Genomic DNA, 57,671 nt, shown 5'->3' on the forward strand with positions numbered 1-57,671 from the left:
CAGAGCCTTTGCGGTAAGATTTGTAGCGCTGCGGATTTGAACGGTAGAAGCCCTGATGATAATCTTCCGCCAAATAAAAAGGCTGCGCCGGTTCAATCGGCGTTACGACAGGCTTATCGAATCGGCCGCTTGCATCAAGCGCCTTCTTCGAGGCTTCCGCCTTCTCCCGTTGTTCCTCGCTATAATAAAAGATGCCGGGACGGTACGAGTTGCCGCGATCCGCGAACTGGCCAGCCAGATCGGTTGGATCGATCTGCTGCCAAAAAACATCAAGCAGCTTCTCATAGGGGAAAATCGCCGGATCAAATGTAATTTGCACCGCTTCAGTATGGCCTGTCGTCTCCGAGCAGACTTGTTCATAGGTTGGATTCGGCACATGACCGCCTGTATAGCCCGATACTACCTCGATAATGCCGGGCATCTCCTCGAATGGAGAAACCATGCACCAGAAACAGCCTCCGGCGAATATCGCCTTTTCATAGGATGGTGACTCATTCTGGGTTTCATTAAACTCAACTGACATGTCTATACAGCCTCCTTTACAGGCTTGCTGCAGCCGCTGCTGCTATACAATCGCCTGACCCTTATTATACCTCAACTGCCAGCCTCCGCAAAAGGACAACAAGACCTGCGCCCTATTCTTTGTTACAATGTAGTGACACGCGCAACAAAATGGCTTTTTTTCCGTCCAATACTATAGCCGTATAAGTCAGGTTACGATTGCAGTTCGTTCAGCCTCGTTGCAGCACACAATATGACTTTCAAAATGAGGTGAACGTTAAAATATGAGCAACTTGCAAGAAGCTGAGCTCTCCAGCCACCATGAGCCGCTGCGGCGGCGCAAACGGAGCAATCGCGCTTTTTTCGTATTCGTTATCGTCTGGATCATTCTCATTTCCGGCGGCATTATGGGCGCCAAATGGTACAGCGACAAAATCCAGCGCGACGTCGCAGCTGATCTGGAGCGCCAGACGTCCGCGCAAATCGCTGCGATGCAGCAGGACTACACGCAGCGGATGGACAAGCTGGAAGCTTCCTATAAGGAAGAGCTGGCCCAGCTCGATGCCAAGGTGGATGCCTTGAATGAGCTGTTGACCTTTACGAAGGATAATGCCGATTCCAAGACCGACAACAGCAACAAGCTGTACACCCAGCTTAATGAAGTGAAGAAGAAGCTGAACGAACTGCAAAAAAATCTGGATGTGTTGAAATGAATGTATCCGTAAAAGCACTCAATAGGACGATGCTGCTCGCGTGTACCCCTTTTCTCGGCATGCTGCTTTGGCTGCTGCTGTCGGAGGTGGCCGTTGAGCTGTCCACCACTGCTTTTCCCGTTCACGAGGCTGAAGCGCAGCGGCAAGAGCCCGCAGCCTTCACCTCAAAGACAGCGGCGGGACTGGAGCAGGCTCGTACAACAGCCGAGCAGACGGGAAAGCTGATTAAGAAGGAAATTACGCTGTATAACCGGACCAATGCGGAAATGAAGCAAATCGCCAGCACCGCAGCTGCCCAAGCCCGCATACCGCTTGAAATTTACGACCAGCTCATTACGAGCAAGCTTGGAGCACCGTCGGCTACCGTTAATACGGACAAGCTTCGCGCCCAGCTCTTCCAAATCAAGACGCAAAACTTTCAAAGCTACGCGGTGAAAATCGAGCTGAAATCAGACGATGCGATGAAAATGTCGCTCGGTGGAGACAAGTATGGCGGCGCGGAGACGACGCTCGCAGCGGTGAAGCGCCTTGGCGCGTATATCGGCATCAATGCCGGAGGCTTCGCAGACGCTCAGGGCGTTCGCTACCCGCTAAGCACGACGATGATTGACGGCGAATATGTGAATGGCTTTGAACCATCGTTTGCCGATTTATTTTTTGTCGGCTTGAACGAGGATAACGAGCTCGTCGGCGGTAAGTTCACGAGCAAGGCGCAGCTCGATAGCCAGCACATGAAGTTTGGCGCTTCGTTCGTGCCTGTTCTGCTGCAAAATGGTGCCGCCATGCCGATTCCCGATAAGTGGAAAAATAGCCCCAAGCGCGCACCTCGCACGGTCATCGCGAACTACAAGGACAATCAGCTGCTACTTCTCGTCGCCGATGGCTATAACGAGAATGGCAGCTCCGGCGCGACGCTGGAAGAACTGCAAATTTTACTTAAGCGCTACGGCGCCGTTAATGGCTTTAATCTCGATGGCGGCGGCTCCTCGTCGCTGATCTGGAACGGCAGCGTCATTAATAGCCCTTCCGATCGCCAGCTCCGCAAGCTGCCAACGAGCTTCCTGTTTTTCAAGTAATGGCTTGTACGAATTTCTTTATCCTTATTAAACGTAAAAAAAGCGTTCAACCCTGCTGCATGAGCGGGTTGAACGCTTTTTGTTGTTTATTCGCCGCCCATGAATACGTAGCGCCCGATGACGAGCACGGCGAGTATCCACATGAGCCAGTGAATATGGTATTTTTCCTTTGCTTTGCCTGACAGGTTGGCAACCGAGGCCAATACAACGTACGATACGATACCGAACGAAATGCCGTTCGCAATATTGTACGTAAATGGCATCAAGGCGAGCGTCAAAAATGACGGAATTGCATAAACCATATCCGAAAAATCAATTTCCTTGATCGACTGCATCATCAGCACGCCGACAATAATGAGAGCCGCATTCGTAGCTGCTGGAGGCACAAGTGCAACGAGCGGCGAGAGGAACACAGCCAGCAGGAAGCAGATACCTGTCGTAACCGAGGTGAGGCCTGTACGTCCGCCCTGCGCGATACCGGAGGAGCTTTCCACAAACGCTGTCACTGTGCTCGTTCCGAGCATTGCGCCGCCGCTAACGCCGATAGCATCGACGAACATCGCTTTGCCGATGCGCTTCTTGCCTTCCACCGGATCTTTCATGTAGCCAGCGCGGTTCGCCGTGCCGACAAGCGTTCCGAAGGTATCGAACAGCTCGACGAACGTAAACGTCAGAATGACGGTCACGAGGCCAACTTCCAATACACCAGGGAAATCAAAGTGGAATAAATTCATTTTTGAAAAATCAGGCACCCATGTTTGTCCGCTCAGTTTCTCGCTGACGTTCACCTGACCGATAACAATCGCAATGGCCGTCGTGAGCAGAATCCCCCACAAAATCGCCCCAGGAATGCGAAGCACCATCATAATCCCGATAATGAACAGCGCCACAACCGTGAGTGCTACCGTACCATTGTGCAGGCTGCCAAGGTGAATAACCGTCTCCGAGCCCGATACGTCGGTATAAGCGCCCTGCTTAATATCCGTGAAGCTGGATACGGCAATCGTCATAATGCCGCTGCCCTTCAGGCCGATAATCGCAATAAACAAGCCGATACCGACAGTAATCGCATGCTTAAGGCTGTCTGGTACGGCAATAATCAGCATTTGCCTGATTTGAGTCACGGTCAATATAATAAAAATAATACCCGAAATAAAAACCGCTGTAAGTCCCATCGCGATGGAAATCGGTTTTCCAGTCGCCTGTGAAGAAATAACCGTAGCTGCAAAATACGCATTAAGCCCCATTCCGGGCGCGAGAGCTACGGGGAAATTAACGAACAGCCCCATGGCAATCGTGAAAATACCTGCTGACAGTGCCGTGGCCAAAAATACGGCTCCCCAGTCAAATCCGGCTGGTGTGAGCACAATCGGATTAACAGCCAGTATGTACGCCATGGTCATGAAGGTCGTCAGTCCTGCCATAATCTCTGTACGAATGTTCGTACCATGCTCTTTCAAGCGAAAAAATCGTTCCATCGCTATTCACTAGCCTCCCCAAGTCAAATTATACTGCGCACTGATGCATCTATTTTTAGAAACTCATTTTAATCAATTGCTTCCTTGTTTGTCAATGATTTAAAACGAACATTTACAATAAGCGCTCTTTAATCATTCGGGTTTCATTGCGAATTTTCTGATAACGGCCTTAAATCCGTCCCTTTAATCGCAACCTTCCGAAAATGAAAGCGTTTGAAGAAAATGCGGCTAACGGCAAAAAATGCCCCTTCGGATAAGATGTCCGAAAGGGCATTTTTTTATCTATTTCCGTTATTATCGGCCTCCGCCTTGAGGTCTTCCGCCTCCACCTCCACCACCGCCGAAGCCGCCTCCGCTGCTGGCAGTCGTTACGCCGGATTCATTCAACCAAGTTACGCTGCTTGATGCTTCGAAATCGGTCACTTTCGTTCCACCTGTATAGGTACCATCAATATACATGCCATCTGTATTACTGCCGGTCGAGCTTCCACCTGTGTAGAGGGTGTAGGAACCGCCTTGCGCAAGCTCCGGTGAGCTAATGACTACAGCTTGATAGTTTTTCGATGGAGCAAAGGTCATAATCGTGTTGCCGTCGCTATCTTGAAGATGGACTAGCGTACCTGCCTGCTGAGCTTGGGAGAACGTCATCGCGATTGTGGCTTGACTGGAATCATCAGCTGTGGCCTGAAGCATGCCTGAGCTTCCTGCTGCCACAAGCGTTCCTCCGCTAATGTCAAAGCTGCCGTCGTAATCCAATGAACCATTGCCGTTGCCCGTTGGTCCATTCACAATAACCGTGCCGCCCGTCATCGTAATCGAGCCGTTCGAGTCCAGTCCATCGCCTGCTGCATCCACAGTCACATATCCACCGCTAATGGTAAGCAGGTTGCTGGAGGATGCGCTGAACTGATCTGCCCGGCCTCCTGCCGCCTCGCTCGTTTCATCACTGCCGCCCGCTACATTGATGCCGTCATCGGAAGCAACGACATGCGTCTCGCCGCCGGAGATCGTAATGTTTGCTCCTTCAATGCCTTCGTAACTTTTCGTGATGTTAATGCTGCCTCCGGCAATCGTTGTCAGTGCGTCGGCATGGATGCCGTCATCACCAGTCGCGATTTCCATTTCGCCGCCTGTTACCGTCACATTGCTGTTGCTGTGCAAGGCATCATCTGCGGAATCAACCGTAAAGGTACCGCCGTTGACCGTCATATCTCCACCCGCCTTTAGCCCTTTAGCACTAGTTGAATCGGTTTCCGTCGTTTCCGTAGTGGCTGACGCCGCTGCGTCGGTAGATGTGCCGGCTGCCGAAGTGGCGTTCATTCCGCCTCTTTGCATGCCCATTCCGCCTGGTCCTTCCTCCTGCTTCACTTCACCGTTCACGCTGCCTCCACCTGTTACGAGTTTGAAGGTGCCGCCATCCACAATCAGCGCCGTTTCAGCTTGAATGCCGTCATTGCCCGCTTCAATGGTGAACGTTCCACCTGCAATGGCGATAAATCCACGGCCCTCATCGGTGTCATTGGTCGATTTAATGCCGTCTCCTAAGGCTTTAATCGTTACCGTGCCCTCCTCAATAGCAACCATATCCTTACCGACAATACCGTCATCCGCAGCCGTGATATCGATGGTTCCAGATACGATTTTCAAATCGTCTTTGCTTGTAATTCCATCATTGTAGCTTGCGACTACCGTCAGCTTGCCTGTGCCATTAATCGTCAGATCCGCTTTGCTGAAAATAGCTGCGCTCGGCTCATCCGTAGCAGCATCCGCGAATACGTAGGTTTCACCATCGGAGATCGTATTTTCCGTACCTTCTTGCAGCGTAATGACTACATTGCCCGCTTCCTTGATGTAGATTCCAGCGCTGTCGTTATCATGAATATCAGCTCCATTAAGCACGAGATGAACATCTCCGTCATCCGGTACATCCACGACAACTTGCCCGTCGCTCAGCGTTCCGCTTAGCACATAGGTGCCGGCTGCCGAAATCGTTACGGAGCCGCCCGAAGCTTTCGCACCTGAACCAGTAACAGCTGCACTTGTTCCATTCAGCTTAATGGCCGTCGACGTCTCGGCACTCCAATCCACCGCCTTGTCCGCCTCATCAAACGTTACTACATCCGATACGGCAACACTGGCTGGCGCAGCAGCAGTGGTCTCGCCGCTTTGTGAACTCGCCGCCGCTGCTGCGGTAGTGGCTGATGTAGTAACCGCTGATGTTGTTGTTGCTGCTTGCGATGAAGTACTGCAAGCCGATAATACGACCGAGCAAATGAGCAAAACACCTAGCATCTCGCGAAATTTATTCTTTTTCATATGAATCATCCTCTCGGGTTTGGTTTGCTTAAAAATCATACGTGGTAGGGCTCATCGTTAATGAAATGTCCAGATTGCCGTTTCTGCAGCGAATCGCATCGAGGAATTCCTTTTGATTCGTCTGCTCATCAATGGTCACGGTGTAAACCAGCTCGTATAAGCTGCCTAGCTCAGTCGTCCGAATCTTGTTAAGCGCGTAACCCACTTTGAATTGGGCAAAAACTTCAGCAAATGCTTCTTCATACCCCAGATTTTCCGGGATTGTTACTTTCAGTACTTTTTGCAGCGTCTTTCTTACGCCAAATTTAACGCGGTTAAGGATAACCATGAGTACACAAAGGATAATCGTGAACAAGATCGCGTAACCGAACGAGCCAACTCCGCAGGCAAGCCCTGCTGCCATGGTGAACAATACAAAGGTGATATCTTTAGGATCGCCCGGCGCGCTTCTGAACCGGATAATCGAGAACGCTCCTGCAAGGCTGAACGCTCTAGCGATATTGCTGCCGATAAGCAAAATGATAATGGCCACGATGACGGGCAGCAGCACCATTGTCAGTGTAAAGCTTTGCGAGTAGCCATTCGGGTTCGTTTTCATATAGGTGTAGCTGATCATTCCGCCAAGAACAAGGGATAACAAAATCGTGATAACGGCTGAGCTAAAGGTCAAATCCGTTGTCGTGAGCGTTGTGGAAAAAAGAGAATCAAGCATAAAGGACACTCTCCATTTCTAGCTTGCTGTTTTTCAGCATTTTTTTGTATTCATTGCCGTATTTCGAAAAGCTTGTGCGATACATCTGATGCTCGGACAGCATTCTCGACAGCCACATTGGGATCGTCTTCTCTGCCTTCACTTCCATGAGCCATTGTCCAGGGGCCAGCAGCGGTTCGCCATAATTGCCGCTCTCAAGCCTCAGATCATATCGCCGGCAATTTATATTCGTATCGAAGGTAATGCGGAGGTCGCGATTCTCTTTGCTGAACAGCGCCTTGCGGTCATAGCCCAGATACACTTTAGGCTGCAATTCATATTGCTGAAGAAAATATGTAATTTCCTGCAGCACCTGCTTGTTCATGTACCCCTGCAGCTCTGGCTGAAGTCCCGTACGGACAAATTCATAGGCTTCGTTCAGCTTCAGTCCCGTTCTTCTTTTGTTAACGAGCCCGAACACCTTTTTCTTAATTTCCAGATAAACCTTCGCATCCTCCTTAGGAGTGCCGTAAGCTCGGAGGCGAAGCTTTTCCTTATACTTCGGCTTGGACAGGCTGTTGCGAATCAAGGCATCATGCTCGGTGTCATAATACAAGTTGGTGATGGAGTAAAATTCATGCTGCTTGTTGTAATCATCCAGCTCCATGTATTCCAACAGTTGAAGGTAAAAATTGCGGTAGGCAACACTATCAAGCAAATATTTGTTCTCGTATCGGTTGAAAACCTCAATGGCCATATCGTTCAAATCCTCTCTATTTGGTCTCGCATGTTATTCGCTTGGCGATCTGGTTCGTTGTTTGCATTGTGTTCTCGCTTGCTATATTCGTATCTTAGTCCCCAAACCTTTAACGAAACTTAAATGAATTTACAAAATTTTAATTTTAAAAAAAGTGGTGCGAATGGGGCTTCACTTCATGAAAAGATCGGCTTCCGATCGCCATTCCCCTTTCCGCTGCAAACATTAAGGTTGACTAAAGGTAATCCTGATATAATGGCCTTATTAAAAATATAGGAAAGGATATCATTTCGTTATCCTATCTCTATATTTCTCGGAATGAAACGCGCCGAGCCGCCAAGGACGGCGACAGCCGTTTCACCTTCATACACAACCTATATATAAAGGATGACTGGCCATGAGAATTTTAATTGTAGAAGATGAGCTTCATTTAGCTGAAGCTTTAAGCCAAATATTAAAGAAGCATAATTACTCCGTTGATGCGGTCCATGATGGCGTTTCTGGGCTCGATTATGCGCGGAGCGGCATTTATGATTTGCTGCTGCTTGATATTATGATGCCTGAAATGGACGGAATCAGCGTATTGACGCAGCTCCGTAAAGAGGGCGTATCCACCCCCGTCATTCTGCTGACCGCAAAAGGAGAAATTACCGATATGGTGGCTGGACTTGATCATGGGGCGGATGACTATATCGCCAAGCCTTTTTCATCCGAGGAGCTGCTTGCCCGAATACGGGCTGCACTAAGACGCAAAGGCGAGGTGCTGCCGGAGGATGCCTTAAAGTTCGGGGATATCGAATTAAACACGTCGAATTTGAAGCTTTCCGTTAAAGATAAAGAAATAAAGCTTAATTTGAAGGAAAGTGCTCTACTCGAGCTGCTGATCGTCAGGAAGCAGGCGATTACCTCCAAGGAGTTGATTATTGAGAAGCTTTGGGGCTTTGATTCAGAAGCGGAGCACAACAATGTGGAGGTTTATATCTCTTTTTTACGGAAAAAGTTTACATTCCTGCATTCGTCCGTACGCATTAACACGATTCGAAACGTAGGGTATGTATTAGAGGTGACTGCCTAATGTTCACGAAGCTCAGAAATCGGTTCCTGATCGTGAATTTGGTCATCATTTCGGTAGTCATGTTGATCGCCTTCGCTTCCATTTACGTCATTACGTACCGGAATGTGCAGGCAGATATTAATGATGAGATTCACCGGGTAGCCGATTTTTATCAGAAGCCCTCAGGCGGTTCTGATGCTTCCCCCTCCGGCAGACACAAGGGCGAATCTCCTTCTGCACCTCTAGATAACGGGGCAATAGATAAAGGTTCTATGGATAGCGGGCCTATGGATAATGGGGATTCACGTCCAGAGCGTTCAGTTGCTTTTTCGCTGAAAACAGATGCCGAGTGGAACATTACAAGCACGACCTCTCCATTCGAAATGGACAGTGAATTTTATGCAGCTGCGGTGCAGGAGGCTTCGACGGTCACTAAAAATACCGGACAGTTCAGCTTGGATGGGAGCCACTGGGCTTTTCTCAAGCAGCAGACGAATGAAGGCTATAATCTGGTTTTCCTTGACGTCACTGCCCAGCAAGATATTTTGACCAATTTAATTTATACGTTTTCTGTCGTTGGGCTCGCGATGCTGATCATCTTGTTTTTCACCAGCCGTTTCTTCGCCAATCAGTCGATCAGACCCGTGAGAGAAGCGTTCGATAAACAGAAGCAATTTATTGCCGATGCTTCGCATGAAATGAAAACACCGCTTACGATCATTAACACCAATACGGATGTGCTGCTCTCCAACAGTGAAGATACCATTCACAACCAGGCGAAGTGGCTGCATTACATCAAATCAGAAACAGAAAGAATGACGAAGCTGACCAATGACCTGCTGTATTTAACGGAAATGGATGATGCCCGAACAAGCATGATCTACAGCAAGTTCAATATGAGTGATGCGGTTGAAAATATTATTTTAACGATGGAGGCTGTTATCTTTGAGAAAAATGTGTCTCTGGACTACGACATTGAACCCGATTTAATGGTGCAGGGCAGCAGTGAGCAGATTAAGCAAGTCGTTATGATTTTGCTGGACAATGCTGTCAAATATACGAGTGCCAAAGGAACGGTCACCATGTCGCTCCAGAAGCAGCAGAACGATATTGTGCTGGCGGTCACCAACACCGGTGAAGGAATTGCCGCCGAGCATCTGACCCGCATTTTTGACCGGTTTTATCGTACCGATTCCTCCCGGGCGCGCAAGCAAGGCGGTTACGGCCTTGGTCTGGCGATTGCGAAGTCCATTATCGACCAGCATAAAGGGAAAATTTACGCGAAAAGCACAGTAGGCGAGTCTACAAGCTTTTATGTTCATCTTTCTTGAGCGGTTAGGCGGGGTTAGCAGCAAGTTGCTCCTCCGCCCTGCTCCATCTGGAAAAGCGTACAAAAAAGACTGATGAGCATTCATCAGTCTTTTTTGGCTATTTGCAATCGTTAAGGTATGCTCGACTATTTGGAAGCAGGGTTGTCCGCTCCATCTGGTTGTGCGCTCGCGATTGAACTTTGGTTGCCTTGTAGTCGATTCAAGTTGTCCGCTGCTGCTGCGTTTGACGCCAATGTGCTGCTGAACATAATACTGATCATCAGCATGCTTGCTGCTAATGTCTTTTTCATAGTGGTAGCCTCTCATTTCTGTCCCATATGGATGTGAACAATATTAATTATAGACATGCAACCTTAAATGGATATGAATTTTCGGACAATTTTTATGAATCCTTTCAAATAGGCTGGCTCGTAAAAGAATGGGTCGCGCTTAGTCCTTAAATCATATTGTCATTTTATGGTTGAGGTGATACGCTTACTTACAGCAGGCTATTGAACTGGAGGAGAATGATGATGAAGATGAATAAAGGGTTATTTTCCAGCCTTCTTGTTTTGGCGGTTACTTCAACCCATTTTGCATTTACAAATGTAAGCGCAAACAATTCAAGCTCCGAATCTAAGCAGCCCTCGTACTCCTTAGTTGTGAAAGGCTTTGACTGGGGTCCCAGCGTGCATAAAATCGTCTTGAACACAGGAAGCACCATTCAAGGAAATTCGCTGGCTAAAGACAGCTTCAAAATTTTAGTAGAGCGAAATTATCCCATGTTTAACTTCGATACCCAAAGCTCCTATGAAGGCTTCGATAGCGGCAGCAGAAGCATAAATAGCACCTACCTTTCAGACGAGGAAGGCAACAAGCTAGACCAGCAAACAGGCCAATACATTACGATTGAGATGAGCGTCCACCCTGATCTGGCTACAGCAAGCACGTTTAACTTTGATCTGCAGACCTTTACGAATCAATATGTAGACCTTCAATATACGATTATTCAGCAGAAGGTGCTCAAGGACGCCGCTGGTAATGTAATCAACGATTTGACAACAACGCAGGAGACCCCGTATACGGTTATCGAGCAATCCGTTGACAAATTTGATCTAACAGGAAAATTCGATTATAAAGACGCTAAATATGGCGACATTGCGCTTACCTATGCATCTTATTTGCCTGACACCGATGGGAAGAAGCTCCCGCTGATCATCTGGCTGCACGGGGCTGGAGAAGGGGGAACCGATCCCCGAATTGCTCTTTTGGGCAACCGGGTAACGGCGTTAGCTGAAGACGCTGTACAGAAATTTTTTGGCGATGCGGCTGTTCTCGTACCACAAACCCCTACCTTCTGGATGAATAACGGCACGGGGCAATATACGCAAGATGGCAGCAGCATGTATACGAACGCCTTGACGGCTTTAATCAAACAATATGTCAAAGACAATAAAGCGAATATTGATCCGAAGCGAATATATATTGGCGGCTGTTCAAACGGCGGCTTTATGTCCCTTAAAATGCTTCTTGAGAATCCTAATTATTTTGCAGCTGCTTATCCGGCGGCAGAGGCCTATTTTGATACTTGGCTAACCAATAAAGATATCGCCAAGCTTAAAAATATCCCTATCTGGTTTACGGCCGCCGGAGCGGATCAAACCGTGGAAACTGCAAAAAACACAACGCCAACTTATAAGAGGCTTATTGCTGCAGGTGCGCCTAATGTCCATTATTCTTATTTTGACACTGTGCTCGATTTGAGCGGCCAGTATGTCAAAGGCAAAGGAGATAACAGTCCTTATGAATATAATGGGCACTGGTCCTGGATTTATGTACTGAACAATGAAGTGTCGAGCGACTATAATGGCAAGCCTGTAAAGGTTGAAGGCAAAGCCGTCACCCTTATGGAATGGCTGGCAAAGCAATCAAAATGATGGTGGTTAAATCATAGTTAGACAGTTTCTTAAGGTGCGAATGCGTTAAGGATTTTATGACGTTACGTATTCGCACCTAGGAAAATCTGCATACCCCTTTACTCCTCTACAATTAACTTGCTGTTCCATAATGCGAGTACAACATCCATTTGTGAATTGTGCTGTTTCTGAACACCATTCAAAACTTCCCGCCATAATGCAGACTTATCCTCAATCAGTTCAGGCTTGCTCCTTAATATTTGAACAGCACGAACAGCATATTGCTTATTTAACTGCGGCCCATCAGTAAACGTATATTTACCTTTATGAATACCATTCACTAGCCCCTCCTCACACAAGCCAAGAAAGGAATTTTTAGGACATCCTTTTTTCTGTTGAGAAGTACCTTCGCCAAATACATTGGTAGCAGCTGAATTCCAGGCTGTTACGGGCTTCACATTATTGTCATCTAAAATAAGCCGCGCAGCATGAACAGCCACAACTCCATACTTGTTCATCTTTACCACCCTTTCTCTCTCATCAAATAAATTCCAAAAATGTATTCCTCTTAAGTTGCTTACTAGCTATAATAGCTATAATGCTTGTAGACATGCTAACATAATCCAATACAATATAGACATCGTAATGGCTCGAGGCTGCTAGGGAAATCGAGACTGATTCGAAATATGACTATGCTCTAAAAGGATGGTTGGGTGTGAAAAAATATACGGTTATTATCGTTCTATTCCTACTTGTAGCAGCTGCTTTAACAGTACCTAGCAAGCAGCAATACGCTGAGTGGCTGAAAGGGCACATTAAAGAGAAAAACAATAGTTTAATTATCAATTTGGGTGTGGACCTGCTTGGCATAACGATTATTGAGAAAGTAACGACTTGCCAAAGCTATGTCGTTTTAAGTGTGTGCACTACCAAAATTAGCGGACCCGAAAAAATCAAAGCAGCGGGGATATTCAACCATTTTATCCCTTTGCAATTTCCTAAGTAAGCTCATCATAGAGCAAAAAATAATAATAAACTCCCTTCAGTTTGCTGTATAGCGCACAGAAGGGAGTTTTTTGTTACAGATGGTTTATTACTTAGGATATATATGCAAATGTGAACGAGCCAGATGCTAATTGAATTTCACGTCAAACGCGCTTCCGCTCCTGCCTTAAAATGTCCTCGCTTATGAATTCCTCGAATATGAATTTGAACGCACATAACGAAAGGCGGCTTCGTGCAATGACTTGGCGGACACAGCAGCAGCTATTTCAACCAGAACAGAGGAGACGGCATAGGTTGCGGACTCAGAAGACGCTAATGCGCTGCTATTAGTTAGTTTGACGGGATAATGTGAGCTATAACAGCTTTCCTGTCCGCTTGCGGCCTAAAATCCCCTCAAATGCCACAATAGCGGAACCTCAGTCCGTCAAAAAATGAGGTAGCAGCACGATACCGATTTGCATTCAAATCCTAGTTGAACTTGTAAGAAACACCCGTTAAGCTTTCTGAAATATTCCATAGCCGGTTTGAAATATCAGCAGCGTATAATTTATTAATGATCTCGTCACTCTTAGGGTAGCCTCTCCTGCCGCCTCTCCCATCTGGACCAATATACTCCCCGCCCTTGATTGACGGTTCTGTAGCAGCATACAAGGTAGGCAGAGCCCCCATATGGGCTGGCTGACTTAATAATCCTGTAAGCATACGCATGAATGTATTGGCCTGTTTTCCTGAATCGAAGGAAAATAAGTTGGTATTCGATATTCCAGGATGGCAGGCTACGCTTACGGCATCTACGTGATTGGAAAGAAACTTGTTTTGAAGCTCTTTGGCGAACATGAGATTGGCCAGCTTGCTTTGTCCATAAAATTTTATAGCGCTATATCCCTTGGAACCGTCTAAATTGTCAAAATGGATAGCAGCGTTATGAGCAGCTATACTGCTTACGGTAACTACTCTCGAATTTGGGGTAGAAATAAGCTTTGGCAAAAGCAGGCCCGTCAGGGCAAAATGGCCCAAATGGTTTCCGCCAAACTGTGATTCAAAGCCATCCTTGGTCAAACGATGCGGGGGAATCATAATTCCAGCATTATTGATAAGAATAGATAAGGAGTCGTATTGATTCATAAAATCGGATGCGAATGCCCTGATGCTATTCAAATCACCAAGGTCAAGCTGCATCGGTGTCACATGTGCACCCGGATAGACCGACTTTATTTTGCCGGCAGCCGCGCTTCCCTTCTCCATGTTCCGAACAGCTAGTATAACCTTTGCCTTTCTTTCAGCTAGTGCTGCTGCTGTTTCAAAACCCAGCCCGCTATTCGCGCCTGTAATAATGACTACTTGATCTGACACATCTGTAATGTTGTCTTTGGTCCAAACAACGCTCATTTTAAATGCACTCCCTTTGTATCAAATAGCAGAAAATGACTCGATTGGGTCAAGGTGAAACGGCTTTCGCCGTCCTCTGGCGGCGCGGCACGTTTCATTCCGAGAAATATAGAGAAAGGATGGGAAAATCGTATCCTTTCCTATATTTTGAAAATTGATGTCATCCTAAAGAAATTATAAGCACAGTTGGTGTTGTGAACATGTCCTATGTCTATTACAATATAATATGTTCTCTAATATGTTCTCAACTTAGTTACAGAAAGGAATTTGGCAATGAACAACCCTTCCAACTATCAGGTCTTATTGTATTATAAATTTGTTGCGATTCCCGATGCGGAGCTATTCGCAGCCGAACATTTGGCTTACTGCAAGGAGTTAAACGTGCGCGGCCGCATTCTTATTGCGGACGAGGGCATCAATGGCACAGTTTCCGGAACGATTGAGCAAACGGAGCAATATATGCGTGACCTGCGCTCCAATCCGTTATTTGCCGATATCGTATTTAAGATCGATGAAGCCGATCAGCATGCTTTTCCAAAAATGTTCGTCCGTTACAAAAAGGAGCTCGTTACTCTCCGTTACGACAAACCGCTTGATCCTAATACGCTAACCGGCACGCATCTGTCTCCCAAAGAGTTCCACGACTATTTGCAAAGGGAAGACGTTATTGTGCTTGACGGCCGAAGCGATTACGAATACGATCTCGGACATTTCCGCAATGCAATCAGGCCTGATCTTAAAACCTTCAAGGAATTTCCAGAATGGCTTCGCGAAAATATGGCGGATATGAAAGACAAGCCGATCATTACTTACTGTACTGGCGGTATCCGCTGCGAGAAGCTGACTGGCGTCATGCTAAGCGAAGGCTTCAAGGATGTCTATCAGCTCGATGGCGGCATTGTCACCTATGGCAAAGACGAGGAAGTTCAAGGAAAGCTTTTCGACGGCAAATGTTATGTATTCGATGAGCGGATTTCGGTGACCATTAACCGCACGGATGAAGCTGTCGTCGTCGGAAAATGCTATCACTGTGAAGCCCCAGCGGAAACCTACATCAACTGCGCGGATGATACCTGCCACCGTCAGCATATTGTATGCCCGGACTGCGAGGAAACCCATCACGGCTTCTGTTCTATGGAATGCGAGGAGCATGTGACAAGCGTTTAATTGGTTTTAGTTATGATTAAAAAAAACTCTCTTTCAATTGCTATTAAAAGCAAATGAATGAGAGTTTTTTATTTATGCAGCACAGAGATACGCGCCCTGGAAGGCGTTGATGCAAGCGAAGCAACAGATTTTCAAGGAACGGTTCAAAGCGCTGTTCTCCATCTGGCCATATTCTGGTCGGATGGAAAGCGTTGACGACATGGCATAGATAGGTTGATAGCGTATTTGCAGTGCGTTCAAATAAAACCCGATATGGATGTTTCTCCCATAACATGCTATCCTATAGTAGCTTATTGATAAGCAAGTTCCTTACACGAAGGGAGATGATTTTAATGGCGACGACTTATATGGTGGTTTCGTCCTAAAACAGAATAGAAGGCATACATGAAAAAAGCGGGAAGAATGCCCGTATTATTTGGTATGCCATCTAAAGTAACCTTTCGTGAATATTGCTGTTTGCGGGATACGATGAAGGTCGTATCTTTTCTATGTCCTGATGCCGCGCGACAGCAGCTTCTTTAGAGGCTGCTTGTCCGCGGCATTTTGCGTCCAAAAAAACAACATTATGAGGAGCTAACAAAAAAACATGATTGATTTAGAAACCTATGGATATACAAAAATAGAAGAAATTCCAGGCGGGAGAGTTATGTTGCCCAGCAGCATGAGAACAAGTTTGTCCAAGACAAAACGAGCTATCGACAAGAGGGCTCAAAACAAATCGATCGCCATGTGGAGCAAGCAAACGAAAAAAACGGGAGCGTGAAGAAATGAATATCAAACTCGAAACGCTGAACTATGCTTTAAGCCAATTGTTCAAAACGAATATCATCTCCGCCGAATGCCAAACCGTGCCGTTACATGGCGGGACTGTGGGAGCTGTGTACCAGGTAACAGGGATAGCCGTAACTGCTGATGGAAAGAAATTGCCGTACCGTATTGTTCTAAAAATTCAGAAGAAATGGGAGCGTTACGGCGATCCTAGTTCATGGCGTCGGGAATTTGATCTCTATGCTTCTGATTTGGGAGCGACGTTCTCGGATTCCTTTCGCTGGCCGATATGTTATCACGCCGAAATCAATGACGATGAAAATGAATTCCAACTGTGGTTGGAATATGTAGACGGCGTGTCCGGCCTAGACTTGACCGGTGATATGTATGAACAGGCCGCGCTGGAATTAGGACGCTATCAAGGCAAGCTTTATGCGGAGCAGCCAGCCGTGCTTCAGAGTCTGACCAACCTGAGCCATGCTGATTTGATGAAAAATACGTATCTGCATTACAGGTCATGGCCTGTCGTCTACAATTATATACGCTCGGAGGACTGCGAATTTCCGATGCACGTGCGGGAAATGCTCATTGAAATTGATGAGAACGCAGATGAAATATTCACCCGTATTGAAAAATTGCCCCTCGTGCTATGCCACCGGGACTTCTGGGTAACCAACCTGATCTGTGCAGAAGGAAAAATAATTCTCCTAGACTGGGATACTAGCGGATGGGGCTACCTGGGCGAGGATCTTGCAAGCCTGATTGCGGATGAGGCGGATATTGATCATATGGTCGAATACTACCAGCGATGTGTCCCCGCGTATTACAAAGGATTTTCGGAATATGGAGATGTATCTCCTATCGCCGTTAATTGCGTCTACGAGTTGATCCTTCTCGTATTCGGGTACAGGCTTGTGGAGTGGTATCTCCACGCAGAGGACGATGACAAGAAGACGCAGCTTCTCCATACGCTCCAAAAAATCTATGAAATAAAAACCATTTCTGCACAGGGGTGACTTTATCCTCGTCCTTATATGAGTAAGCTATTCGAACACTATATCTAGCGATTATAAAAAAAGAACTCCGAAAACCCTCAAATGTAGAGGGATTTCGGAGTTTCTTTTCATTATTCCCATTCGATCGTAGCTGGCGGTTTCGACGTAACGTCATAGACGATACGGTTAACGTTGTCCACTTCGTTTACGATACGAACCGAAATTTTCTCAAGCACATCCCAAGGGATACGTGCCCAGTCTGCTGTCATTCCGTCAATTGACGTAACGGCGCGGATACCTACGGTGTAGGAATACGTGCGAGCATCGCCCATAACGCCTACGCTCTTCATGTTCGGAAGCGCAGTGAAGTATTGCCAAATTTCACGGTCAAGGCCAGCCTTGGCAATTTCATCGCGGAGAATCGCATCCGACTCGCGTACGATCGTCAGCTTCTCTTCGGTTACTTCGCCAAGCACGCGAATCGCAAGACCTGGACCTGGGAATGGCTGACGCCATACGATGGCATCTGGCAAGCCGCACTCGGAACCGACTTTACGAACCTCATCCTTGAATAGCGCTTTAAGCGGCTCTACAAGCTTGAACTTAATGTCGTCCGGCAGGCCGCCGACATTGTGGTGGGACTTGATTGTTTGGGCTGTAGCTGTACCGCTCTCAACGATATCCGTATACAGCGTGCCTTGCGCCAAAAATTCAAAGTCATCGAATTTATCCGACTCTTCTTGGAAAACGTAAATGAATTCGTTGCCGATAATTTTACGTTTTTGCTCCGGATCGTCAACGCCCGCAAGCTTGCTCATGAAACGCTCTTGTGCATCGATTTTGACCACTTTCATATCGAATTTGCCCACGAACGTTTCCATAACGCCTTCTGCTTCGCCCTTGCGGAGCAAGCCGTGGTCAATAAACATACAAGTAAGCTGATCGCCGATCGCCTTGTGCAGCAAAATCGCAACAACGGAGGAATCTACACCGCCGGAAAGGGCGCATAGCACCTTCTTGTCGCCAACCTGGTCGCGAATATCGCGGATTGTATCCTCGATAAATGTCTCCATCGACCAATTGCCGTCACAATCGCAAATGTTATAGAGGAAGTTGCGAATCATTTCATTGCCGAATACAGAGTGACGAACTTCCGGATGGAATTGCACTGCATAGAAGTGCTTGTCCGGGTTGCTCATTGCCGCAATTGGAGCATGCTCCGTGCTTGCGTCAACGTTGAAGCCTGCTGGCGGCTCTACTACGAGGTCGCTGTGGCTCATCCATACGGTCTGGCGAGCGTCGAGGCCTTGCGTCAAACGGCTGTCCGGCGTAAAATCAACCTCTGCTTTACCGTATTCCCGTTTGCCTGCGCGCTCTACTTTGCCTTGCAATTGATGCGACATCAGCTGCATGCCGTAACAAATGCCAAAGATCGGAACTCCCAGATCGTAGATTGCCGGGTCAACAAGCGGCGAGTTCGTTTCGTATACGCTAGCTGGACCTCCTGAGAATACAATCCCTTTCGGCTGAATTTCACGAATGCGCTCAACCGATGTATTAAATGGCAGCAACTCGCTGTATACGCCCAAATCACGAATGCGGCGTGCGATTAGCTGGTTGTATTGTCCTCCGAAGTCCAGAACAATGATGATTTCATTTGGCTTGTTCATTACCGAGCCTCCCTCAATTAATGTAGTAATTATATATAAGGCGCTTTGAGCGAGTCAAGGCTGAGTGACGATAATCCACTTTTTTTAAAGGAGATACGCCTCATATGGATAAAATAGGAATTTAAATGCCATTAAAAAGGACCTTCCATGCCGGAAGGCCACCCTTTAAACATTTTGCGTTGCTTTAAGATTTAACGAGCGCCTTGAGCACATCGTCCAGCTTCATGCTATCAGCTGTTGGACCATTCAGCATCCAATGTCTCGCTGATACTTTGTGCACATTCCCTTTTTTAACCGCAGGAATTTCCTGCCACACTTTCATTTTCTCGATTTCATCCAATTCAGCCAAAGCCATCTGGGCTTCCTCCTCCGAATCAAACGATCCGCCAACCGTCACAAATAAATGGTCAGCCGTTAATTCGGGCAGCTTCTCCAGCGACTCGCCTACTCCCCAAATGCCCTCTTCTTCCTTCTGCTCCAATTCCGCGACAGATGCATCCATAGCCAAACCAACATCCTTGTAGACAAGGCTTGTATAGACGAACGCCGGGAAAAAGACTTGCACATCGCTTTGGGACGGGCGAATAAACGCGACGGAATGGTTGGCGCCTACAGCCTTCGCAACGGCTTCTTTCGTTTGCTCCAGCTTCTCATTGTACGCATCAATGACCGCCTGGGCTTGCTCCTCCCGATCAATGGCTTTGCCGATAGCTGCTATGGAGGTTTTCCAGTCACCGCGATCGTAAACGATCGTTGGAGCGATTTTGCTCAATTTTTCATAGCTTTCTTTATCGGTCGGCAGCAAATGCGCCATAATCAAATCTGGCTTCGCATCCAAAATAGCTTCGTAGTTCAAGCTGTCTGGCGTGTAGATGGCCGGAATATTTCTCTCTTGCAGCGTTTCATATAAATATTGGCCCTTCATCGCCTGTGCCTGCACAATAGGTGCGTCCAAAGCCAACAAAATATCCTCTAGGCCGCTTACCGCAATTCGCTGCGGGTTAACCGGAATTTCCGTCTCGCCCAACATATGCTGCACAACCTTGGTTTGCGATGCCTGCTGCACCGCGCTGTTTTCCCCCGTTGCCGCCGCTTCTGCCGTTATGGAGCGATCATTTACCGCTGCGGAGCCTGCACAGCCGCTGAACAATAGAGCCATGCAGAGCAGCATAACAGCAGCCACCGACAACTTTAATTCCTTATACATCGTTAAATCTCCCTCTCCAACTAGTTGATAACTATTATCACTGTAATTGTAGCTTTGCGTTGGATGGGGGACAATGGCTTGCCCTGAACGATGGAATGGATTATTCTGAACTGATTTGCCGCTTGCGGCTCGGGAGCGGAAGCGAAGCGGCGGCAGCCCGGTATGCTTTTTGAACACTCGGCTAAAATAATACACATCCGGATACCCGATGCTCGCCGCAATTTCCTGCAGCGTAGCTTGCGTCTCCGAAAGCAGGTGGCTGGCATGATCCATGCGGACTTTAATCAAATAGTCGTTCGGCGTCGTTGCCAACTGTTTTTTGAATAAACGCGACAAATAGCTGGCGCTGCATCCTAGCAGTCCGGCCAAACCTTCAACCGATATCGGCTCCGGGTAGTTGTTTTCAATATAGCGCATGGCTTGCCGCACCAGATCCGGCACAATTGGAGCAATTTCCTGATCTGAAAGCTGGCCCATCAGCTCATGCACAAACTGATAAAGCTGACCCTTAGCACCCAGCCTGTCCAGCATGCTTAGCTTGCCCCAGCTTTCTTCCATTTTCCGCACAATCGCATGTATCGCAAGCGGGTTTTGAGGAGCAAAGCCATATTGGATTTGAAACGGGTTGCTATGCTCCATGAGCTGCTGAAGCTTTCGATTGCCTTGCCCCGCCAGATTCCCTTTATAAAAGATCATATCGTATTCAAGTACATCCGCCGAAGGAATAATGTTTAAGCACATCCCCTTGCCGCCATGCAGGAGATGAAAGCGCTGGGCAGCATAATTCTTCCCATCCAGCGTCACCTGCGCTTGTCCGCGTGTTACCCATATGAAACCGCTGGATGGCAGTAGATAGCCGCGCAGCTCTTCATTTTTCCCCAGAGCTATATGCCGGATATCAAGCACTTTAACCGTCGCTTCATGCCACAGCAGCAGTTGGTCATTCCAATTTATACGACTCATTCGATTCACATCCCGTTACAGATAAACGTTATCTGTCCTATCAAACACCATTTTATTATATTTGAAAATGGTTCTCATCACTAGCTTTTTTGTCTGTGCGTCGTTTGAGCTTAAGGAGCGCGCGGGATGCATGGGATTGGTGGGGACTGGCAGGATTGGATAGGAAAAAAAGAAGCAAGCAGCCGCATGGTTAGTGGACTGCTTGCTTCTTTGGGATGCGGAGCAAGCTGGTGAAGCTTAGCTTGCCCCTGGATGGTTATGTGCGCCGCGCGGAGTGCCTGCGGACACATAATAGGGCGGCCGCTGCCGACAGCTCCTCCGGCAGCGGCGCTTGCCAGGCACGCCGCTGCTCATAGCGGGCGGCGTCATCCCATGTGACGAAGCGCTGCAAGGCTTCGGCCTGGGAGGCAGGCAGCAGAGCGGCTTGCGCTGCTGCGTATTGCCTTGCTGTTTGCTGCGGCTGCCTTTTGGCTACGCAGCGGTCCAGCTGTGGCCAGATTGCCGCCGATACTGCGGCAAACTGCTTTTGGACGCCGCCGCTGCCCCGGGCCGGCGTCCCGCCGCGGGAGGCGGCGCTGTAGCGGCGCAGCGCCAGCCACAGGCGCAGCCGCCTGCGCTGCGCCGCAGCGCAGAGCACGGCTGCCAGCGCCAGCGCAGCCGCGCCTGCGGCGCCTTTAGCGGCGGGCGTCGCCCCCGCCGCTGCCTCGGCGGCGCCAAGCGCCGCACGCGCAAGGGCATCCGCCCCTTGCGCGAGAGCTGTGGCGGCCTGCTCAGCCGCCGCCACAGCCAGCGCTTGCGCGCGCTGCCCCATCGGGCGCGCAGCGGCGCTGGCAAACGCACCGGCGGCCCCTTCGCCGCCTGCCGCCGCACTGCCGGCTGTGCCGGCCAAGCCCGCGAGCGCTGCTCCCGCAGCTGTCCCTTCGCCGCCATACCCCGGCGTCGGATCAAAAGGCACCCACCCAGCGCCTGGGAAGTACACCTCCACCCAGGCATGGGCGTCCTTGCCCTTTACTTCATAAGCGGTCAGCTTCACGCCTGCATGTGCCGCATCATTTCGTGCATCCGGCTGCTCCGCGGACACGGCTCCGGGCGCAAAGCCTTTCACCCATCTAGCCGGAATGCCTTGTGTACGAAGCATAATGACCATTGCACTGGAGAAATGCACGCAATACCCTTCATGCTGCTTAAACAAAAAATCGTCCACGAAATCTGCTCCTGCCTCAGGAACCGCACTATTTTCAGCAGAATAAGTGTAGCTGCTTCGCAAATAAGCTTCAACCGCCTTCACCTGATCATAGCGGCTTGTTACTCCGCCTCCCGATACCTCTGCTGCCAGTGCAGCAACACGGCTCGGCAGCGATTCCGGCAGCTGCAAATATTCGGCCAGCGCTTCCTTCTCTCCCGCTTGAATACCGCCACTGCGCAAGGCAGCTTCATCCATCACGGGAAGCAGCGTCTGGACAGTGTACTGGTCTATAAGTACCTTATCCGAAGGAGCGTACAGCGTGCCCGTCGCTTCATTTTTCAAATAAGTGTTCAGCTTGCTTCTTGGCTGCGAAGAGGTTAAATCCAGCAAAGTACCGGAGGTTCCGCCCATAAAAAGAGGGAAGCCGCGCTCCGCCTGTTCAAGCAGCACCGTCTGAACGACGATTCGATCCGGGCTGACGGTTGTCTCCGCACCTGTCCCTTGGCTTTTTATATCCCTCTCTTTGCCAGTCTCTGTATCTTTCTCTGTATCTATCACTGTCTCTAAAACTGCCTCCGATTCTACCTCTGCAAGGGCTTCTACCGCCTCTACCTCCACACTTCCCTCTCCACTAGCGGACGCAATCCGTTCCCCGCCATTTTGAATGGGCAGCAGCACCGTACGCTGCTCCGTTTCCTGCCAGCCTTTACCGGTATAAAAAGCTTTCGTCTCCCCGCGCCAATACGTGCGAACAGGAGACAGACCCGTAAAAACAAGCCGTTCATCCTGCTTTAGGGGAGCGCCTAATGTGCTGTCATCAAATCCATAGCCTGTGGAAGCGTAGCTTCCGCTCGCGCCAGCCGAGGCCAGCGCAGCCTTCGGATTGCCGTGCTCCAAACCAAGCACATACTGCTCCAGACTTGCAGTTAGCGGCTTTGTCCAAGCTGCGGGGCTATTTGCGGCGGATTTTCCTCCAGAGAATAGAAGTCCGGCGCCCAGGCACAGCCCCACAACGATGAAAGCAGAAGCCGACCAGCGATAAGAAGCCGTCTGCGCCTCCTCCTTGCTTTCTTCTCCCTGCAGCGTTCTCATGCGTGCAAACATGACAATCGCGCCAAGCAGCAGGCCTTCCGCCGTCACACGCAGCAGCGCATTCAGCACATCCATGCCAAGCCATGCATGCAGTAAAATCAAATACCCTGCTGTTATGCCGGCCAAAGCCAGCCCCAGCTGGCGCAGCCAAATTAAAGCCTGCAGCGCAGGCACAAGCAGCGCAAAGCCGGTAAACAGAAGCAGCGCCTGCAGCTCTGTTGACATCCCCCACGCTACTGCTCCTATGCTGAACAGCCCGCCAGCTTCCTCGGCAAAGCGGCTGGCAAAACCAGCTGCCCATTCCAGCGGTCCCACATCTGGGCCTCTGTAAAGACGCATCAAGCCTGTAATGCCGATGGCGGAATAAACGACAAGCATGATATACCAAGGTGCTCGCAGTAAGCCCGCTATAGCAATACAGCCTACAAATACAATTAGAGGCTGAGCCACATCAATATAATAACGGCTGCCAGCCTCCGACCATGGAAGCATCCACTCGGCAAGCAAGCCAAGCAGCAGCAAGCTCGTCCATAGGCGGTAGCCGAATGCCGGCTCCCCTTGCGCATTAAATATCGCCATAACGAATCCTTCCCTTCGTTAATTGCGGCTGTTCATTCATCCGCTCCGGATACGTCAGCCAATATGTGCGGACACCGAAGCTCTCCAGCCATTTCTGCTGCTCGCGCATCGCAAAAGAAGGCGTGCTTTGCTTGATCAGCATATACAGCAGCACTTGGCAGCCCTGCTCCGCCGCCCGCGAGGCCAGCTGCCCCCAGCTTGCGCTATTGCGCCAATCGGCGGTAAAACAGCGCAATATGCCTCCTCTAGGCATCTGGTCAAGCTCGCCAATTACCCTTGCAACAAATCGGCCATGCTGTACCAGCTTCAGCCGTGCGAGCTGTTCCAGCAGCTCTTGCATACTTGCGGCTGCGCTGTTGTCCTCGTATGCACCCGGTTCCATCCATACATTTCCCTCCGTGTTAGCCGAGCTTCCCGCTTCGCTAGACTGCTGCTCATTCGCTTCCGCTCCCAAAAGCTTTCCTGAGCCGCCAGCTTGCTGTGCTGACAACGAAGGCTGTATGGATTCCGTCTTCACACACGCATCGGTGGCACCATCGTCTAGAACCGCCTGGCCAGCAATGAGCTGCACCCGATTTCCCGCTAAATAATCCTGCTCCAGCACGCCGGCAGCCCACCCGGCGCAGGCATCAAAAAACCTTTCGTCACCATCATAAGCGCTCACCGTGTTATCAATGGCCAAAAGCACCAATGGGCGATGAAGCGCTGTGCCATGCTCCTTCGTGTGCAGCCCCCGCCCGCGCGCGGCGGCCTTCCAATTGACATGGCGCAGCGAATCCCCATCCCGGTACGGCCGCATCTCAGGACCAATTCCTCCCTGTCTGCCGGAATGCTGGCCTTCAGACGGCTCACGCCCTGATCCCGCCTCCTGAGCATCCATCTTGCCCGGATGCAGCCTAATGATAGTCGCTAAGCCGCTTCCCCGAAGCGCCGCCGCACCCGGAGCTGCTACAGCCTCCGGCAATGCGGGAACCGCAAGCAGCCCGCTGCGGCAAGCAAAGGTTCGGCTAACAGCCGTTAATCCTAAATAATCGCTTACCGTAACGGTAACCGCCTCAAAGCTATGTTCCCCGCGCCGAATAAGCTGCGCCCGATAGCTAAGCGCGAGTCTCGTTGCGAAATGAAGCTGTGCCGCATAGCGATAAGAAACTCGCTCCTGCTTTGCCGTACTCCCATTGACCATCGTATCTTCAAGCGCCAGCCAAATGAACGGAATAGGGAAAGCGCGGCCCAGCATCAGCTGCACCTCAACCTCTCCCCCATCGCGAATTGTGCCTTCGTCAAGCTGGCGGCGCACCTCCATGCCTCGCATAGCAAGCCAAGGCAATCCGGCACTTAGCAGCATGATGCAGCCAAGCACTGCGAACATAAACCACTCCACCGCCATTCCCCGCTGAATGACAGCAGCAAGAGCAGCGCACCATCCCGATAGCAGGAGCAGCCAGCCTCCCCACCTTATCCGGCCCAGCCTCTGCTGTCCCAACTCCTGCTCCGCTTCTGCCTCACGCTCAGTACCCGCCGCTTTCGCTTGCCATTCTCCAGCATCCACTTGCCCTAGTTTCACTGCCTCGTTATCCGCACTGGAAACCGCCATTAGCGCCGCCCTCCCGCCGCTTGCGGCAGCACGGCTGCAGGAAGCGGTGTAGTGCGCAGCAGCTGCTCTACGAGCTGTGCTGCTGTCATCCGAAGAGGTGCCCCCGGATATACCTCCAGCCGATGTGCAAGCACGGCTTCGCCTGTCGCCAGCAAATCATCCGGCAGCACATAACCTCTGCCTTCCAAATATGCAGAGGCCTGTGCCGCTCGCAGCCAATCCCTGCCGGCACGCGGGCTCATCGCCAGCGACAGCTCTGGCATTTTCCGCGAAGCGTCTGCCACTTGAACCATATATTCAATCAGGCCAGGATGCACATGAGCCAGCCGCACTTCCCGCTGCATCCGCAGCCATTCCTCCGGCATGACCACTGGCCTGATTTTATGAGGCTCCTGCCGCTGCCCATCGGCATACTGCTCCAGCAACTGCTTCTCAAACTGCGGCTCGGGATATCCAATGGACAGCCGCATCATAAAACGGTCCAGCTGCGCTTCCGGCAGCCTGCTCGTCCCTTCAAAACACAGCGGATTTTGCGTAGCAATCAGCATAAACGGCGACGGGAGCGGCCTCGTCTCCCCATCCACCGTAATACGCCGCTCCTCCATCGCTTCAAGCAATGCGGACTGGGTGCGGGCGGAGGCGCGGTTGATTTCATCCGCCAGCACGACATTGCCCATAATCGGGCCTGTTACATACTTTAGCTCGCCTCGAGCCGCATCCCACACCGCTCCGCCCAGCACATCCGACGGCAGCATGTCCGACGTAAACTGAATGCGCTTGAACTCCCCGCCAATGACGCGGGCGCACGCTTCTGCAAGCACGGTTTTGCCGACTCCCGGCTTATCCTCCAGCAGCACATGCCCACCCGCCAGCAGCGCGGTGAACATTTGCTTTACCAGTTCCCGCTTGCCTAGCAGAACGCCTTCCACACGCTGGAGCATGCGATGAATAAGCATCTGCGGCAGCTCCTGCCATACATCCGTCTCCTCTTGCCGAGCGGTAGATTGGTATTTTGAATGAATCATCATTAGACAACCTGCCTTCCTCTCAAGCGTAAACGGCTGATGCCCTCCTCTGGCGGCTAAGCTACCGTTTCGCGGGTGAAATATAAGCCATTTATAAGTGTGTAACTTATAAATGCTTTTATTTTTAAAAATAAAATCTTCTCTAGCATTTATTCTCGCCATGCTTCTCTCGATTTAGACCTGTTTCAAGGCGGATAGATTGACTTTTTCGCTTCCCATCCCTTGCGCGGCAGCGATTCTAGCATTTTCAGCTGTCATTTGGACGACACAAAACCTATTAAATTTTCCCATAAATGCAAAAGGAAATACCCCGTTTATAGAGAAATAGTAAAGCAGGCTCTAAACGGCTGAACAAGATAACAAGACGGCAGTGGATAGGCGGCGGTTTAGGAAGTGTAAGCGTTTCACGTACGGATATTGATTGAAATATAGGAAAGTATGTGATTTGTTCATACTTTCTCTATATTTCTACGCGAAACGGAAGCTTTGCCGCCAAAGGGTGGCGACAGCCGTTTACGCTCGAATGGAAAATAGTCCAGCACAGGAGGGATTAGAATGAACGTTTTGAAGGAGGTAGTCCTTACAGAGCGGGAAGCTTTTCACGTCGTAGGACTACAATGGGAAGGCACCTTTGCCGAAGCAGCAGCAGGCGGAATTAAGGAAATTCAGAAGCAATTCCAGCAGCGTGTGACGGAAATCAACCATGTGCGGGAGCGCAATAAGCTGCTCGGGCTTTCTTTTCACACGACAAGCACAGGCTTTACTCATTATGCGGCGGTTCAGGCAGAAGCAGTAGGCTGTGTGCCCGAAGGCATGTACAGTCTCTCTATTCCCAGTCTGACCTATGCCACATACGATCATCAGGCGAACGAAAACATAGAGGCTTCCTACGAATACGTATATAACTGGATCAGACAAAACGGACATAGGCCACTTTCGGATGGCTTGACGCATTTGGAATTTTATCCAATGAGCCGTGACCCTTATGCACCGAACCCGGAATTCACCATCCTCATCCCGCTTGCAGAATAAGCTATCATTCATCCATATTCCTAGAAAAAAAGAGAAGGAACCGACCTGCGCAGCGCCACAGTGTCCGGTTCCTTCTCTTTGCATGCTGGAAGTGGCTCCAGCTCGCATGCTGATATCCTCCCTAAAGCAAGGAGGCTTGTTACTTCTGTCCAGCAAGCTGAACATATTGATAAAGCCGGGAGCTATGAAGGAGCAGTTGCTGCTCCTCGCCGCCTCCCAGCACCATTTTGCGCCCTTCGCTGGCCACTTGCTTCAGCAGCGTAGACAGAAAGTCCATCTGCAATCGGGCAGCATCCTCCGCTTCGCGCTCCAGCCATTCGATATCCTTCAAGGCAAGCTGCGCGGTCCCACGAAGCAGCAGCTCCTCAAACCAGCTGCGCAGCCGCTGCAATCCATCGTAAACCTGCTCCAAAGCCATTCCATTGCTCCTTTTTCCACCTGCTTATTGGCCCTACATATCCAGCTTTAAGCTAATCAACTTCGTATTATGCAAAAAGCTGATCGGATAAGCCTGGCCGCCCTCTATTCGCACAAATGCATAAAACTGTTCAAGCGACGCAGCGCCGTATCCGGCTTCCAGACGTTTGACGGTCTTTTCCCAGTCCGCTTGATAAGGAAGGATCAGCTCCAACTGTTCGCCTGTTTCATCCTCTACTTCGAGTAAGAGGCTCTGCGAGCTTTTATCGAACCGATTCCCTATGATCCGCGCCAGCTTAATTAAAACAAGCCGTTCCTTTGCGTCTGAAAATAATGCTGGTTCCCCCGCTCCAACACGCCGTAAAGCGGGCAAATCCGAGGCGAGCCGCCCCACATTAAGCTCGTTAATGGATCGACGGGCAACGAGAGTAAGGTTAGCCCCTTCGCCTGAGGATAATCTGCGCTCCTCGTTCACTTTAATGTGCTCGAACACCAGCTCTTCTCCTGCAAACTGGCGCATCGTCAAGCTCGCAAGCCAAGGCGAATAGCTGGCATAATGCTTGGCAAATGAAAAATCATTGCCTTCATAATACACAGCGCGCGCGTCACTATAGGTGTACATCTGCCCATCATCGAGCCCGTACATATAATAAGTGATGCCCCTAAAGCCTGAACGTGTCTCCCACGGCTCGGCGCCAAGACCGTATAGGCGCAGCTTCGGCAGCTCATAATATTTGCTGCGAAAAGTCCCGATAAGCTGCTCCTTCTGAGCAGCAGGAAGCGTCTCCCGTTCGAGCAGCTCCAGAGCAAGATACAGCTTGGTGACGCGATCCAGCAGCTCTATCATCGAAAATCGGACATGCCGGTTGAAAAACAGCTCGAGCTCGCCCTGAATGCCGCGCAAGCCGCGCTCCACGTCCGGCAGCTGGCCACTGCGTGCTGTGACAGCGAGCGTTTCCAGTTGTGCCATATACGACTGGGGTAGACGGGCAAGTCCCGTCCGCAGCATCGCAGTAAGCAGCTCTTTGCATTCCCTTACGGTATCGGGCGAAAAAGCGACCTTATACACTTTGCCGCGCAGCGCTTCCAGATCATCCAGTCCCTTTGAAGCTCGGTAACGCAAGAGGGCTTCCAGCTTTAACAGCTCTCCGGCCCTCTCCTTTATTTTGCAAAGCGCCTTAGCCGGGTTTGCTTCCTCAGTGAACGAAACCTCAGCACCTTGGAGCTTGAGACAGACCGTAAGAAGCGCATTTTGTGTCACTTCCAGCTCTTCCGGGTAGCGCAGCCGAAACAGCACTTCTTCCACAAGGGATACATTAAACGGCTTGATCAGCGGTGAAAGCTCGGCAGCCAGCAGCCAATTAAAGCGTTCCGCAGTGCCGTCTGGCTGTTGCTTGCTGCCTTCTAACTCTCCTTCCTCGTGTGCAGAAGAAGACGAAGAAGATGATGATGGCAGCTGCTGTGCGTAAAACAAAATGGCAATTAGCACATGCTTGCATAAGCTTTCTGATGGACACGTACATTTCCAATTTGTCAGCGTATTTTCCAATATGCAGATCGTTCCATCATTCAACTCACAGCTGACGGATGATGCTCCCCAAGCATATTTGACATCAGTGCCTTTGCCGATATCCTTTAACGCCCGATTATATAAGCCCTTATTCGAATGCCGAACCAAATAATCCTCGGTGCATAGCTTGGCAAACTGCCCAAAGCTCGTCTCAAATGCGGCAGCTGACATGCTAGCGCCCTGATGCCCGCAAAATATCATAGATCGTCTCACTGAATACACGACCTGGAATTTTGCCCAAAGCTAGAGCTGGAATATCACTGTAATAGCTGTATTGGCCTTTTTCATTCGCATGGAATTGCAGCAGCTCCAGCGTAATGTCCTCCAAGCCTTCGTAATAGGTGATGCTAGTCCCGCTAAAGCGCAGCTCGGCAAGCCAATCACCATAGTCCTTATACAGCTCGCTATACCAGCCGCCATCCTGGGCTGACCCTTTGTACCAGCCATATTTCTCAAGCGCCTTAGGGAACGCTGTAGGCGAAAGCTCTGATCTCGGCAAATCCTCATATACTGTGCTTTGCTGATTTTCTTCTTCCACGAGATGGATTTGACGATTCAACTGCTCAAATGGCTGCTTGATTTCATAATCGTCCAGCTGTGATTTCCAGCCCTCAAGCGCTTCCTGATCCAGCTCAAGCGGATGAACCAAGCCGACCTTGGCTCCATCAGCAAGCTCGTATTCATCTTCATCTACCGTATTAAAGGTGCCATCCTCCATATAACGGAACGTGTCTGTAAGACTGCCTTGTTCATACATGCCCCAGATGAGGCCCACAGCAAACTTCTGCATGACGATATTGCCCACGAACAGCGCCGTCCATTCTTCGGCGGACCATAGCCGCTGTTTAGACAACGATTCTTCCAGTCGCTGCGCTTGGATACCGACCATCGTTTTCAAATCTTTTTTGAGCAAATTGAAATCAGCCTTCGCTTTCGCAGCCAGCTCCGCATCATCCTTTTGCCCCGGCGCAGGCAAGCTTTTGAGCGGTTTGCCTGTTTCTTCATTGATGACGATAACCTCCAGACTCCGGTTCACCTTCACCTGGAAGGTGCGCTCGCCATAGCTGAATTGCTGAGCACCCTTATCATCAAAGCCAAGCGACGTGACCAGGCGGTCTTCGAGCTGCTCTGGCGTAAGTCCTTGATTTTCCGCTGCCAGCTGCAGCGCCTCCTCAGCCGCGCCCTTTACCTGGCGGTTTTTGACGGTTCGCTTGATTTTGTCAATGGCCATTAATGCGGCAGGCTCGCTTAAATAAGATAAAGCCTTGACCGCTTCCGCCGCCATTGCGCCGCGGCTATTTTCCGTCCATTCCTTAATTTGCGGAGCTAAAATTTGTATCAGCCTGCGATCACCGAACAATGCGCCTACATACAGCACCCATTTTTCCTTCGCAGGCGCTTCGCTTTGAATCCACAGCTGAATGAGCTCCGCTGCGAAATTTGAAAGCGAATCGCTGTTTACATAAGAACGCAGCTCGTTCAAGCGCTCATTCGGAGCCGTCGTATGATCCATCGATTGAAGCATCAAATACGACTTGATTCGGTCATCTATTTGCTGCCCCTCCAAATCCAGCAAGGCTGGCAAATCATTTACGGACAGCCAGCTGAGGCGGGCCGTTTTTTTGGCATCCGCTTGATCTGCAAGCGCTGCGTGCGCATGAACTGGGCTTAAATCAGCCGTATCCAGCAAAATTTGAATAAGCGTGCGCCAGTCCTCCGATTTTTCCGTTTCCAGCAATTGCTGGTATGCCGCCTTGCTGCCTGTTACGCTGCGCAGGGAGTTTAGTACCAGCTCTTTAATCGCTGCTTTTTTCTCGGTGCGATAAAGGGTTAAATATAATGTTTCGTCAGGCACTCGGCTGAATTCAGCCAGCGCAGCTCCGCTTGCCTTTTTCGATGAATCCAGCAGCCCCGCACGGATTGCTTCCGTCAGCTGTTCAAGGGTCAAAGCATCGCGATCCTCAAAGGCAATTTCAAGCACCGTCAGCCGAGAATCCGTAGGTAAATTCTTATATTGCTTCAATGAATCCGTTAAATTATTTCTAATAATGGATCGATATTCGCTTTGCGGCATCGAACGGTAGTAATAATCTCTCATGCCATTAAGCATCAGCAAGCCCGAAAGCAGACGCTCACGGCTCACCTCAGGATCTTCACCATAAAGCTCCAGCAGCTTTTGTCCGCTAAACGAATAGGAATGGTACATTTCCGACACGAGAGTCAGTGCATCGCATTCCGGTCGTGTAATCAAAATGGCCAGCCGCCTTATATAAGGCGAATCGGGAGGCAAGAAGCTTACAGCTACAAGCAGGCTTTTGCGTTTGCTGTCCCGGTTCCTTGGGTCAAACAACGAGCGATTCGTTTCATCCTTCCAGTAATCCTCGAAGGAAGTTTCCCCTTCCAAATAACGGGCGAGAAACAGACCATGACGTCCTCCCTCCGATTGTCCCCTTAATACAGCGAATACCGCTTGCGTAAGCGTGCCGGCTTCATCTGACAATGCAATCCCGCCATCTGTGAGCACCTTATGCAAATAAGCTTTGTAATACGCCGAACGTAAAATTTCATAAGCACGCAAAGCTTGATCCGGCACACTAAGCACATAGCTTTGCAGCGCGCTCCACGGCACCATATAGCTATTCAGCTCTCCGCTTAGCCGTTCAATTAACTCATAAGGCTCCTGGAAAGGAACGATGCCCTCCAGCAGCTCGTCCGGCTTTTTGGCGCGTCTGTCGAGGGCAAGCAAATGCTGGCGGACCTCAAGCGGATATACTTCATGCAGCGTTCTGACTGCATCAAGCAGCGCTAAGCCTACATCCCCCGGCTCGTCCAGAAACAGCTGCTTGCCGCCTTTAACGTTAATGACATATAACAAAGCGCTATGAATCTGGGTCAATGTCCGATTAAATTCGATGCGGGAAACTTCTCCGGTCTCCTGTGCTTGGAGATCAGGATAATGTGCCGCAATCGTTTTTTCGCGTTGGCTCGTTATAAAATCCGCGTTCAGCTCCCTAACAGAATAATTTTCCTTTGCTTTGAACGGGTACGCGATGATCGGCTTCACCGCAGCATTCAGCAGCTCGCGAAGCTGCTCCGTATTTTCGGCCAATACCGCTTGCAATATTTCCGGAAACTCGCTCGCGAGTCTTTGGCTGTTAAATTGATGGGTCGAGGTATGATCAAGCAGGGAATACAACTTTAGAAGCAGCAGCGTATTAATAATAACGCCTGTATCTCCAGCATCCTTTTTGCCAAAATTGCATTTGCTAACCCTGCTTTTCAGCTCATCCATAATCGCCTTATCTCCGGCAAATTTATGTATTTTCTCCATTCGTGGCAGCAGTGATTGCAAGCGCTGGCTTCCCGCTTTGCTTTTTCCTGCCAGCCCTAAAGCATAATGCCCGTCGCCCAAGCAGATCGCGAGGCTGTATCCCTGCCAATAATAGCTTCGGCTAGCATTGAGTCCCATTCGCAGCATGAGTGCACCCGCACGAAAAAACACATCGCTGTCATCCTTCTTCGCAAGCTTCTCAAATAGATCCATCGAACGGTAGGCATATTGCATGGAATCAGGCAGCAAATCCGGGAATTGCTCTGTTCTGCCCATTACATAATCGATAATGATTGCGCTGCGGTCCGTATTCTTCGAATACTCCTGAGAGAGTGCTTCTCCAAACTTTTCAACCAAGGCTTCAACTTCACGGTTTTCCGTTATCATTTTCCGAGTCCTCCCAAAAATTAAGTTATAATATCGCCGATCCAGTCGGCTAGCTCATTTGGTGTAATCGCCGCAACATGAGCCCCCATATTGGTGAGCGTCTGCGCCGCATGTTTGTTATAAACAGAGTCCCCGTTAAAATCGAGTGCGGTCAGCACCAGCAGCTTGCAGCCTGCGTCCAAAATATCTTTGCAAGCCTTATACATATGCTGAATCGGGTAGCCTTCCTCCAGATCGCTGACCAAAATGTAAATCGTTTTGCCAGGGTTTTCAATCAGCGTCTCGCCATAGCGCAGCGCTTTGGCAATATGCGTACCGCCGCCTAGCTGAACGTTCATGAGCAGATCCACGGGGTCCTCCAGCCTGCTCGTCAAATCAACAACCTGGGTATCAAAAATAAACAAGTGCGTGCGCAGCGCATTCAGCTTGTAAAAAATGCTCGCCATCACCGCGCTGTAAATGACCGAGTCCAGCATGCTCCCGCTCTCATCCACGCCAATAATAATGTTCCATTTGTTATGCGGCTGCACATTGCCGTCAAAGTAAAGACGGTCGATCACAAATCTGCCTTTTGTGCGATCATAGTTTTTTAAATTTCGAGAAATGGTTTTCTTAAAATTTAAATTGCGCAGCGACTTCACAGAGCTGCTGGTGTAGCGGCTGCGTTTGCCGAGTATGCTCGCTTTCGCCTGCGATTCGAGCTTCTGCCGCAAATCCTCCACTACTGCACGAACAATTTCCTTCGCGCTTCTTAACACATCGCCCTTCATCCGACCTTTGAATTGCAGGATGTTCTTGAGCAGATTCATGTTAGGCTCAAGCGATTGAAGCAGCTTCTTATCCGTCAGAAGCTCGGTCAGCCCATAACGGTCCAGCGCCTGCTTCTCCAATATTTCCACCGTCTGCTTCGGAAACAGCTCCCGCACTTTATGCAGCCACTTGGGAACGGTAAGCTCTGAGGCTCCCCGCCCTGCTGATCTTCTGTAGCCCTGCTCCTCGCCATATTCGCGATCATATAAATAGGCAAGCAGTTCATCCATTTCTGTATATGAAAAATGTTCAGGCGAATAGCCTTCGGCTTCGCTTAAGCCTTCCTCGGCAGCCTCCCCAAGGATGAGCCGCCAGCGATTCAAGGCCTCGGCCGATGTACGGCTGCCTGTAGCAGGGGGAGCAATCGGGGCTTGTCCCATCTCACCATGCTCATGCTCACTTCGCTCATTCTGCCTGTTCAAATCAGCTTCCATGCGGCAAACTCCTTCCGAATGGCTTCATCCAGCGCCTTGGCTTGTATAAGCGTCTGCTCGTCGATGGGCGGACGCTCCAGCTCTTCCGGCTCTGCTTGATGCCGTTTAGCGACCCGCTCTGCAATTAGCGACGTCTCCATTGGCGTAAAATAGGTGAACGCAAGCCGCAGCTCCGGCACCATCGCAATAAAATCATCAGGAGGAAGCTCCTCGATTAAATAATTCAATTCTCCCAGCAGCAGATCATCGTACAAAAAAGCATCGCGCGCGATTTCAAACATCCCTTGCAAATATTTCGCCGTCTGCTTGGCCTGCTCCGGCGTTCCGCGAACGTAGCTTCTGGCGCGCTCCACCATCTCTTCACGTGTTCGGTCTCCAAGCCCCGCTAATATAGCCATCGCCACTCCCTCCAATTGCGGGGAGAGCTTAGGGTCCGACAGCAGCTCGCTCAAATGCCCCCTGAACGTATCATTCTGAAAATGCGATTCAGACGACTCCGCCAGCATCGCCAGCAGCTTAAGCCCTTGTATAATCGCTGGATGCTCATCCGAATGGATGGCTGCAAGCCCCAGCAGCTTATCTACCGCATTGTTATAAGCTTCCGCTACGAGCAGCGGCAATTGTTCGTCTGCCGCAAGTCCCAGCAGTCTGCCATGCTGGCGCAAACGATTTAATACCGTAAGCGTTTGACACAGCGACAGAAAATTTCCATCCTTGCGCAAAGCGGCCTGCACCTGCTCATATAACCGCCTCGCTGTATCCTGCAAGCCCATAAGAAGAGCCTGCAGCAGCGCATTCGCGATTTCGCCGCTATGATGATCGGGAAGCTCCTGTATCCGTTCCCCGATTTTGCGTGCTGCCGCCTCCTTGAGCGTTCCTCCATACAGCGAGTTTTCGATTAATCTCGCCTCAATGCGGGACGAATACGCGTAGACCCAAGTTTCACGAACGAGATTCATATGCCGATAGGCGACCCAATCTGGTCCAGACTCCCGTATTGCAAAATCCGGAACGAGGAAGCTCGCGCATTGCAGCAGTTGGCTAAGCAGACGATGCTCCGCCTTGGCGTACAGATCAAGCACCTTCTTGTGCTTGCCGGTCGTCTTAATCTGAAGCCCTGACGCAGAGCAGCGATTCTTAAAATCTTCCACAATCGGCACCGTAAACGGATTGGGAGCGACAATGCCGATTTTATCCCCTGTCAGAAGCAAGCGCAGCTCCTCAAGCGGCTTGTCCGTTGCTAGCGTCCGCTCCCCCTTCACGAAGGAGGAGAGCGCGGCGTCCAGAAGCTCGTACACCCCGCCTTCCCTTTTGCCCCGAAGCACCGCAAGCCCTTGAAACATGCTGTATGCCTCAATCGCATCGCTCGTCGAAACCTCCTCCTGGCCTTTGCGCAGCTTGCGCATCAGCTCGGATAACAAGGCGAGCGCTGTCTGGTTATAGGGCTCTGTTTTATGCTGCAGCAGCTTATTCCAAATCAGCTCATAATAGTTCACATAAGGCATCCCGCTCGCATATCCATTCAAGCGATCCGCTTCTTCGAACGTGTAGACCATCGGATACAGCTGCTGCTGGATGGCTCCACCTTTTTTTCCCTGCTGCTCCTTCTGCTGTTCTTCCCTCGCAGGACTGTATGCTTGGGCAGCTTCCAGCAGGCCGTACGTATGAAAGCCGCCAGTAATCACTAGAACATGCTTATGCTTGGACACAGCTTGCTTGATGCACTCTCTCATATACTTCTCTCTCGCCATATCTCCGGAGGCACGAAGCTGTTCCTCCGAATAGCACATACGAGATAACGCGCAGTAAGTAAATACATTCCGTACAAAAGCTTCCGTCGTTGCTGCTTGCCCTTCGATTTCGAACAGCTTTTCCCACAGCTCATCAAAGCTGCGGCAGTTCATTTTACGGCATAAACGATTAATAAAATCGGAGCTGGCAAGCAAGGTTTCATCCTGGATGGACGTCTCCTGTTTTTCAGCTTTGGTTCTCGATTCGTGACTATAATCCAGATCAATAAACGCCGCCGGTATGCCAAGATGCGCCGCTTCCTTCATGGCCACATACTCCGGAGAATAACTTAACAGAGGATAATAGCAAGCCGATCTTCCGCCTTGTTCATCCTCGTAAGTGCAATACAAACTGACAGGCGTCTCCGTCGCCTCATCCGCAAGCACCGGAATGAGCGGAGTGCCGCTCGCTGGCCCTTCGATCAAAACAATGTCCGGCTTATATTGCTTCATCACCTTCAGCAGATGAAAGGAGCACGCAGGGCTATGATGGCGGATGGGAAAATAAACGGTGCCGCTGCTCAGGTTAAACACCTGCTGATCAAATAAGGACGGCAGCTCCTTGTCAGCCTCGCCCGTTAACCAATCCATTTTCTTTCCTCGTAATAGTCCTTCCATATTACATCTTCCTTGGAGCGTTCTTTGACGACCTTGGAGAAGTAGGTTTTCAGGATGGACAAATCCTTCTCATTTTCCTTGGCAATCGTTCCGAGCATATTTTGCACGAGCCGATCAAGCGAAATCGATTTATTTTCATAATAATAGGAGGTCATCGCGCTTTGAACATAGACAGAAACAGCTTCTGCCGTGCTCATGGAGGCTGCGGGGATGTCGATTTTGTAGCCTTCGCGCGTAATGCCGGAGCGGAGCTCCATAAATGTCGTCGCCAGCAGCTCGACCACATTCAGGTCAATTTCCGCGTCAACGCCACTATGCATAAGCAGGCTTCGGGCTTGATTTTTAATAATTTCCGCTTCCATCTTCATGCTGCTGACAGGCTTAATCGTCTCGAAATTGAATCGGCGCTTCAAGGCACCGCTCATTTCGTTGACGCCTTTGTCGCGAATATTCGCCGTTGCTATAACGTTAAAACCCGGCTTCGCAAATAATACGCCGCCGTCCAGCTCAGGAATATTCATCACCTTGTCGCTCAAAATGCTAATTAAACTGTCCTGCGCTTCCGCTGGGCAGCGCGTAATCTCTTCAAAGCGGGTCATAATGCCCTGTTTCATTCCATTATATAAAGGCGCTGGCACAAGCGCGGCCTCAGATGGGCCTTTGTCCAGCAGCATCGCATAATTCCACGAGTATTTGATCATATCCTCCGTCGTCCCGGCTGTGCCCTGAATCGTATTCAGGCTCGTCCCCGATATGGCCGCCGACAACAGCTCACTGAGCATCGTCTTCGCTGTGCCTGGATCTCCAACGAGCATTAAGCCCCGGTTGCCTGCCAAAGTGACAACGGCCCGTTCGATCAGCACATCATTTCCGTAAAATTTGCGGGTAATGGCGACTTCTTTGCCGTCCACGACAGCCGGCTTGTCTCTGCCAATTATAAAGTCACGCACATAGGCCGGAGACAGCAGCCACTCGGGCGGACGCTTTCCGGTATCCTCTTCACGCAGCGCCCGCAGCTCTGCTTCAAATAACATCTCAGCCGGCGGCTTGATCATATCCATCATTGTGATCTCCCTTTCGCAAAAACAGATCATATGTTCTTATTTTTTTATAATACCATAGCACACGCCGTTCTTTCAAAATATTGGACAAAAATGGTTGTTTCGAACCATTCATTTAGCACCATCGGTCTACATTTTCCGCTATAAAATAGGTCTCATCTTTGATAATATTTTGGGATTATATGTATTTGTAGTTGGGAGGGGCTGTAGCTTACGAACATTTCATTTATTTGTCTATGGGGAATTAACGTGGTTGAAAGCTTGTTTGATTCGGCAAAATGGAATGACCGCCCTCGCCCTGCCGGAAACGCTCAAGCGAGCGGCGGCCATCCCAAACTTCAAAATTACTGTTCTGCCGCCAGCTTATGCACCTGCTGCAGCAGCTTTGTCATATCCATGCCGGCGTGGTTGCCGAGCAAAATAACCGTCATTCCGCTATCCAAATTACGCAGCATTCCTGTTGCATAGCCACTACCGCTGCCATTATGGAAAACGCCCTTCTCGCCGTTCAAGTTAATTGCAATCCAGCCGTAACCGTAATTTTTATCCGAATGCGGCGTGTACATCGCTTCAAGCGACTGCTCGCTTACGACCTTGCCTGCCCGAAGCGCCTGATCCCATTTGAGCAAATCATCGACGGTCGAATACAGCGTTCCCGTTCCCGACTGCGATACATAATACGGCGCTGCGGCCCACTCGTTATTTTTTTGCAAAATATAGCCCTGAATGGTCGGGCTTTCAGGCGTAGCCGTCCCTGAATTTTTCATGCCCAGCGGAGTTAGAAAATGCTCGTTCACATAGTCGGCATAGCTTTCGCCAGCCAGTTGCTCCAGTACATAAGCTAGCAGCACATAACCGTTATTGCTATACAAATAAGTAGTGCCCGGTTCGTATTTCAGCTGCTTCGTCCGAAGCTCCGCAATCGTCTGCTCGATGGTAACGTCGCCGCTTCGTGTAAATTCAGATGGAAGCCCTGACGTATGCGACAGCAGCATATGAATAGTTATATCATCGCCGCGGGGAATACCCGTTACGAATTTGGACACCGGATCGGTTAGGCTCAGCTTCCCTTGCTCAACCAATTGCATAATGGATGCCGCTGTGAATGATTTTGTAATGGAAGCGATACGGGACTTGGCATCCGGACGATTCAATTTATTCGTTCCGGAAAAGCCATAGCCTTTACGAAGCAGCACCTCCCCGTCCTTCGCTACAAGCGCCATGCCAGAGAAGCCTTCGCCCTTCAAATAGGCGTCAATCGCGGCATCCTCTTTGCCATACTTCGTTACTGCATCCGTCTGAATCCGGATCGTCAGAAACTCCTTCGTCTGTGACAGCTGCAGCGATGCTTTGAGCGCATCCGTTACTGAACGCAGCGGAAGCATGAGTGTGCCTTTTATGTTTAGAGAAGGCGCGGACATGTTCATGGCCAGCCCGTCCACCGTTATTACGGACGTTCCCGCCGGATGGACGATGACGTCTCCGTTTACTTTAATCGTTGCGGTTTGCGTCTTCCCATCCCATTCGATATTGCCAGCAGCTGCTTTGCCTGCTTCACGAAGCGGCACGAATGTAGTGCCGTCCTTAATAAGCGGCTGTACATTCCATACCACCGCCTTGCCATTCACCTCGACTGCGATCGCCTTGCTGCTAGCCGGTTGCACTGCCTCTACCTGGCTGCTTGGTTGTGCGGCCGCCGCTGCACTGCCAGCACCAGCAAACGCTGTTACGGCAGCCATTCCGATCAGTGCACTACGCGCCACTGTGTGCCCGTTAAACCATCCTGCTATCTTCTTTCCTCTTATGCCTGTCATTTCATGCCAACTCCTTCTTCTCATTCACTTACGCTTACAGCTAAACCTATTCGTTAGCCAAGCCTGCAATCCGTTCAACAATCCTTCCTCTATTATAGACGCAGCAAATGGGAAAATGTAGCGGCGCCATAAATGAACAAAGGCGCGCAGGCAGGTTTAAGCTCCTGCTGCGCGCCACTTACTCTAGCGCTATATGATATATATAATAATAGGCCGATTTTATTAAAGCTCCTTCAGAGCCTCTACCACCTGCTCCACATGCCCTTTTACCTTCACCTTGCGCCATTCGCGTGCAAGCTTGCCTTCGGCGTCGATTAGAAAGGTCGAGCGTACGACGCCCATATACTCCCTGCCGTACAGCTTCTTAAGCTGCCATACGCCGAACAGCTCGCATACTTCATGCTCCTCATCCGCGAGCAGCAGAAACGGCAGCTCCTTCTTCGCAATAAACTTCTCATGCGACTTCACGCTGTCAGGGCTAATCCCGATGACAACGGCGTCGCGGTCAACCATCCCTGGATAGGCATCGCGAAAATCGCAAGCCTGATCGGTGCAGGTGGGCGTATTATCCTTCGGGTAAAAATAAAGCACAACCTTTTTGCCCAAGTAATCGCTAAGGCTCACCTGCGTCCCATCCGATTCCGGAAGCTTAAAATCCGGCACCGCTTGTCCCACTACTATCGTAGACATGTATTCAACCTCCGCTTCCCATTTCTATATGTATGTAGAACTATGAACATTACTTCGTGTATTGGACACTCTTGACTTACATTGAAACGGCGAGGAATAGTTCCTCGCCGCATTTAAACAACTATTCATTACGAACCAGCACCGCGATAACGCTTCACGCCATGGTTCCACAGCAGCAGGCCGAGCGTGAAGAACACGAGGCCTACGACCGGTGTCAGCAGCGCGAGCTGCGACAGGTCATCCGCTTTCTTTTCGAGGAAATACGAAGCGGGAATGACGCCGACAAATGCGAACGGCAGCAGCCAGGTCAGTACGAAACGAATCATTTTATTGTAAATGTTAACCGGGTAACGCCCATAGTTTTGAATATTGTACATGAGCGGCACGATGCCGGTCGGAGCATCCGAGTAGAAGGAAATTGCCGACAAGGCCGTATAAATGCCCGCATACACGAGCACAGCCCCAATAACGAATACCGCCAGCAGCACAATATCCATGACATGGAATGGCAGACCCAGCTCGCCCCAGCAAACAAACATAATAATTGCACCGACAACAGAACCGATCAGGGAAGGCGGATCGACATTTTCGAGCAGCACCTGAAACAAATTATGTGCCGGACGCGTCAAAATCCGGTCCATTTCCCCTTTGACAATATACCGCTCGCTGAAATTCCAGATGCTGAAAAAGGTGCTGAAAATGCCATATGGAATCATGAAGAAGCCATAGACGAACACGACCTCTGCCTCCGACCAGCCGCCCAGCGTTGGGGTGTGGCGAAAAACAATTAAAATGAAGATCAGATTCATGAACTGAAACATCATATCGGACAAAATCTCGATCCAGAAATCCATCCGGTAGGTCAGCCGTGTCTTCGCGTAGTTTTTAATATATTCCCAAAATAATTGTGCGTACAGCATGCCTGACTTAACCTCCTTGCACGAACAGACGCTTGCGCGCTGCCCGCCATGTGAACCAGATTGGCACAAGCAGCACGACGAACCATACTACTTGCAGGCCAAACACGCCAGCTATTTCGCTGCCCGGCGTCCTGCCTGTGAATACAGAGCTCGGCAAATACGTGATGGCCTGAAACGGCAGCCATTTCATAATCGCTGCGAGCCAGCCTGGGAAAAAGGCAATCGGCACGACAACGCCGGAAAATAAATCGACCATTACGCGTTTCATCCGCATCATGCCCTCGTTATTTTCAACGAAGAAGGCAAACAGCCCCGTTAAAATGTTAATTTGTGAATTAATGAGAAAGCTGAACAGCAGCATAACTAAATAAATCATCCATGTCATCGGATCGGTCGGCAGTGTCACCGGAAATATCAGGCAGACGATGATCATGCCCGGAATCATGAACAGCAGCAGGCGGAATAAGCCTTCGCCGAAGCCCTGCATCATTTTCACGAGCAAATAGGAATACGGTCTGGTCATTTGGGTAGCAACGCTGCCGTCCCTAATGTCATTCGCGATTTCACGGTCGAGATTGTTAAAATAAAACGCTCTAGCCATCCACGATACCGCGACATACGTCGTCATCTGGGCGACGGTAAAGCCCGCCAGCTCCTGCTGCTCTCCGAAAATCGCTTTCCACAAAAAATAATACGCCCCGATGTTAATCGCATAAATAACGATACCACTGTAATAATTAACGCGGTATGCCAGCATCGTAATAAAACGGATGCGAATAAAATCCAGATAAGCGCCCATCATGAGACCGTCGTCTCCTTAAGCGCTGCCTGCTGCTCTGATTCTGTGCTAGCCGAGCCGGAGCGGTAAATTTCACGAACGATTTCATCCGTGTTCGTCTCCACAATTTTAATGTCCTGAATCGCAGCACCGCCTACGACTTTGGACAAGGCATCAGATACATTGATCGCATGCGGCAGCCACATTGTTGCCGTCAAATCATTGTCCATTTTCCACGTCACATCAAGATCGCCAGTAAGCGCTTGAAGCGTCGCCAGCTTCGTCTGCGAACTGAACTCAAAGTGAATTTCGCGTCCCTTGCTCCAGCGGTTTTTCAAGTCCTCCAGACCGCCATCATAGATAATGCGCCCATCATCGAGCATAATGACACGCGAGCACAGCGCTTCGATATCTTGCAAATCATGGGTCGTGAGCAAAATCGTCGTGCCTTCCTCACGGTTCAAATCCTTCAGAAATTCGCGAATTTCTGTTTTCACAATAATATCCAGCCCGATCGTCGGCTCATCCAAAAATAAAATCGACGGATTATGCAGCAGCGAAGCGACGAGCTCGCAGCGCATCCGCTGGCCGAGGCTCAGCTTGCGGACAGGACGGTTGAGCAAATCGCCAAGATCAAGCCGCTCAATCAAATTGTTCAGCCGCTTGCGGAAATCGGCCTCCGATACACGGTACACTTTACGCAGCAGCTGGAACGACTCAATAACCCCGATATCCCACCATAGCTGCGAACGCTGTCCGAACACAACTCCGATTTCAGCGACAAACTTTTCGCGGTCCTTGTAGGGAACATAACCATTGACACGCAAATCGCCGGAGGTTGGCACTAAAATGCCGGTCAGCATTTTAATGGTTGTCGATTTGCCTGCGCCATTTTCACCGATATAGCCGCAGATTTCGCCTTGCGGGATTTGAAAGGAAATATCCTTTACGGCTGTAACCTCCGTATACTCGCGTTTGAACAGGTCTTTCAGCGCCCCGGACAGCCCTTCCCGGTTTTTCTGTACATTAAACTGCTTGCGCAGATCCTTAACATCTATTGCCAGCATTTGTTAGTCTAGCTCCTCTCCGTTAATACGGTCGACATTCCCCGGGAAATTATGCTAATCCCCCGTTTGCAAAAAGAGCGATGATTCACGGTCATCACACTTCATTATCCTATATTCTGATAAAACTTGCTTCCGTATGTCCTTCCGAATTATAATTTTACAATATGTAATCATACAGCAGATGGCAGGGCACGTAAATGCTATTAGAGAAACGTTTTACAATGGCAGTCAAGGGGAATGAATGGAAGACGGGGTACTGTGAAATTTTGAAAGGGGCATTACTAGCATAATGGAAAAACGGCCGAAGAAAGCTAAGCTATCAAAAACGTGGAAATGGATTCTGACAATTGTCCTTATTCTGCTGGGAATCGGTATTGCTTATGCAGGTTACTGGATTTATGGCGTTTATAATGCTACGTCGGATTTCAATAAACCTAAAGAGGAATCAAGATTTTCCAATTTTGAGGACACTGGACTCGAAGCACCTAAATGGGAAGGAACGGAGCGCGTCAACATTTTGCTGCTGGGCGGTGATGCTCGCGGCTTGGATGAAGGACAAATTCCGCGTTCAGACTCTATGCTTGTATTATCCATAGACCCAACTACTAAGAAAGCACATCTCTTGTCGATACTCCGCGATACTTATGTCCCGATTGAAGGACATGGACGGGGACGAATTAATACTGCTATCACACTTGGTAAGCCTGAGCTGGCAATGAAGACGGTCAGCGATTTGCTTGGACTCAACATTCAGTATTATGTATATACCGATTTCGAAGGCTTTAAGAAATTAATTGATACATTAGGCGGCATCACGATCGATGTCGAGAAGGATATGCGTTATACCGACAATGCCGACGGCAACCGTTACGATATTGATTTGAAAAAGGGCGTCCAGCTGCTGGATGGCGATAAAGCGCTGCAATATGTACGCTTCCGCCACGATGCGATGAGCGACTTTACACGTACGGAGCGCCAGCGCAAGTTTTTGCAGGCTCTTGCCAAGGAGATGCAATCGGGCTGGAATATTCTCAAAATGAAGGAAATATTGGAGAACGTCTCTCCTTATATTGAAACGAATTTGACCGTCACCGATATGCTCAAGCTCGGACAGCTTGGCATGGAGTCTCATGTCGCTGGTACCGCTCAGGTTCCGCCGATGGAAATGATTACGGATGAAGATGTTGGCGGCGCTTCTGTACTTGGCGTACGCAATGAGGACGAGCTTAAGTCTTATGTGGACACGCTGCTGGAAAGCGACGATACGCTCGCTTCGCCTGAGGTTTCACCTGACGCAGATGGCAGCAGCAGTCCAGGAGCTTCGGCTACACCATCACCGTAAGCCAAACCAAGCTCTACACAGAAACCGACAATTGAATAGAGTCAGTAGCATGTATTATTGCTGGAACTGGAAGTTCGCTGCTTGAATAAGCAGCAGATTGATGTTTGTCGTCCTCATTCCGAGTGGAATGAGGACGTTTTGATGTTAGATATTTAGGCAGGCAATCTCGCGTTCCAAGTGGGATGCTGCACCATTTTTCAAGGGGGAATTATTGTTATGACGATTCAAAGACCACGCTCCGAGGCGCTATATGCCGAAGCGCTTGAGCATATTGTAGGCGGCGTCAACAGCCCTTCACGTTCGTTCAAAGGTGTTGGCGGCGGCGCCCCCGTCTTTATGAAGCGTGCCGAGGGCGCTTATTTCTGGGATGTCGACGACAATCGCTATATCGATTATTTGGCGGCTTACGGCCCCATTATTACGGGACATGCCCATCCGCATATTACCGAAGCGATCGTTCGCGCCGCGCAAAATGGCGTTTTGTACGGCACACCGACCGAGCTTGAGGTTCAATTGGCACGCATGCTCAAGGATGCGATTCCCTCTATGGATAAAGTGCGCTTCGTCAATTCCGGCACCGAGGCGGTTATGACGACCATTCGCGTGGCACGAGCATTCACGAAACGCAGCAAAATTATTAAATTCGCCGGCTGCTACCACGGCCATTCCGATCTGGTGCTCGTCGCAGCAGGCTCCGGTCCTTCCACGCTTGGCATACCGGATAGCGCTGGCGTTCCGATTAGCATTGCCCAAGAAGTCATTACGGTGCCTTTCAATGATATTCCGGCCTTGAAGCAAGCGCTTGAACGCTTCGGCCACGAGACGGCTGCCGTTATGGTAGAGCCTATTGTCGGCAACTTCGGCATGGTGATGCCGCATGAAGGTTATTTAGAGCAGCTGTGCGCTTTGACGCGCGAGGCTGGAGCGCTTGTCATTTATGACGAGGTCATTAGCGCCTTCCGCTTCCATTACGGCTCCTCGCAAACGTTCGCTGCCTTCCCTGATCAAGCTGCTATTGAGCCGGATCTTACGGCGCTTGGCAAAATCATCGGCGGCGGGCTGCCGATAGGCGCGTATGGCGGACGCCGCAGTATCATGGAGCAAGTCGCGCCGCTCGGCCCTGCTTATCAGGCTGGAACGATGGCGGGCAACCCTGCCTCCATTTCCGCAGGCATCGCCTGTCTGGAAGTTTTGAAGACGCCTGGCATTTATGAGCGTATGGATCGGCTTGCTGGTCAGCTTGCAGGAGGACTGAAGGCAGCAGCAGACAAACATGGCTTCGCGCTTACGATTAACCAAATTCGCGGATCGTTTTCGGCCCATTTTTGCAATCATCCGGTTACGAATTATGATGAAGCACAGGATACGGACGGCGAGCTGTTCGGCCGCTTCTTTAAGCTGATGCTCGATCAGGGCATTAATTTGGCCCCATCCAAGTATGAAGCGTGGTTTCTGACCATCGCCCATACGGATGAAGACATCAATGCGACCCTTGAAGCGGCGGAGCACGCTTTCAGTAAGCTTTAGGAGAGGTCAACCCGATGCCTTCTGTAATAGAAAGGGACATGTTGATGAACCCATATTTGGACTTTGACCGCGCCGCTTGGTCGGCGCTCCGTGATCATACCCCTCTGCCGCTCACGGAGGAGGAACTGAATGAGCTGAAGGGCCTCAATGACCAAGTTTCGCTTGAAGAGGTTGAGGCGATTTATTTGCCGCTTACCCATCTGCTGAACCTGCATATCGAAGCCGCTGAGCGGCTAAAGCAGGCTTCGGCTGCATTTTTGCATATGGAGGCGCCTAAAGTGCCGTTTGTGCTCGGCATTGCAGGCAGCGTAGCCGTAGGCAAAAGCACGACGGCACGGCTGCTGCAGCGGCTGCTTTCCCGTCATGGTAACGGCCGCAAGGTCGATCTCGTTACGACAGATGGCTTCCTCTATCCCAAACGGGTACTGGAGGAACGCGGGCTAATGAAGCGCAAAGGATTTCCTGAAAGCTATGCCGTCAAGACGCTGATGGACTTTATGGGGCAAATTAAATCGGGAAATCCCCGTGTTAAAGCGCCGATCTATTCTCATCTGACCTATGACATTATTCCCGGGCAATATCAGTTTGTCGAACAGCCGGATGTGCTGATTGTCGAAGGAATTAACGTTTTGCAGGTTAGCAAAGAAGCGCACTCTTTTGTAAGCGATTTTTTCGACTTCTCGATTTTTGTCGATGCGCCCGAAACGTTCATAGAGCGCTGGTATGTCGAACGATTTTTAATGCTGCGGCATACCGCTTTTAAGAACAAGGACTCGTACTTCCATCGCTATGCAAGCCTCTCTGATGAAGAGGCTGTCGAGACGGCAGCAACGATCTGGAAGGAAATCAATGCCGTCAATTTGTACGACAATATTTTGCCGACGAAAAGGCGGGCTATGCTTATTTTAGAAAAGGATGCCCAGCACCGCATTCAGCAAATCCAGCTGCGGAATTAACTCAGCGCAGCTGCCAGCGCCCTTTTGGATGAATGGCTGACATAGCAAAGCTGCCCTCCCTGATAAGAGGGCAGCTTTATTTTCTATTTTTGAATATAAAGGAGGCATCGTTATGGGCTGGGAATATGGCATAAAGACCACAAACCCTTCGATCCTGCCTGAGCTTGTGGTACGTCTGGCTGATGCTATTCATGTAACGGAACCATACAGGCTTGAGCGTTATGAGAACAGCTTCGCCCTGCTTCAGGATGATTCTTCATGGCCAAAAATACTGCAGGTATCGATAGAAACAGCAGCTGGAACCGAAGATATGACCGATGGTGAGGCTTATGTTTACTGTCTATTTCATATCCGCGGCGAGCTTGCGGCTGGCTGGTTGAAACACATGGAGCGGGAAACAGAAGCTCAGCGATATGCTGGCAGGCTGGAGTGGTTCGAGCTCTAAAGGTTAATATATTGCATTACTCGTTTTTGCCCAATAATCAATATCATAGTGTATTTCATCTGCGGAAGAGCGTAGCGGCATCCCACTTATTGAGGATATCGAACTGCATTTCTTAGAGCTGCCGAAGCTGGATGATCGTGCAGTGCCCGCTCTACATGGCGGACTAGTCAATTGGCTGCTTTTTCTAAAGGGTACGCATAAATTCAATTGGGAGGTGCTTACTATGAACGAGCCTGTATTAAAGAAGGCTATGACTACATTAGAATTTCTTAGTCAGGATGCTGAGGCTCGCAGATTATATAAGACAGGCAAAAATCCCTTCATGATGAGGCATCTATGATTGAGGGAGCGCTTGCCGAAGGTAAGGCACGTGGAGAGGCTCGAGGAGTCCTTCAAGGCGAGCAAAAAAAAGCGCTCGAAGTTGCCCAGAAGCTTTTAGCACTCGGCATTGAAATTTCGATTATTGCAGAGGCCTCTGGTTTGTCTGAAGCTGAAATTATTTCGCTTAAGAAACAACAGTAATACGGTAGCACAAACGATGTGGTATTGCCTGATATCACATTGCTCTATATAAGACATTGAGAAAATGTTTGGATGCCATTAGCGCAGCAGCAAAGAAGCAGCCCTCAGAAGGCTGCTTCTTTGCTGCTGCGCTATAGATCGCTGCGCACTTATTTAAACAGATGACTGACCACATCCTCAGCCTGCTCTGCTCCTTGCTACTCCGTCGCCTCAGCATCCGCCAACGCCTTCAAAAACGGCTCATGCATAAGCCCATTTGAAGCCGCCACATTTCGGACGCCGAGGTGATAGCCTTTGCCCTGTGTATCTGTAACGATGCCGCCTGACTCCTGTACAAGCAAGGAGCCTGCCGCCAAATCCCAGCTGTTCAGCCCGATTTCCCAGAAGCCAGTCAGGCGGCCTGCTGCCACATAAGCCATATGGAGCGCAGCCGAGCCCGATGAGCGAAGATTGCGCACCTGCGGCGCAAGCGCCTGAATGCCCTTCAAATTCAGCGGCAGCGCATACAGATGATCTGCCGGGAAGCCCGTCGCGATCAAGCTGCTGCTGAGCGTATCTTCCTTCGACACCTGCATCCGCTTGCCGGATACATAGGCTCCTTTGCCTTTCTCGGCAAGGAACAACTCGTCCTTCATCGGGTCATACACGACCCCAACGATGACCTCTCCTTTATAAGCGAGCGCAATTGATACGACGAAAAACGGAAAGCCATGGACGAAATTCGTTGTCCCATCAATCGGATCGACAATCCATAAATATTCCGCCTCGCTCTGATCGGCGAGCGCCTGTGCTGAAGCCTCAGGCCCGGGCTCAACCCCTTCCTCACCCAAAAACGAGTGATGAGGAAAATGAGTCAGAACAAGCTTCTTAATCAGCTGCTCCGAGCCTTTATCTACTTCCGTTACTAAATCATGAGAAGAATATTTCATATCCAGTCTATTATAGTTTCCTAGTTTCGTCTTGATCCATTCGCCCGCTTTGGCCGCGCAATTTATCGCAACCGCAGTGAAGCTTTTGCCGCTTACAACTGAAGGTTCACGCTGATCACTCACGGTGCATCACCCAACTCTCTTTAATAAGTTTAACTATTAACATTATCTATTATTACGCTTATAAATCAATATGCGTTCCTGTCTTTTTGCTAGATTCTAAAAATGGCTATAGCTGCCTAATACCTTCATAGACCAATTGGCAGGCCAGAACGAGCAGGGTAACCCTTAGCAGCCATAACAGCCCATTGCCGCTCATCTTGTTTGCAACATAGGCCCCAAGCTTTCCGCCAACCCATGCGCCCGGAATAAGCGCCAGCAAAATCCACCAGTTGATTTCCCCCAGCCATACATGCGTGGCACTGCCCAATATCGAGGATAAAAAAATGACAAACATCGACGTAGCAGTTGCCGCATGCGGCGGAAAACGGAATAACAGCACCATTAGCGGTACGAACAAGGAGCCACCGCCAATGCCAAACAAACCGGAAATGATCCCTACACCAAACCCAATTACAAGCATCGGCCAAATGGCATAGCCATACGTATGCTGCTCGCCAGCTGAATCCACCATCGTCCGCTGCACCGGCCACTCCCGCGCAACCGGTTTCAAATAATTTCGCACAATCAATAAAGCAGATATAAGCAGCATAAAAATGCCAAAGGACAAATTAAAGGCGGCGCCTTTCAAAAGCCCTGTCATAGCCGCACCCAGCATCGCAGCCGGACCGCTTGTCGTAAACAGCAGCCAGGCGCTGCGGTAATCGACGATTTTGCGCTTCGCATAGGATAGCGTCGAGGCAAGCGCCGTTACAATAAGCATCGTAAGCGAGGTGCCTACCGCTGTGCCATGGTCGATTGGAGCGCCCATGAGCGAAGGCCCCAAATACATAAGCGCGGGCACTATAATAATGCCGCCGCCCAGGCCGACAATACTTCCGAACATCGCTGCTGCCATCCCTAATAATACGAGTGCAATCCATTCAAACAAGGGAGTCACCGCCTTCTGTTCAATCATGATGCGTTACATGTTCCCCTACACCATCACTTTTCATTCCTAGTAGAAGAGCACCGTCAACGATAGCTGACGGTGCTGCATGCTTTTGAAAATCTTATAGCTCGGTTACCTCAATACTGCCGCCGTCCACAATCCGAACGCCTTCGCCTCTAGCCGCCAATATGCGGAAATCATCCATAAGCGCCAGCAGCGCTTTATCCTTGAGCTTCGCTTCGAGCATGCAGTCAAGCTGCGGCGTCACCGCCGCCACCTTCCGCAAAAACAACAGCAGCTCGCCTGCATTCAAATAGTCGGCATGACTGCGCGGATTCGGACCTTCCTTCGGACTGGAAAAATGGATTTTGGGCGGCAGGCTCATTTTTTCCGCACCGTCCGCAGCCTCTGCCGCTTCGCTATTAAGCCGCTGCTCTTCAAGCAGCCACGTTTCAGCAATTTGCGGCCAAAGGCTGCTGCACAGCTTGTCCAAGGAGACGCCGCCATCATTCACTTGATGGTGATGCACATCAAGCACCATCGGCACTTCCACGGCCTGAGCCGCCTCCAGCGTCTCCACTGCATTGAACGTCTTATCGTCGTTCTCCAGCGTTACGCGGTGCCGATAGCGCTCTGGGAGCGCATGAAACTGCCGGATAAAGCGTGCACCTGCGACCATCTTGTCGCCATATGCACCGCCAATATGTATGTTGCACTTGACTGACTCCGGCAGTCCCATCGCCTCTAGCATGCGGACATGATATTCCATGTCCCGTTTGGAGCTTTCCAGCACCTCGGGCCTTGGCGTGCTGAATACGCAAAAATGGTCGGGGTGAAACGAAACCCTCAGCCGATTATTTTGCACAAACAGACCAATTTCACGAAAAGCTTCACGCAGCGCCGGATACGCATCCCAATCTGCTACATCCTGATGGGTCGCCAGCGGAATCAGCTTTGAGGAAAAGCGATACATCTGAATATCGCTCGCCTTGGCATGCTTCAAAATCCGCAGCGTACTGTGCAAATTGTCCTCGGCGATCCGCTCCAGCTTGCGCAGAGCCGCTTCGCGGTCACCAAGCTTCGTAAAATTTGCAAACGTCATCGTCCGCGATGGCGAAGCATTTTCCAGCAGCATGCTCATGGCTACGAACCCGAATCTAACCAGCATCCGCTATTCACGCTCACCAAAAAACATTTCGTAAGCTAGTGCAGTCTGCACTTTAGCCTCTTCCTCAGTCAGCTTTCTCACAAGCTCCATCTCCACTTCAGTCACTTCTTCGCCTTGAAAATTAATTTCAGCGATCGAAGCGAGGATGCGGACTATGGCAATGGCCTCATTGTTCGTCGTATACGCAATGACCTTCTGGCCGGTAGGGTATACGCGAAATCCGCTCTTTACCATCTTGCCCTTGCCGTATTCAAGCAATTCATGAAGCTCCTGCTCTGACTTGAATTTGCATACAGAATTAAACTCGGTTGAAAATCCCATGAACTCCCTCCTTTCTCTAGAGTGAATTTCCATTGCTTTTATTACGCTTCGCTAGCGCCGAAATTGATTTTTTGCTTCTCGCCATGCCGTCTCAAGGCAAGCTCAATCAGCTTATCCAGCAGCTCGCGGTAAGGCATTCCTGTTTCTTTCCACATAAGCGGATACATGCTGAAAGGCGTAAAGCCCGGCAGCGTATTAACCTCGTTAATAAACAGCTGGCCGTCCGACCTGCGCATGAAGAAATCTACGCGGGAAAGGCCCGATCCATCAATGGACAAAAAGGCGCGAATCGCCATTTCCCTGACCGACTCTGAAATTTCCTCCGAAAGCTCGGCTGGAATTTGCATGACCGATTTGCCATCCACATATTTTGCCTTATAGTCGTAAAATTCATTAGAAGCAATAACCTCGCCCGGCACAGAAGCTTTAGGCTCGTCATTGCCAAGCACCGCGACTTCGATTTCTCGCGCATCGACAAATTCCTCAACGATGACTTTGCGGTCATACTTGAAAGCGTAGTCGATTGCCGACATCAGCTCTTCGCGGTTGCGCGCCTTGGAAATGCCGACACTGGAGCCCAGATTGGCTGGCTTAACGAAGCATGGGTAGCCGAGAGCCACTTCACATTCCATTACAAAAAAGGCAGCGTCCTTCTCCCACTGCGTACGGTTGAAGTAGCGGAACACGCATTGCGGCAGCCCTTCTTGCGCAAATACCTTCTTCATCGTCACCTTGTCCATGCCTACTGCCGATGCCAGCACGCCTGCGCCGACGTACGGAATGTTAGCCATTTCGAACAAGCCTTGAATCGTGCCATCCTCGCCAAATGTGCCATGCAGCAGCGGAAATACGACATCAATTGCCGTTGCTCCAGTTGCTGCACCTGATGTATCTAAACCGGCAAACAGCGGAGCAAGCGGAAAGCCCTCTCCGGAAGCGGCTGCTGCAAGACGCAGCTCGCTGACGGTTTGCGGCTTGCTGCCTAGCTTGCCGCCCACTCTCCACTCGCCCTGCTTAGTAATATAGAAGGGGGTAATTGCGTATTTATCGTAATCAAATTCTCCCATTACTGCGAACGCTGTCTGCAGCGAAACTTCATGCTCGCCTGATTTTCCTCCATAAACAAGTGCTACGTTTACTTTCGTCCCCATCGCATATCCTCCGGTAAAATAATAAATAATAACTTATAATTGATCCTCAATATGAAAAAAACGGTACCTGGTCTGTTCCGTCCAGGCATAAGAATCGCGATAGTCCCAGTAGCGATGGCGGCTGGGTACAGTATTCGCATTAACAAGCGGCATACCCGCTGCATCGAAAGCCGTTACAATCGTGCTGTGCTGAAAACGGTTGTCTCCGTTCCAGTCATAAGTGATCACATCGCCAAGCTGGAGCTCTTCAGCCGAGTCAACGACTCTGGCTCGAAGTCCTGACTGCCGGGGAGTGGATAAGTAGTTCGTCAGCGCATTCGACACCGACCAGCTGTAGCTCCACCATTCCCTGCCTCCGTTACGGCCTTTGTACCACCAGCCGCTGCCCCTGTTACCAGTATAATTCATCGGAGCATTGCCTGCAAAGACCGACTGGGAGATGTAATTTGTACAATTGACCTCAAACTCCTCATATGCAGGGTTTGGTACATTCCACCAACGGTCGGCATAAGCGGCGGCCAAATCGCGCCGATACAGCGCGCGGGCGCTTTGGGGCTGGAATGCTGCAAACAGGTCATAATTCAAGTAGGGCACCGAGCGAAGACGGAAATGCTCTTCTTCCTGCTGCTGCTCTTCCTCTCCAACCGAATTTTGATCCTGAAAAGCATGCTCGAAGCGTGGACGCCGTTCCGCAATGATCGGCTCAATGCGAACGATGTGCCAGCGTTCGCCAGCAGCAGCCAGCCATAGCCGCTCCACTTCTTTCCGCTCTTCTATATAACGCAATCCTCTATGCTCAATCTGCCGCTTAATATGCAGCCGAATGAGCACGGACGCTTCTGTACCAGACTCCTGCACCCTGACCAGCTCCGCCTTCGTCTCGCTGCGCGAAGGCAGGACGCCGCGCAGCAAATCCCGCTCGCGCAGCCGGTTCAGCCTGCCGCGGAGCCTGCCGCAATGATCCTTATCCGCGACGAAGCCATCTACCGCTGCTGCATGCTGCTCGGTTTCCGCCTGATTGTACAGGCTTACATACTGATGCACGGCAGGCTTCCAGCCTTGCTCTTCCTCTCCAAGCAGCGGCGGCGAATCGCCTGAGCGCATGAGCGAGGTCATGGAAGAAGCAGCCATTCGCGAATGCTCAGCAGCGGCTGTCTCTGGCTTCTGCTGATTCTGGTGCTTCTCCTGCTGAGCTCCGCCTTTCGTCGTTCCCTCTTGAGCATGCTGCTGCGCGTGCCGCTGGGCGGAGCGCGGCTGAAAGGCGGACAGGTTCAGCAGCGGCTGCCGCTCCTGCTTGCCTGCACGGCGGCCTGCCGTTTGTTTGTCTGATCGCAAGGACATCGGCTTTCCCTCCTAAAAAGCAAGCTTTAAATCCGCACGTGCTGCGGCGGACGCCAGGCAAGGGTGCGGAGCGCCTAATCATTTTATTTATATGTTCACATTCCTCCAAACATGAGGCTCTAGCCAAAAGCTCGCATAATAATCCATTATTAGGTTAAAACAAGCCTTGCGGATGGAGGTTACATTCGTCCATCAGCCTAAATGCCTAAAATGGGCGCCAATATTCGAGAAAGCGGGTACAATTGGACTTTACGAGAGCCCCTATTTAGCGATATACTAGAAGCATAGCAAATTTGAAATCGTGTTTCACAGAGCGAAACACCCACTGAAGAATATTTCCTTTTCTTTTTCAAAAGTAAAGCCACCTAAGGAGGAACTTGAACCATGTCTCAACAAAATCATTACTCCGTTCGCACCTCGCTTGACGTAAACGGCAAATCCTTTGCGTATTACCGTTTGTCCGGCCTGGAAGAGCAAGGCCTTGGAAAGATTTCCAAGCTTCCTTTCTCCATCAAAGTCCTGCTCGAGGCTGCTGTACGTCAATTCGACGGCCGCGCCATTACGCCTGAGCATGTGAAGCAGCTGACAACATGGGCAGATGGACGCGAGGACAAAGAAATTCCGTTTATTCCTGCACGTATCGTATTGCAGGATTTCACGGGCGTTCCCGTCGTAGTCGATCTGGCAGCTATGCGTGATACGGTTAAACGCGCTGGCGGCGACCCTAAAAAAATCAATCCGCTCGTACCGGTTGACCTCGTAATCGACCACTCGATCATGGTTGATGCATTCGGCAACGCGGACGCGCTTGAATACAACACCAAGGTAGAATTTGAGCGCAATGAAGAGCGTTACCGCTTCCTGCGCTGGGCCCAAACGGCGTTCGATAACTTCCGCGCTGTACCACCGGGAACAGGTATCGTTCACCAAGTTAACCTGGAGTACCTTGCATCTGTAGCTGCTACAAAAGTCATCGATGGCGAAACGGTTGTTTTCCCGGATTCCCTCGTTGGTACGGATTCCCATACAACAATGATCAACGGTCTTGGCGTAGTCGGCTGGGGCGTTGGCGGTATCGAGGCTGAGGCAGGCATGCTGGGCCAACCGCTTTATTTTGTAACACCTGAAGTTATCGGCTTCAAATTGACTGGCAGCTTGGCAGAAGGCGCTACGGCGACTGACCTTGCGCTGACTGTTACGCAAATTCTTCGTAAAAAAGGCGTTGTCGGCAAATTCGTCGAGTATTTCGGTCCCGGCCTGTCCAACATCAGCCTTGCTGACCGTGCAACGGTTGCCAACATGGCTCCTGAGTACGGCGCAACCGTTGGCTTCTTCCCAGTCGACAGCGAGACGCTTAACTTCATGCGTGCAACTGGCCGTACAGAAGAGCAAATCGCTCTGGTTGAAGCTTATTACAAAGCACAAGATATGTTCCGCACAGATGAGACGCCAGATCCTGTCTTCTCCGATGTGATTGAGCTTGATATGTCGACTGTTGTTCCTTCCCTTGCTGGTCCTAAGCGTCCTCAAGACCGCGTTGAGCTGACAGCAATGAAAGATGAGTTCAACAACATCATCCGCACGCCAATCGATAAAGGCGGATACGGCATGTCAGATGAGAAGATCGAGCAGCTCGTTGACGTGAAGCACCCGAACGGCCAAGCTAGCAAAATGGGCACTGGCGCTGTTGTTATCGCGGCTATCACAAGCTGTACGAACACCTCCAACCCTAGCGTTATGCTCGGTGCAGGCCTTGTAGCGAAGAAAGCAGTAGCTCTCGGACTAACCAAGCCAGCATATGTGAAAAGCTCCCTGACGCCGGGCTCGCTCGTCGTAACGGAGTACTTGAAGAAAGCGAACCTGATGGAGCCGCTTGAAGCGCTTGGTTTCCACGTTGCAGGTTACGGCTGCGCAACTTGCATCGGCAACTCCGGTCCGCTTCCTGATGAAGTAGGCCAAGCCATTGCTGACAACGACATGACGGTAGCGGCTGTATTGTCCGGTAACCGTAACTTTGAAGGCCGTGTTCATGCTCAGGTGAAAGCGAACTATTTGGCTTCTCCTCCGCTTGTTGTTGCATATGCGCTTGCAGGAACGGTTAACATCGACCTTTCCAAGGATGCAATTGGCTATGACAAAGACAACAACCCGGTCTATCTGAAAGATATTTGGCCAACTTCGAAAGAAATTCAGGAAGCAACTGCGGCTGCGCTTAATCCGCAAATGTTCCGTGATAAATATGAAAATGTATTTACGCAAAATGATCGTTGGAATGCAATCGACGTACCAGAAGGCGAAAGCTACGAGTGGGATCCAAAATCCACTTACATTCAAAATCCGCCATTCTTTGAAAACCTTGGTACGGAGCTTAACGACATTGCCGACATCCATTCTGCAAATGTGCTTGCGCTTATGGGCGACTCGGTTACAACTGACCATATCTCCCCTGCCGGCAACATTAAAGCAGATAGCCCAGGCGGCGAATATTTGATCGAAAATGGCGTAAAAAGAGAAGATTTCAACTCGTACGGCTCGCGTCGTGGTAACCACGAAGTAATGATGCGCGGTACATTCGCCAACATCCGTATCCGTAACCAAGTGGCTCCGGGCACTGAGGGCGGCGTAACGACTTACCTGCCAACTGACGAAGTCATGTCGATCTACGATGCTTCCATGAAGTATCAAAAATCCGGCAAAAACCTTGTCGTTATCGCTGGTAAAGAATACGGCACAGGAAGCTCCCGTGACTGGGCGGCAAAAGGTACATTCCTGCTCGGCGTAAAAGCCGTTATTGCTGAAAGCTTCGAGCGTATTCACCGTTCCAACCTGGTAGGCATGGGCGTACTGCCACTGCAATTCCAAGAAGGCCACGGCTGGAAAACGCTTGGTATTACAGGTCGCGAAACGTTCGATATTACTGGACTGTCCAATGATGTGACAGCGGGCGAGACGGTTACTGTAACAGCAACCCGTGAAGACGGCACAGCATTTGAATTCCAAGCTATCGTTCGTCTGGACTCCATGGTTGATGTAGACTACTACCGTAATGGCGGTATTTTGCAAACCGTGCTTCGTCAAATGATTGCTAACATGTAGGAAGCCTAAGCTTTCCCTTGATTCGCAGAAATTCAGAAAAGCAGCGATTTCCCCTTAACGGGAGAATCGCTGCTTTTTGTTTTAGGGGCACGGGAAAATATCCGACCTCAAGCCTCAAGCTTCACTTTCGCACATACAGCGAAGCAGAAATCGCCGGAAACGCGTCGAACATAATGAAGCAGTCTGGCCTGCTCGTTCCCCATTCACTGACCGCTGCTGAGTCTCTTTTCTACTCCTGATCCAGAGGCTGCTTAATGCCATCCTCGTAGAAATCGAAGATGAGCTGCTGCTGCGTGCCTCTTACGGCGTAGAACACATCGGCCAGCGTTTTCCCCCTATGCTTCTGCCCCAACGCTTTTTCCAGCCACTCTCGGGTCAGCCCGTGCAGCTTAAGATTAGCCTCCACCACCATGCCATCCATAATCAGCTCCACCGGAAAAGCCTGCGCTTGCAGCGAAAGCCCCATATCCTGCTTGGTGATAAGCCGGTATGCATCCTTTTTCAGTATAGAGATTCTGCCATTGTCTTCGAGCAAGGCATACTCCACCTCTTCAATATTAAAAACGCCCCTTTCCCTTAGCGCTTGGTTCAGCGAATCCAAGGTATAGCGAATTTTACGCATGTTGGTTTCCATGACTTTGCCGTTTTCTA

46 protein-coding genes and 1 pseudogene (2 of these 47 cut by a window edge) are annotated in these 57,671 nt (G+C 50.2%); 16 read left to right on the plus strand and 31 right to left on the minus strand.

Annotation, left to right across the window (positions count from 1 at the left end):
* On the minus strand, window positions 1-523 hold the 5' portion of the coding sequence (gene msrB / locus ASF12_RS05755; RefSeq protein WP_056030748.1) for a peptide-methionine (R)-S-oxide reductase MsrB. Its footprint begins 467 nt before the window's first position; the window shows 523 of its 990 coding nt (coding positions 1-523); the start codon lies at window positions 521-523; its stop codon lies off the left edge, out of view.
* Window positions 524-785: 262 nt separating this feature from the next.
* Here msrB and ASF12_RS05760 point away from each other — a divergent pair, with 262 nt between their 5' ends.
* Together ASF12_RS05760 and ASF12_RS05765 are read left to right on the plus strand one after the other, a co-directional pair.
* A complete protein-coding gene (locus ASF12_RS05760) occupies window positions 786-1,214 on the plus strand; it encodes a hypothetical protein (RefSeq protein ID WP_056030751.1) in 429 nt (142 codons plus the stop codon).
* A complete protein-coding gene (locus tag ASF12_RS05765; protein ID WP_056030754.1) occupies window positions 1,211-2,290 on the plus strand; it encodes a phosphodiester glycosidase family protein in 1,080 nt (359 codons plus the stop codon). Before ASF12_RS05760 ends, ASF12_RS05765 begins: the two co-directional genes overlap by 4 nt.
* 86 nt (window positions 2,291-2,376) lie before the next feature.
* On the opposite strand, the gene ASF12_RS05770 is transcribed toward ASF12_RS05765, so the two are convergent.
* The 4 genes from ASF12_RS05770 to ASF12_RS05785 all read right to left on the minus strand — a co-directional run bounded on the left by ASF12_RS05770 (window position 2,377) and on the right by ASF12_RS05785 (window position 7,532).
* The gene (locus ASF12_RS05770) at window positions 2,377-3,768 is read right to left on the minus strand and encodes an NCS2 family permease (RefSeq protein ID WP_056030758.1); all 1,392 of its coding nucleotides are present in this window, start codon (window positions 3,766-3,768) and stop codon (window positions 2,377-2,379) included.
* A 294-nt stretch (window positions 3,769-4,062) separates the two neighbouring features.
* Window positions 4,063-6,084, minus strand: a complete 2,022-nt coding sequence (locus ASF12_RS05775) for a carbohydrate-binding domain-containing protein (protein ID WP_056030763.1) — start codon at window positions 6,082-6,084, stop codon at window positions 4,063-4,065.
* Between the two features lie 28 nt (window positions 6,085-6,112).
* Window positions 6,113-6,796: a DUF4956 domain-containing protein gene (locus tag ASF12_RS05780; RefSeq protein WP_056030766.1), complete on the minus strand. Its 684-nt coding sequence runs from the start codon at window positions 6,794-6,796 to the stop codon at window positions 6,113-6,115.
* The gene (locus ASF12_RS05785) at window positions 6,789-7,532 is read right to left on the minus strand and encodes a polyphosphate polymerase domain-containing protein (RefSeq protein WP_056030769.1); all 744 of its coding nucleotides are present in this window, start codon (window positions 7,530-7,532) and stop codon (window positions 6,789-6,791) included. The genes ASF12_RS05780 and ASF12_RS05785 overlap by 8 nt, the downstream gene beginning before the upstream one ends.
* Before the next feature lie 397 nt (window positions 7,533-7,929).
* Here ASF12_RS05785 and ASF12_RS05790 point away from each other — a divergent pair, with 397 nt between their 5' ends.
* Together ASF12_RS05790 and ASF12_RS05795 are read left to right on the plus strand one after the other, a co-directional pair.
* Complete coding sequence (locus tag ASF12_RS05790) at window positions 7,930-8,607, plus strand: response regulator transcription factor (RefSeq protein WP_056030776.1); 678 nt, start codon at window positions 7,930-7,932, stop codon at window positions 8,605-8,607.
* Window positions 8,607-9,917, plus strand: a complete 1,311-nt coding sequence (locus ASF12_RS05795) for a sensor histidine kinase (RefSeq protein WP_056030779.1) — start codon at window positions 8,607-8,609, stop codon at window positions 9,915-9,917. The genes ASF12_RS05790 and ASF12_RS05795 overlap by 1 nt, the downstream gene beginning before the upstream one ends.
* A 125-nt stretch (window positions 9,918-10,042) precedes the next feature.
* Here the strand turns inward: ASF12_RS05795 and ASF12_RS34255 are convergent, their stop codons facing one another.
* Window positions 10,043-10,207: a hypothetical protein gene (locus ASF12_RS34255; RefSeq protein ID WP_155972812.1), complete on the minus strand. Its 165-nt coding sequence runs from the start codon at window positions 10,205-10,207 to the stop codon at window positions 10,043-10,045.
* 228 nt (window positions 10,208-10,435) lie between these two features.
* Here ASF12_RS34255 and ASF12_RS05800 point away from each other — a divergent pair, with 228 nt between their 5' ends.
* The gene (locus tag ASF12_RS05800) at window positions 10,436-11,833 is read left to right on the plus strand and encodes a prolyl oligopeptidase family serine peptidase (protein ID WP_162241881.1); all 1,398 of its coding nucleotides are present in this window, start codon (window positions 10,436-10,438) and stop codon (window positions 11,831-11,833) included.
* Between the two features lie 98 nt (window positions 11,834-11,931).
* Here the strand turns inward: ASF12_RS05800 and ASF12_RS05805 are convergent, their stop codons facing one another.
* A complete protein-coding gene (locus ASF12_RS05805; RefSeq protein WP_056030786.1) occupies window positions 11,932-12,330 on the minus strand; it encodes a DUF6979 family protein in 399 nt (132 codons plus the stop codon).
* A 197-nt stretch (window positions 12,331-12,527) separates the two neighbouring features.
* Between ASF12_RS05805 and ASF12_RS05810 the strand changes: the two genes are divergently transcribed.
* Window positions 12,528-12,818, plus strand: a complete 291-nt coding sequence (locus ASF12_RS05810; protein ID WP_056030788.1) for a hypothetical protein — start codon at window positions 12,528-12,530, stop codon at window positions 12,816-12,818.
* Between the two features lie 467 nt (window positions 12,819-13,285).
* Here the strand turns inward: ASF12_RS05810 and ASF12_RS05815 are convergent, their stop codons facing one another.
* Window positions 13,286-14,206, minus strand: a complete 921-nt coding sequence (locus tag ASF12_RS05815) for an oxidoreductase (RefSeq protein ID WP_056030791.1) — start codon at window positions 14,204-14,206, stop codon at window positions 13,286-13,288.
* 273 nt (window positions 14,207-14,479) lie between these two features.
* On the opposite strand from ASF12_RS05815, the gene trhO reads away from it, so the two are divergent.
* From trhO to ASF12_RS05825, 3 genes are all read left to right on the plus strand, one after another.
* Window positions 14,480-15,373 carry an oxygen-dependent tRNA uridine(34) hydroxylase TrhO gene (gene trhO, locus ASF12_RS05820; protein WP_056030795.1) on the plus strand — a complete coding sequence of 298 codons (894 nt, stop codon included), beginning with the start codon at window positions 14,480-14,482 and terminating at the stop codon, window positions 15,371-15,373.
* Window positions 15,374-15,959: 586 nt separating this feature from the next.
* A complete protein-coding gene (locus ASF12_RS34260) occupies window positions 15,960-16,136 on the plus strand; it encodes a hypothetical protein (RefSeq protein WP_235533050.1) in 177 nt (58 codons plus the stop codon).
* 4 nt (window positions 16,137-16,140) lie between these two features.
* A complete protein-coding gene (locus ASF12_RS05825; RefSeq protein ID WP_056030797.1) occupies window positions 16,141-17,157 on the plus strand; it encodes a phosphotransferase in 1,017 nt (338 codons plus the stop codon).
* A gap of 110 nt (window positions 17,158-17,267) precedes the next feature.
* Here ASF12_RS05825 and guaA read toward each other — a convergent pair whose 3' ends face one another.
* The 5 genes from guaA to ASF12_RS05850 form a co-directional block, all read right to left on the minus strand.
* Window positions 17,268-18,806 (minus strand): glutamine-hydrolyzing GMP synthase, encoded by a 1,539-nt coding sequence (guaA, locus tag ASF12_RS05830; protein WP_056030800.1) that lies wholly within the window; start codon window positions 18,804-18,806, stop codon window positions 17,268-17,270.
* A gap of 184 nt (window positions 18,807-18,990) precedes the next feature.
* Window positions 18,991-20,976 (minus strand): AraC family transcriptional regulator, encoded by a 1,986-nt coding sequence (locus tag ASF12_RS05835; protein WP_056030803.1) that lies wholly within the window; start codon window positions 20,974-20,976, stop codon window positions 18,991-18,993.
* Window positions 20,977-21,232: 256 nt separating this feature from the next.
* On the minus strand, window positions 21,233-23,833 hold the full coding sequence (locus ASF12_RS05840; protein ID WP_056030806.1) for a transglutaminase-like domain-containing protein: 2,601 nt from the start codon (window positions 23,831-23,833) through the stop codon (window positions 21,233-21,235).
* Window positions 23,820-25,427, minus strand: a complete 1,608-nt coding sequence (locus ASF12_RS05845) for a DUF58 domain-containing protein (protein WP_056030809.1) — start codon at window positions 25,425-25,427, stop codon at window positions 23,820-23,822. Before ASF12_RS05845 ends, ASF12_RS05840 begins: the two co-directional genes overlap by 14 nt.
* Window positions 25,427-26,455: an AAA family ATPase gene (locus ASF12_RS05850; protein WP_235533051.1), complete on the minus strand. Its 1,029-nt coding sequence runs from the start codon at window positions 26,453-26,455 to the stop codon at window positions 25,427-25,429. The genes ASF12_RS05845 and ASF12_RS05850 overlap by 1 nt, the downstream gene beginning before the upstream one ends.
* Window positions 26,456-27,007: 552 nt before the next feature.
* Between ASF12_RS05850 and ASF12_RS05855 the strand changes: the two genes are divergently transcribed.
* Entirely contained in the window at window positions 27,008-27,484 is a 477-nt protein-coding gene (locus tag ASF12_RS05855; RefSeq protein WP_056030812.1) for a GyrI-like domain-containing protein, read from the plus strand.
* Window positions 27,485-27,623: 139 nt separating this feature from the next.
* Here the strand turns inward: ASF12_RS05855 and ASF12_RS05860 are convergent, their stop codons facing one another.
* From ASF12_RS05860 to ASF12_RS05910, 11 genes are all read right to left on the minus strand, one after another.
* Window positions 27,624-27,902, minus strand: a complete 279-nt coding sequence (locus tag ASF12_RS05860) for a hypothetical protein (protein ID WP_056030814.1) — start codon at window positions 27,900-27,902, stop codon at window positions 27,624-27,626.
* Between the two features lie 33 nt (window positions 27,903-27,935).
* A complete protein-coding gene (locus ASF12_RS05865; protein WP_056030817.1) occupies window positions 27,936-29,642 on the minus strand; it encodes a hypothetical protein in 1,707 nt (568 codons plus the stop codon).
* A 1-nt stretch (window position 29,643) separates the two neighbouring features.
* Window positions 29,644-33,189, minus strand: a complete 3,546-nt coding sequence (locus ASF12_RS05870; protein WP_056030820.1) for a DUF4132 domain-containing protein — start codon at window positions 33,187-33,189, stop codon at window positions 29,644-29,646.
* Window positions 33,190-33,209: 20 nt separating this feature from the next.
* The gene (locus ASF12_RS05875) at window positions 33,210-34,379 is read right to left on the minus strand and encodes a VWA domain-containing protein (protein WP_056032872.1); all 1,170 of its coding nucleotides are present in this window, start codon (window positions 34,377-34,379) and stop codon (window positions 33,210-33,212) included.
* A 38-nt stretch (window positions 34,380-34,417) separates the two neighbouring features.
* Window positions 34,418-36,814 carry a DUF5682 family protein gene (locus ASF12_RS05880; protein ID WP_056030823.1) on the minus strand — a complete coding sequence of 799 codons (2,397 nt, stop codon included), beginning with the start codon at window positions 36,812-36,814 and terminating at the stop codon, window positions 34,418-34,420.
* Complete coding sequence (locus ASF12_RS05885; protein WP_081418625.1) at window positions 36,802-37,902, minus strand: ATP-binding protein; 1,101 nt, start codon at window positions 37,900-37,902, stop codon at window positions 36,802-36,804. The genes ASF12_RS05880 and ASF12_RS05885 overlap by 13 nt, the downstream gene beginning before the upstream one ends.
* Before the next feature lie 344 nt (window positions 37,903-38,246).
* A complete protein-coding gene (locus ASF12_RS05890) occupies window positions 38,247-39,716 on the minus strand; it encodes a serine hydrolase (protein WP_056030830.1) in 1,470 nt (489 codons plus the stop codon).
* A 222-nt stretch (window positions 39,717-39,938) separates the two neighbouring features.
* Window positions 39,939-40,406 (minus strand): thioredoxin-dependent thiol peroxidase, encoded by a 468-nt coding sequence (gene bcp / locus ASF12_RS05895; protein ID WP_056030833.1) that lies wholly within the window; start codon window positions 40,404-40,406, stop codon window positions 39,939-39,941.
* Between the two features lie 128 nt (window positions 40,407-40,534).
* Complete coding sequence (locus tag ASF12_RS05900; protein ID WP_056030836.1) at window positions 40,535-41,326, minus strand: ABC transporter permease; 792 nt, start codon at window positions 41,324-41,326, stop codon at window positions 40,535-40,537.
* A 7-nt stretch (window positions 41,327-41,333) separates the two neighbouring features.
* Window positions 41,334-42,128, minus strand: coding sequence for an ABC transporter permease (locus tag ASF12_RS05905; protein WP_056030839.1), 795 nt, complete (start codon window positions 42,126-42,128; stop codon window positions 41,334-41,336).
* Window positions 42,125-43,171, minus strand: coding sequence for an ABC transporter ATP-binding protein (locus ASF12_RS05910; protein WP_056030842.1), 1,047 nt, complete (start codon window positions 43,169-43,171; stop codon window positions 42,125-42,127). The genes ASF12_RS05905 and ASF12_RS05910 overlap by 4 nt, the downstream gene beginning before the upstream one ends.
* Before the next feature lie 289 nt (window positions 43,172-43,460).
* On the opposite strand from ASF12_RS05910, the gene ASF12_RS05915 reads away from it, so the two are divergent.
* The 5 genes and pseudogenes from ASF12_RS05915 to ASF12_RS36495 all read left to right on the plus strand — a co-directional run.
* Entirely contained in the window at window positions 43,461-44,513 is a 1,053-nt protein-coding gene (locus ASF12_RS05915) for an LCP family protein (RefSeq protein ID WP_056030844.1), read from the plus strand.
* Window positions 44,514-44,729: 216 nt separating this feature from the next.
* On the plus strand, window positions 44,730-46,040 hold the full coding sequence (locus ASF12_RS05920; RefSeq protein WP_056030847.1) for a glutamate-1-semialdehyde 2,1-aminomutase: 1,311 nt from the start codon (window positions 44,730-44,732) through the stop codon (window positions 46,038-46,040).
* Between the two features lie 14 nt (window positions 46,041-46,054).
* Window positions 46,055-46,996, plus strand: coding sequence for a type I pantothenate kinase (coaA, locus tag ASF12_RS05925; RefSeq protein ID WP_056030850.1), 942 nt, complete (start codon window positions 46,055-46,057; stop codon window positions 46,994-46,996).
* A 112-nt stretch (window positions 46,997-47,108) separates the two neighbouring features.
* Entirely contained in the window at window positions 47,109-47,441 is a 333-nt protein-coding gene (locus ASF12_RS05930) for a hypothetical protein (RefSeq protein ID WP_056030852.1), read from the plus strand.
* A pseudogene (locus ASF12_RS36495) lies at window positions 47,432-47,963 on the plus strand (Rpn family recombination-promoting nuclease/putative transposase); the annotation flags it as partial. The gene ASF12_RS05930 and the pseudogene ASF12_RS36495, both read left to right, overlap by 10 nt.
* Before the next feature lie 197 nt (window positions 47,964-48,160).
* Here ASF12_RS36495 and ASF12_RS05940 read toward each other — a convergent pair.
* From ASF12_RS05940 to ASF12_RS05965, 6 genes are all read right to left on the minus strand, one after another.
* Window positions 48,161-49,015, minus strand: a complete 855-nt coding sequence (locus tag ASF12_RS05940; RefSeq protein ID WP_056030855.1) for an inositol monophosphatase family protein — start codon at window positions 49,013-49,015, stop codon at window positions 48,161-48,163.
* 106 nt (window positions 49,016-49,121) lie between these two features.
* Complete coding sequence (locus ASF12_RS05945) at window positions 49,122-49,970, minus strand: sulfite exporter TauE/SafE family protein (protein ID WP_056030857.1); 849 nt, start codon at window positions 49,968-49,970, stop codon at window positions 49,122-49,124.
* Window positions 49,971-50,064: 94 nt separating this feature from the next.
* The gene (uvsE, locus tag ASF12_RS05950) at window positions 50,065-51,111 is read right to left on the minus strand and encodes a UV DNA damage repair endonuclease UvsE (RefSeq protein WP_056030859.1); all 1,047 of its coding nucleotides are present in this window, start codon (window positions 51,109-51,111) and stop codon (window positions 50,065-50,067) included.
* Window positions 51,112-51,114: 3 nt separating this feature from the next.
* A complete protein-coding gene (locus ASF12_RS05955) occupies window positions 51,115-51,432 on the minus strand; it encodes a hypothetical protein (protein WP_046232147.1) in 318 nt (105 codons plus the stop codon).
* A gap of 41 nt (window positions 51,433-51,473) precedes the next feature.
* The gene (locus ASF12_RS05960) at window positions 51,474-52,583 is read right to left on the minus strand and encodes a D-alanine--D-alanine ligase (protein WP_056030862.1); all 1,110 of its coding nucleotides are present in this window, start codon (window positions 52,581-52,583) and stop codon (window positions 51,474-51,476) included.
* A gap of 33 nt (window positions 52,584-52,616) precedes the next feature.
* A complete protein-coding gene (locus tag ASF12_RS05965) occupies window positions 52,617-53,924 on the minus strand; it encodes an amidase domain-containing protein (RefSeq protein WP_327204897.1) in 1,308 nt (435 codons plus the stop codon).
* Window positions 53,925-54,308: 384 nt separating this feature from the next.
* Here ASF12_RS05965 and acnA point away from each other — a divergent pair, with 384 nt between their 5' ends.
* A complete protein-coding gene (gene acnA / locus ASF12_RS05970) occupies window positions 54,309-57,020 on the plus strand; it encodes an aconitate hydratase AcnA (RefSeq protein ID WP_056030865.1) in 2,712 nt (903 codons plus the stop codon).
* Between the two features lie 229 nt (window positions 57,021-57,249).
* On the opposite strand, the gene ASF12_RS05975 is transcribed toward acnA, so the two are convergent.
* Window positions 57,250-57,671, minus strand: partial view of a DUF421 domain-containing protein gene (locus ASF12_RS05975; RefSeq protein ID WP_056030868.1) — the 3' portion only. The gene runs 289 nt beyond the window's last position; the window shows 422 of its 711 coding nt (coding positions 290-711); the start codon falls outside the window, past its right edge — the gene reads right to left on this strand; its stop codon occupies window positions 57,250-57,252.

The organism is Paenibacillus sp. Leaf72 (assembly GCF_001422685.1).
GTDB lineage: Bacteria > Bacillota > Bacilli > Paenibacillales > Paenibacillaceae > Pristimantibacillus.

What these genes read in the sequence shown, in the direction of transcription:
- ASF12_RS05805 (WP_056030786.1), bottom strand. Translation starts at nt 12,330, where the DNA reads ATGAACAAGTATGGAGTTGTGGCTGTTCATGCTGCGCGGCTTATTTTA.
- ASF12_RS05850 (WP_235533051.1), bottom strand. Translation starts at nt 26,455, where the DNA reads ATGATGATTCATTCAAAATACCAATCTACCGCTCGGCAAGAGGAGACG.
- ASF12_RS05780 (WP_056030766.1), bottom strand. Translation starts at nt 6,796, where the DNA reads ATGCTTGATTCTCTTTTTTCCACAACGCTCACGACAACGGATTTGACC.
- ASF12_RS05775 (WP_056030763.1), bottom strand. Translation starts at nt 6,084, where the DNA reads ATGAAAAAGAATAAATTTCGCGAGATGCTAGGTGTTTTGCTCATTTGC.
- ASF12_RS05915 (WP_056030844.1), top strand. Translation starts at nt 43,461, where the DNA reads ATGGAAAAACGGCCGAAGAAAGCTAAGCTATCAAAAACGTGGAAATGG.
- trhO (WP_056030795.1), top strand. Translation starts at nt 14,480, where the DNA reads ATGAACAACCCTTCCAACTATCAGGTCTTATTGTATTATAAATTTGTT.
- ASF12_RS05960 (WP_056030862.1), bottom strand. Translation starts at nt 52,583, where the DNA reads ATGGGGACGAAAGTAAACGTAGCACTTGTTTATGGAGGAAAATCAGGC.
- ASF12_RS05870 (WP_056030820.1), bottom strand. Translation starts at nt 33,189, where the DNA reads ATGATAACGGAAAACCGTGAAGTTGAAGCCTTGGTTGAAAAGTTTGGA.
- ASF12_RS05845 (WP_056030809.1), bottom strand. Translation starts at nt 25,427, where the DNA reads ATGGCGGTTTCCAGTGCGGATAACGAGGCAGTGAAACTAGGGCAAGTG.
- ASF12_RS05835 (WP_056030803.1), bottom strand. Translation starts at nt 20,976, where the DNA reads ATGAGTCGTATAAATTGGAATGACCAACTGCTGCTGTGGCATGAAGCG.
- bcp (WP_056030833.1), bottom strand. Translation starts at nt 40,406, where the DNA reads ATGTCTACGATAGTAGTGGGACAAGCGGTGCCGGATTTTAAGCTTCCG.
- ASF12_RS05840 (WP_056030806.1), bottom strand. Translation starts at nt 23,833, where the DNA reads ATGGCGATATTTAATGCGCAAGGGGAGCCGGCATTCGGCTACCGCCTA.
- coaA (WP_056030850.1), top strand. Translation starts at nt 46,055, where the DNA reads ATGCCTTCTGTAATAGAAAGGGACATGTTGATGAACCCATATTTGGAC.
- ASF12_RS05890 (WP_056030830.1), bottom strand. Translation starts at nt 39,716, where the DNA reads ATGACAGGCATAAGAGGAAAGAAGATAGCAGGATGGTTTAACGGGCAC.
- ASF12_RS05795 (WP_056030779.1), top strand. Translation starts at nt 8,607, where the DNA reads ATGTTCACGAAGCTCAGAAATCGGTTCCTGATCGTGAATTTGGTCATC.
- ASF12_RS05920 (WP_056030847.1), top strand. Translation starts at nt 44,730, where the DNA reads ATGACGATTCAAAGACCACGCTCCGAGGCGCTATATGCCGAAGCGCTT.
- ASF12_RS05905 (WP_056030839.1), bottom strand. Translation starts at nt 42,128, where the DNA reads ATGATGGGCGCTTATCTGGATTTTATTCGCATCCGTTTTATTACGATG.
- ASF12_RS05965 (WP_327204897.1), bottom strand. Translation starts at nt 53,924, where the DNA reads ATGTCCTTGCGATCAGACAAACAAACGGCAGGCCGCCGTGCAGGCAAG.
- ASF12_RS05785 (WP_056030769.1), bottom strand. Translation starts at nt 7,532, where the DNA reads ATGGCCATTGAGGTTTTCAACCGATACGAGAACAAATATTTGCTTGAT.
- ASF12_RS05910 (WP_056030842.1), bottom strand. Translation starts at nt 43,171, where the DNA reads ATGCTGGCAATAGATGTTAAGGATCTGCGCAAGCAGTTTAATGTACAG.
- ASF12_RS05945 (WP_056030857.1), bottom strand. Translation starts at nt 49,970, where the DNA reads ATGATTGAACAGAAGGCGGTGACTCCCTTGTTTGAATGGATTGCACTC.
- ASF12_RS05880 (WP_056030823.1), bottom strand. Translation starts at nt 36,814, where the DNA reads ATGGATTGGTTAACGGGCGAGGCTGACAAGGAGCTGCCGTCCTTATTT.
- uvsE (WP_056030859.1), bottom strand. Translation starts at nt 51,111, where the DNA reads ATGCTGGTTAGATTCGGGTTCGTAGCCATGAGCATGCTGCTGGAAAAT.
- ASF12_RS05765 (WP_056030754.1), top strand. Translation starts at nt 1,211, where the DNA reads ATGAATGTATCCGTAAAAGCACTCAATAGGACGATGCTGCTCGCGTGT.
- acnA (WP_056030865.1), top strand. Translation starts at nt 54,309, where the DNA reads ATGTCTCAACAAAATCATTACTCCGTTCGCACCTCGCTTGACGTAAAC.
- ASF12_RS34255 (WP_155972812.1), bottom strand. Translation starts at nt 10,207, where the DNA reads ATGAAAAAGACATTAGCAGCAAGCATGCTGATGATCAGTATTATGTTC.
- ASF12_RS05900 (WP_056030836.1), bottom strand. Translation starts at nt 41,326, where the DNA reads ATGCTGTACGCACAATTATTTTGGGAATATATTAAAAACTACGCGAAG.
- ASF12_RS05825 (WP_056030797.1), top strand. Translation starts at nt 16,141, where the DNA reads ATGAATATCAAACTCGAAACGCTGAACTATGCTTTAAGCCAATTGTTC.
- ASF12_RS05860 (WP_056030814.1), bottom strand. Translation starts at nt 27,902, where the DNA reads ATGGCTTTGGAGCAGGTTTACGATGGATTGCAGCGGCTGCGCAGCTGG.
- ASF12_RS05885 (WP_081418625.1), bottom strand. Translation starts at nt 37,902, where the DNA reads ATGGATATGATCAAGCCGCCGGCTGAGATGTTATTTGAAGCAGAGCTG.
- ASF12_RS05955 (WP_046232147.1), bottom strand. Translation starts at nt 51,432, where the DNA reads ATGGGATTTTCAACCGAGTTTAATTCTGTATGCAAATTCAAGTCAGAG.
- ASF12_RS05930 (WP_056030852.1), top strand. Translation starts at nt 47,109, where the DNA reads ATGGGCTGGGAATATGGCATAAAGACCACAAACCCTTCGATCCTGCCT.
- ASF12_RS05865 (WP_056030817.1), bottom strand. Translation starts at nt 29,642, where the DNA reads ATGTCAGCTGCCGCATTTGAGACGAGCTTTGGGCAGTTTGCCAAGCTA.
- ASF12_RS05770 (WP_056030758.1), bottom strand. Translation starts at nt 3,768, where the DNA reads ATGGAACGATTTTTTCGCTTGAAAGAGCATGGTACGAACATTCGTACA.
- ASF12_RS05875 (WP_056032872.1), bottom strand. Translation starts at nt 34,379, where the DNA reads ATGGGACAAGCCCCGATTGCTCCCCCTGCTACAGGCAGCCGTACATCG.
- ASF12_RS05815 (WP_056030791.1), bottom strand. Translation starts at nt 14,206, where the DNA reads ATGAGCGTTGTTTGGACCAAAGACAACATTACAGATGTGTCAGATCAA.
- guaA (WP_056030800.1), bottom strand. Translation starts at nt 18,806, where the DNA reads ATGAACAAGCCAAATGAAATCATCATTGTTCTGGACTTCGGAGGACAA.
- ASF12_RS34260 (WP_235533050.1), top strand. Translation starts at nt 15,960, where the DNA reads ATGATTGATTTAGAAACCTATGGATATACAAAAATAGAAGAAATTCCA.
- ASF12_RS05760 (WP_056030751.1), top strand. Translation starts at nt 786, where the DNA reads ATGAGCAACTTGCAAGAAGCTGAGCTCTCCAGCCACCATGAGCCGCTG.
- ASF12_RS05790 (WP_056030776.1), top strand. Translation starts at nt 7,930, where the DNA reads ATGAGAATTTTAATTGTAGAAGATGAGCTTCATTTAGCTGAAGCTTTA.
- ASF12_RS05800 (WP_162241881.1), top strand. Translation starts at nt 10,436, where the DNA reads ATGAATAAAGGGTTATTTTCCAGCCTTCTTGTTTTGGCGGTTACTTCA.
- ASF12_RS05855 (WP_056030812.1), top strand. Translation starts at nt 27,008, where the DNA reads ATGAACGTTTTGAAGGAGGTAGTCCTTACAGAGCGGGAAGCTTTTCAC.